Consider the following 57,671-nt stretch of genomic DNA (forward strand, 5'->3'; position numbering starts at 1 on the left):
AATTGCCGAAAAGGCATCTTCCATTTTTGACCAGATCTAAATATTGCTGCTGATTCCTGCCTGAAAAAGGTAATCCCGCCACCGCATTTGCTACTTCACTGTTAAGTAAAGTCTGAGACATGCGTTGAAAACTTCCTTTAATAAAGCGCACATCTGCATCTACAAAAAAGTGTACCGGAATGTTGGTGTTAGCCAAGTTATGTACATAATGATTCCAAGCATTACACTTATCCCCAAACTCCAATTCAACTAATTGCAATTTAGTATTGCCTTCTGATATCAAGTCGATAATGACTTGATTAGTTTTATCTGTACACCCATTAGCGATAACGTAAAGTGTACGCAAGCCATCATCAGCAGCCTTTAAAGCACTTACTACCGATTGCCTTATATTTGTTTCTTCATTATGGGCAAACATTACGATACTGTACAAATCTAACATGTTCAATTACCACTATTATTTAAAACGGCTAACTAAGAGCCAAATGTCCTCTGAACTCAACCAAGGCTTAATAGGTTGGCTAAGTCGAGGTTTTTGTACCACCTTCGATTGAGGTTACCTTTTCTTTTTTAGATTGGATGTGTTCTAGTAAAATACCTAAGAGAAGCAATAAGTAAAAGGGCTCATAAATAATCAAATCTAAGAACATAGATCCAGTGTAAAAGCCAACAAAAGCAGCCATGATAGAATTATTTAAATAAGTAATAGTGGATCTGGGATCTTTCTCTTTTTTCCGAATTTTTCTAAAACGTTTATACTGCAACCACAAAAATGCTAAATAAATAAGTCCATTAGTTATTCCTGTATTAGCCGCGAAATTCAAAAATGTATTGTGTGCTACATAGGGGTTTTGCTGCGGATAATATATTCGAGTCGCCTCTTGAAAACGTTGAACGCCAACTCCCAGTATAGGAAATTTTGCAATTAACCCTAGTCCGACTTTCCAAGACTGAACTCTTGGGTCAATAGCTTGTTCTGATTGCACTTCAGCTGCACCAATCGTATCTGTGGTTCTGGTTAATAATGTTCCTCCTTGGTAAATTACAGCTGCAACTAGGCCCCCTACTAACATAACCCCAAAGATTCTTGACTTGATTAAAAAGTAACTAAAAATAGTGGCTACCGCTACAGCTAACAAACCGCCGCGGGACCCGGTTAGAATGATACTGTGCCAGAGAAAAAGTAAACCTAATCCAAAAATCCCACGAATAATTAACGAACGAAAATAGAAAACACCAAATAATAGGAATGGCATACCTGTCACAAACAACATGGCAAATTTATTTTCATCACGATAAGGGCTATCCAACGGACCCATTAAGCGCCCCTTATTGAATTGACTCATATTCCAAGAGAAATATTGGTCATTACTCCAATATACGTAATAAAAGACTAATCCTGCGAATAATAACGCCATCACTTTCAATGATTGTTCGGTATTGATTAATGGTAACGATACAAAATACATCAACATTATTATATTAAAAATATGGAGAACTAATTCTGAACTTGTCGCTGATCTGAAGCTTCCTATTGGACTAAAAATATCCGAAAGGTTAAACATGATCCAAAAAATAATTAACAATAAATTTTGTTTATATTTATAGACTGAGAAATCCAACTTATGAGTCAATGCCTGTATAGTAAATATGGCTAACACAGTACCAGCAGCAATACTAAAAGCAGGAACCCCATCAAACACCCAAAACCATATGTATTGAGGAGCCATAACTGACATCAAGTAATATGCATATACAGCGGTTTGTTGATGCTTAAATGATCTTATTACAGTTACACATAACAATAGAAATAAAACTATTAGTCCCAAAGTATTCTACTCTTTAAAATATAAATTATTGACTAAAACGTATAGGTTACGAAGTCATCATAGTTTTAGTATGTTACGTTTTTGTACGATTAAGGATACCTTTTTCTTTATTTGATTATAAGTATTCAAAACTGTTACAGCTTCAACTTAACTAGTAAATAAAAAAACATGAGCCTTAAAAAAATCAACACACTCTTACTTTGATCATAATGATTGGAAGTAATCCATTTAAACGCTGGTAACCAAATCTTACTTAAAGTTCTGTTTTTTGTTATATACAAAATAAGGTTTAGATTTTTGATGAAACAAAGTGTTGTTAAAGGTGTATTACCTTGTGTCGCTATATATAACCAAAACTGTTTAAAATAAACTTCATTGATAGTCGGCAAGTAAAATTTAACATGATGGAATGCAATATCACTAGCAATATCTAATTGAATTTCTCGTTTACTTTGCGTTACCCCCCCTTCGGTAATTCGATACCGAACTAAAGGTTTATTTATTCCTCCAAACTTATAACCTTTGCGGATCAGTTCTGTATACAAAGCATAATCTTGGGCATACTTAGTTAAGGGGTAACCTCCAACACTATCTATGGCTGATTTATACATGAACATGGTGGGATGACATAGCCGACTATTCAAAAATAATTCGGCTTCCAAAACTTCACTTGTTTCGCTCACTGGAAACCCTGAAATAACATTGCCAGTCATATCTATATGTTTAACCGCAGTGAAACATCCAACTATAGACTTTTTACTCTTTAACATATCAAATTGTAGCTGAAGCCGCGTTGGTTCAGCAATATCGTCGGCATCATGACGAGCAATGATATCGCCTTTTGCAAGTGATATCCCATGATTCAAAGATTTGGCTATGCCAATATTCTTGTCATTATTTATTAAGCGAATCCTTGCATCTTTAACTCGGTAGTCATTAAGTAACTGTTTGATATCTTGATTACTACCATCATCAACGATAATAAACTCAAAATTTATCATCGATTGTTGCAACATACTCTCTATCGCTAACTTTAGATGATCTGGGTTTCCATTAAATACCGGCATTACGATAGAGATTATGGGGTTCACTAATTATGTTTCCTTATTTAAATCAGTAAGATGAGAAAGGCTACAAGTTAACTTGATAATATTATTTAAGTTTTATTAAACAACCCCCAGTGTTCTGGGTTTAGGTTAGCTTGAATAAAAATAGATAATTTTTCGACAAACTTTACATCTTTAATATCTATTTCCAATAAATTAGATTTTGAACCAAAGTATTCTTTCAACTCTTCTTCATAATTAAGTCTAGTGGTCTTCCAATGTTTTTTAATCACTTCAATGTCGCTGGTATCAAGAATCTTCTTATGTAATTCTAATATAGTTTGCTCTTCGAGTTGTTCTGCATGTTTACAACGACTCTCTAACCAAGCATCCATTTCTCTATAATTGTAAATGAATAAAGCATTGGGATACTGTTGCTCTATTTGCCTATAAAGTGCATTGCCTTCGCACCAATATGAATCGGTTCGAAAAACCAAATCTGAAAAGACATCAAACTTATCATCATACCCTTGTAGAATAGGTTTTGCTTGCATTGCATTTTCAAACATTTTTTTCGTTAATTTTCCTTCGTCCCAATGTACGCTTTTAAAACCAGACGATTGAAATAAACGATGGATAGAGGTTGTACCAGTTTTATTAAAACCAATCACTACAATCAACTTTTTTTGTCTTATATCAATTGTTTTTTTGTTAAAAAGCTGCTGAAACATAACTTTCCTATATTATATAATTTTAAATAATCCCAAATTACCTAAGTAAAATATTGAGCACAAATATTTGCGTATTGAGGGGAAGCCTAATTAATTATTATTCTTTTTATGGGATTGTCGTTCAGTTATCGCTAACTCATAAATAGTGAGCATTTGGACGGCACAAGTTTTCCAAGTGAATTTCTTAATTTGTTGATACCCATTTTCAATCAGCTTGTTTCTAAGTTTGTCGTTTGAACTTAGCTGATTTATGGCCTCGACTAACGAAGAAGTAGTTGTTCCATCACAATATAGCGCGGCATCTCCCGCGGCCTCCATTAAAGAACTATTTGAGGCAGTAATTACCGGAATGCCATATGACATAGCTTCCAGTAATACAAGACCAAACCCTTCATATTTACTGGGGTAAACAAACATATCGGCATGTTTGTAAAGTAAATGCCTTCGCTCATCAGAAATATAGCCCGTTAACGTCACTCTATCTTGTATTTTTAAGTCGCTGATTAACTTGTTCACAGCTGCTATAGAATCTCCTGGAGCTCCTGCCAAAATCAAATCATGGGGGATATTATCCTTAACCTTTGCAAAGGATTGAACAATATATTCAACATTTTTTCTTGGCTGTATTGTTCCGACGTACAAAATATAAGGCTTCACAGGTGTTTCCTGTTCAGTTTCGTTTTCGAGTATAATTGCTGGTTCAAATCCCTGATAAACAACTTTAACTTTATCAGTTGGAGCGCCTTCTTTGATACAGTCATCAGCCGTTGACTGAGACACTGTAATTATCTTGTCTGCTATGTCCATAGCTTTATTTGTCCAGTTTTTAAGTACACGATCTAAACCTTCACCATGCACTTCCATGTAGTAATATGCGAGATCATGAATAGTGACTACTTTTGCCGTATTACCACTCAAAGGAATAAAATGATTTGGACCATGGAATACATCTATTTTATCTTTCCAAATATTAAGAGGTAAGTAATATTTCCACCAAAGCGTAGGATGCTCTGCTATCCACTTATTCGGAAAACGCAAAGGCCGAAGTGTAACCTGTGGGACTTCGTTCAACCAATTTAATGTTTCTTTCTCAAATAAGTCTATTTGATAATAAAGGTAATACTCGTGAAGAGAATTTTCATTTACTAGCGCTTCAACCAATCCAATAATGTGTCGGCTGATCCCTGTCTTTGACGAAACTTTGACTGCTTCAATGTAGATCCCAATCTTTAAATTCACTATATTCTTCTGTTATAAATTGAATAAATCAATATTGGTGCATTTAGAGATATTTATTTTAGAGATTAAGTTTTAATTTAACAGCATTATTTTTGCCGTTTTATATAATTTGAATTTACATGGAATGCGTTATACTGACATTTTTATGTACGCAGCAGTTTTTGTAACGATTAAATAATTGAGATCATCAAAAGTTAATAGGATGTAGTAATTTGTTGATATTAAAACGTATATTTTGGGGACTAATTTTTCTTGTAGGTACAATACTCTGTGTTATCAACCTATATGGCTTAACTCAAGACATACGAGTGAATAGTTTTGACAATGAATACTTAAGATTTAAGAACGATCAACCCGCTCCTTTTGAAACAATCAAGTCAGAAATTAGTAGAAAAGAAAATGAGTCTGAAACTGTATATGCACAAAGAGTTACGATTGTTGTGTCTAAGGGGCTATCCCATATAGAGTGGTTTGATTATCCAGAGACTCGATTTAACCAATTGATACCCGTTTGGGAAAACTATTTTTTATACTTTATGGGAAAGTATTCAGGTATACCTGAATACGAACGTTATCATTATGCCAATTACGAGCGAAGTTTGAGACGAGGAATTGGCATATGTGGCGATGCATCAATGACGCTTTCACTTATTTTAGATGAGCATAATATACAAAATGAAATACTAACCTTTCCTGGACACGTTGTTGTTTTAGCCAAATTTGACACAGGAGAGGAATATATACTTGATGCCGATTTTGGAGTAATTGTGCCAGTTCCAGCGGATGGTTTGTCAATAAATAGTGAAAACATTGCCAATTTATACGTCGATGCAGGCTACAAACCATATGACTTTATTTTCTTTAATAATATGTATAAACAGGACTACCTAAAATGGGATGGTGTAAAACATTTTATTACCAATAAATACTACTTTGAAATGATCTCTTACTGGTTAAAGTGGCCATTACCAATCTTTATGATTCTTTTTTCATTGTGGGCATTACGACAAAATAAAAACAAATCACTCACTTAAACTTTAATTTATATATCCCATATGGAGAGGATTAAGATTATGTTCAACGGAAGAATTGCGAAATAATTATATGCGGATTTTACTCGTACTCATTACTTTAATTGCCTATGGGTCTTTATACCCTTTTGAATTTATTTCCCCTTTAGATTTTTCAGAACGTTTAGAAAAATTGCTAAACTTTAACTTATTTTCTAGTGGCATTATGGATGCTATTGCAAACACGCTACTGTTTATTCCATTAGGCATAGCTGCATCGCATTTATACAAACCACATTCAACAAAATCTATAATAATCATCCTATTAACCTCGGCATTTTACGCATACTTTATCCAAGTGTTACAGCTGTGGTCAGTATCAAGGATCCCATTTGGGGGAGATGCTGTATGGAACTTGATCGGTACAATAATCGGGCTAACATTTTACCAAAAGTTTAGCCGGTATATTCTCATCCATACTAACTTTGAGAAAAGTGGCGCACTTACAGTACTTGTTTTACTTTATGCTATAAGTGATCTACAACCATTTATTCCTACCATCGATATTGGATTAATAAAAACCAACGTAAAAGCGGTTGTCGAGTTATCAAGCTTTAATTCAATTTTAGTAATAAAAAACACATTATTTTATCTCGTTTTATTACACCTACTAAAATATATAGTCCCAAAAACATACCCTAGCTTTACATATCATTTATTAGTTCCATTACTGATAAGCATGCACATGTTCATTATGGATAGTGGAATAGATATTAATGTAGTTATTGGCGGAGTATGCGCTTGGTTAATTTACAACTTGAGTAAGTTCACACTTAGTACAGAAAAACTAGCAAACCTTATTCTGCTATTAATCGTTTTCAACGCGTTAAATATGATGGAGTATAGAAGTTATGTTTCTTTTAACTGGATCCCATTTAAACCGGCGCTTGGTAATAATACTTTAATCAACATCCTAGCTATTTTAGAGAAAAGTATTTTTTATTTTTTATTTTTTTATCTCTCTTTAAAATCAACAAGATCAAATTGGAAGAGTATTGGTAAGCTTTCGGTTATTGTTTTTGCTTTAGAAATATTGCAAACAAACATAAAAGGAACAACACCAGATATTACCGAAAACATAGTTTTATTATGTATAGCTTGGTTAGTATTAAAATTGAAAGTACTCATTAAAACTGATCCATACGTTTCACATGACAGACTCCTATCTAAAAGAATATGGGGGTTAATTACCCATCAAAAATTTAGACTCTTATTTTCATGCTGGTTTATCGCAGTTTGTAGCCAAGCCGCATTTATGAGTTTGCCTCAACTGCCATACAATATAGCCGAGCTGTATAACAATGATGGAACAGTTTTTGAGTATTCAGCTTTCTTTGCAGCCGCCCTAGTATTAACAACAAGTATTACTTGGATTGCAGACCAACATAGGAAGGCAGAGATATCTAACTTTGCAATACCTATCTATTCAGCTTATGCGAGTGCAGCGACATTCCTATTGTTAAAATTAGCAGTTACCAATGAAAGCCTCTCTGACGTAATTGGCTCTTCAAATATAACTTATCAATTGACTCAACTGCGTATTCTTGGTGACTTCGGCTATATGTTAGTTACTTGGATTGGGCAAGAGGAGTTTCAAAACACGGCAAGAATTATCGAGCCATACATTCGGTTTACAGCCTTAACTGGTCCTTTCATTTATATGCTTGTTTTATTGAAAGCACATATAAAAATTAAAACTAATAACGATGACTTTCAGCCAAGTGTGCTAGTGCTAGTCAAAAGTTTTATTGTGATTCTTCCATGGTTTTTGTTGTGTAAAATAATAAGCTTTGATTTTTCTTCGACTGATAATCTTAACGAACTTATTGCAAGAGAGGGGGAATTTGGTTTAGGTGGTGGCGGCTATTTATATGCATTACTGTTACTTATATCAACGGTAATATCTTTGAAGGTTTATGCGTTTAATAAAAAACAAAGGAAATTTTATACTTTAACTCTTTTCGTTTTTATTCTTTCCATACCTGTAAGTTGGATTTTTCTCAATCATGGGTTGGTAGATTCATTTGTAAAATACGGCAATACATTTTCTGGGGTTGATTTTTTAATTGGAGGCAGTCGTTCAAATCTTTTGTCCGAATTTAATTTGCTAATCAGATGGTCAATGGCTTATTTAATTTTAACCACTGGTCTAAGTGTATTATTTATCATCGCAGAGCGATTGTTACCAGAATCAAATAAATCACCTAATATTCAGGTACATCAAGATATAAATATTCCTCCTACCAAACAGTCACCAACTTCCAAAACACCTATTCCGCAACTTAAGTTTCCCATAATAATTAGTTTAGCCATTGGTTCAACTCTCTTGATAGGATTGATATACCTTTATTACTCATCTGTAGTCTTAGATAAAGAATTAGATTGGGCTGAAAACGATGTAAATATTATTTTTGACCACCATGCTCATACTACAGGTTCAGATGGAAAGTTATCAGTAAAAGAATTGGTAAAAATGGCAGTGGAGCATGGTTGCGATGCTATCTCTATTACTGATCATACAGATTCGAAGCGCTCGTTAGACGTCAAACCTCTTGATGAGATAAAGTCGGTAAGGCTTGCTTACCCAAATACGCTAATTTTAAGCGGAGCTGAACTAAATCCGCCTTCATATTCCGGGAGAGAGCACGTGAATGTGCTCTTTACACCTGATAATGAAGACAAGGCTTATATTGAATTAAGAAAGAAGCTGAGTAAGAAGCGTAAGAAGCTAACTGATGAACAGTTATTTGAAGCAATTTCTGATATTCGAACCGAATCAAAAGATATAGTTGCTATCTATAATCATCCTTCTAGAAAAGATTTCAACTTAAACGAAAACAAAGAAGACTATCGTAAATGGAATAGTAGCAACTTATTCATTGGATTCAGTGGTGCTCCAGGTCATCAAAATGCTAAGAATATTGGAAGTTATAATAATAACTTCAAAACAATTGATAGATGGGATCCAGTTGTAGCTGAAATTGGAGGCACCCTAGATCAATTATTAGAAGAAGGGGAAAATGTTTATGGTGCAATAGCATCCTCAGACTTTCATAATGAAAAGTTAGATTTCCCACCCTGTGCCTTTTCTAGGATACATGTATCTGCACCCGATAAATCATATTCTGGCCTAATGAGCGCCCTGAAAAATGGTACATTTTGGGCCAGTCAGGGTAACTTTTTAGCTGAATTTAAATTAATAGTTGAAGTTTCTGAAAATAACATCCAGCTATCTCCCGGGGAAAGTTCGGCTGTAGATAAAGGTAGTATTGCGCTGGTATCTGCATCAATTTCTAAAAATACTGACTTTCAACACAAAGAGGTAGACATCGAATTAATTACCAATTGTGTCACAGGAAAGGTTCAGCAATTAAAACCTTTGAAGATACCAGCTTATCAAAATGAAACCACAGCTTTAGTACCTATTTATCACTCAGGAAAGGATAACAAAAGCTGCTTTTTGAGAAGTAGAGCAAGATTGATATCAGATCAATCAGAAGACAGATTTATGGCTTATACCAATCATATTAGATTATTTCCTAAATAAGGATATGAAAAGTGCAAATTAAGATTCAATAAAAATCCAACACTATGTAACTTTAGAAATGAAAGAATATTTACTATTTAAAAACACGCTTAATTATCGGCTCAGATTTTTTTAAAATATAATCAAAACAATATATTTTAGAACGAAAAATATACATCAAACAAATTTGAGTTAATAGATATATACTTGAAAACATAAAGCAAGCTAACAAAAAATTAGATACTTCCCCAGTCAAATTAGGGAAATAGCGACTTATAGCCCCTGTAAAAGCTACAGAAAAAATAGACACAAAAATTGGTAATGTAATCTCACGCAGTGCAGAAAGACTGAGTAATCTCCAAATTATATAAATGTAAAAAATAACGGAAAGAATTACATCTGTTCCCATCTTATATTCAGCTAATTGGTATACATCTCTAAAATCAACTAACGTAAACATTAAGCCTTGTGTTAAAACACAAAGTATCGAATAAAATAGTAAAAGTCGTGTTGCATCTTTTAGCATGACGATTTGACTCAATATGCTATTCATAGTGGATAACAGTACCAACGCGGAAAACGTGCCAAGTAGAGCAGCATATTCAATCCACTTCTCCCCAAGTACAATTTTGACAATCGCAATGTCGTATTTACTGATCAAATACATAATTGGAGCAGCAATTGCCGACAAGCAATAAAATGCTACTTGTAATTGCTTAATAAAATAGCTGGGATTATTTTTGAATTGTGAAAACTGTGTGAGTGTTGTCGATATTATTGGCTGAATAAAAACAGTTGCTGGGATATTGGCATAATATCTCATCGAGTTGTATGCGCCCATTGTAGCCTTATCAAAAATATTACTCACATATAATGCATCTATTTGGCTACGAAAAAAGTTGATAAGAGATTGCGGCATTATCCATCGAGAAAAGATCCACTGTTCCTTTGCATTCTTAAGAGTGAAACGCGGCTTCAAAGGAGCAATTATATAACTAGCTATAGTACCACTAAGAGTAACCAAAAACTGACCTATAACTAAAGCCCAATATGTTTCATAAATAACCGCCACAAAAATTGTAATACCAGTCGTAACAAAGCGTGAAATTATCTGCCAACGAGTAATAGCCCCAAGATCTTGGTTTTTATGTTTATAAATAATACCTGGACTAGCTGACGTAGAGATAAATATCTGCAGTGAAAATACTAATAATATAGGAATAAGTCGTTGTTCTTCATAAAAATCGGCAATAAATATAGACGCAATAGCTAATCCAACACCAACCGTATTTTTTATAATAAACTGTAAAGTCCAATTTGAAAGGACAAGCACATCGTCGATTTCTTCTCGACTTAATAGGTAAGCTCGTCCTCCAATGTTGGTGACAACATCCACAAAATTTAGAAAAATAAGGGCGATAGCCACTAAACCAAAATCTTCAGGTGTTAACACTCTAGCCAGAATAATCAAACTGACTATTCCAATCATTCTCCTGATAAATTGGTTTAGAACATTGAGAGAACTAGCAATTATCCCATGTTTAATGGTCAGCAAATTAACATCCTGATTGAAGTGAAACACAACTATGGTAAGCTCTAAAAACCAATTCGTTAACAGCAACTGAACAAAACATTGGTGATTAGGCTTATAACTTTTGGAGCCAGTGGCTAACTATAAATTTTTAACCAATTGGATAGATCTAAACCTGTTTCCAATTCTAATTTTTTAATATCCTCGACAACAATTTTTCTAGTATCTTTAGATATTTCAGCATGATAGTTAGAGTTATTTCTAGTATCAGACCAATTCAACAGCTTTTTCTTCGCAAACATATAAAGGCTAGTAGTTTTAATATAACGCACTAAAGGCGCGGCCTTAGTTGTTAATAATTTCTTTTGTAATTTTGGAAGGTTAATTACCGACTGCATTGTACTCATAGAAGAAATGTTCTTTTTAGTATTAATGATGCTTGGTTTAAAGGTCCCATCAATAGATAGAAATCGACAAACATCTTGATAAAAACTGTTAGCATCTTTCTCAATATCATCGAATAAACACACCAAGACATTCTCTTTTGGAAACAAGCTATATACGTCTTTAATTTGTTTTGAATACAAACTTTTCTTCAAAAATGAAGGCTCTTTAGCCAGCAAATCATTAAAACCAATGTCCCTAAATTGACCATGTGATTTATATAGTTGCGTTGCGGAATACGCTCGTTCTATTGGCTCTCTTAGAATAACGATTAATTTTATTTGTTTAGATAAGTTTGCAATCCTTTCTAAAGCTTGGAAATTAGACATGTAGTCTGGAGTAAACTCTCCTGTTCTATGTTTTTCACTTCCATTTGAGAACTGATTGCAATACCACTCCACCCCCTTTGTATAATTATTGTCAAAAAAATGCATTTCTTTTCGAGGCATAAAAATTTCAGGGTGTTCCTTTAGGCAGGAATAAAGCCAACTGGTACCTGCTCGTTGAGCACCTATTCCGACAAAAAAAGGAGGGGAGATATTTTCATTCATTTGAGTTGCTCGTTGGAGGGGTTATTTTCATTTACATTAATATAGGGGTAACAATTGTAGTAGAAGGCTTTTAAGCATATCTATCAACTTTAAAACCACTTTTTAATCAAATACTTGCAAAATAGTTTAACATTTAATAATAAAAGCGAAAAAGTTATTTTATATTTACTACTACTGTCAATATAACTTAAAACCTTGTCATTGCTTATGTAAACTGGATGGAATAGTTTTCTACCATTTTCTTGATTTACATTCCAAGCAATAATTGCAGGCTCTACTCCTTGGCCAACAGCTATTAAATTTCTTTTTTGACATGGTATAAATTTAGCGTGCCGCTCAGCATACCAAAAAGGCGTGGCTTGCTCATTTTCAATAATTTCGATAGACATTGCAGCCAATATGCTAGGGATTTTGTATTCCAAAAAAGCGTCAAATGGATAGTTATTTTTTTCATAATAAGCGAAAAATTTTCGAGGCAATATCACCACAATAAATAAACATGCTAAAAGCGGCCCTGTATAATTAAAGGTATCTGACAAATAGGACTTTAGTTGTTGGTTTTTCTTCGTATCATACCAAGGCCAAAATGCCTTCAGGGGCTCCAAATTACGACAGCCAGATAATATAGCTTGATTTTGAGTTAAAGTCCTTGTTAACGTTTCAAGTGGGCTAAAAATCAACATATCCCATTGTAAAATAAACACTGAATCAAATGATATTTTATGGCCTTGTTGCCTATACCAGTCAATCAACATTTCATCACCATGCTCCCACTTCCACCTTTTATTTTCAGGCTTGTCAAAGTGATAAAAGTCATTTACCAAACCTTTAGTGCAATCTCGAGCCATTTCCAGATCTGTTAACTCTCCACCGTACAATCCATATATTTCGACGTCGGGGTTGAATTTCTTAAAAAATAAAAGCCTGTCTCGGCATATATTAAACTCTTTATAAAACCAAAAAAGAACAACTGTTTTATGAATACGGGAAGTCAAATTAAATCACCTTTCTTCTTGAATTAAATTATGGCTTATACTTTGTATGCTTTCTTATTTGTTCTAATCCAGCCTAAAAAAGATGTAATACGAGCAATTTGTTCCCCTAAGATATCTTTGATTGTAGCTTGTTTAGCAGAAGGAGAGTATTCATCTACAACACCAAAATCATTTAACAACTCATGAGTAACAGGCAATCCCATATCCCCGCCATTTTTTCCAGAATGATTTTCACCTGTATTTAATATCCAACATATAGACTTAAACGGCAGAGCCTTAAATCGAATATCATATTTCAAAAAATAACCAAACTGAAACCTGTGATTTCCCAATATGTTAAGCAATTCAAACTCAGCTATTGCATCTATAATATCTGGTTGATTTAGTTTATTAGAAAGTTGCTTATCCAATCCTAACATCTGCATTAATATTGAATAACTATAGATAAAACTTGTGCCACAATAACGGCACAACCCATACTTTCTGATATAAGTTTTATTGGAATAGTTTAAAAGGTAGCCTGAATCAGCAAACCAAAAGTGTTCCTGCTTATTAGACATCACATATTCAACGATGTGGCTATTCACCCAATCATCAGAATCAATAATAAAAACCTGTGTAGGTGAAAATTGTTTTGCAAATATAAGCCCTGAAGCTAACTTAGTACCTTTGTCCAATTGCATATTATACAAAGTCTGCTCATTTGCTTTCTCTTTACCAGGAGGAGGAAAATCGACAACATGAAAATGCACCTTATCCGAAAGTATATCTATTTGGGGAATTTCATTGCAGACAATTACCAACTTAAATTCGAACTGAGTTTGTTGCTGAAGAACAGATTCAATAGTGTGTTTTAAAAGCTTTAAGATAGTATCAAAATTATTCGCATTTCCAGGGTGCCTAATCGTGGTTAAAAATAAAAACATAGCCTAAAACTTACCTTGTCTGTAGAGTATTGAAATATGCAACATTGATTCTGAATTTGTAAATAGGAATAGTACCACATTCAAATAAAATTCATTTTTTGCTTTTTTCAAAAATATAGAACCTTTTAACGATACGATATATAAAAATATTTATATTTAGTATTTATCGCCATTCATAACTCTTTTAATTCGATTAACACCTTTTAAAACTTTATCTAAAGGTCGAGCAGCTACCTTTTCCAATGTGTTAGGTTTGCAGCCTTGAGAGACAATTTCATACTCGTTGTTAATTAAATAAGTTCTTATTAACTCATTGCCTTCCAGTAATTTAATCTCACGTTTAGAAAGTACACTCTTCCATGCATCGATTCGACTGAAATCACCTTTTCCACTGTTAACTAATTTATGTTGCTTACGAGTATAATTAGGTAAAATAAATTTTGCATTTGGATCGCCCGTAAAAGCGCCCAATTTGGGCTTTAACTTTTCTATTATTGGTGCTGAATCGACTACTAAATCATCAAATTTAATATCAAAAACGTTAATACCAGCGGGCTTTGCTTGCCAAGCAATTTCTGATTTCCCCCAAGACTCTATAAATGTCAGGACATTATTCGGCCCCCAATTTACAAACTTCAATGATGCAAACACGGCTCGAGGATCTCTTATTAAATGTAGCTGTATAGAATCCGGAAAAAACTTCTGAATATGTGTTTGATTAATCATATTTTCTGGCGTGTGATCAACAGTTACATTAGCCTTAACCTTCTCAATCGAAACCTGATTATAACAAGCCATAATATTTTCATAAAAAGACAAAAAATTGTCTACATGCAGACTATCAGGTAACTCCGGCTCTATCTCCCACACACGAAATTTAAAATGTTGCTTTAAAATAGACTCTAAGAGATGTTTTTCGATGATTTTTTTATTTTGTATTTCACGATACAAAGAAAATAAAAAGTGACTTTCCGGCGATGAGTATATCCCCAACTCCTTAACTAAGACTTTTGCTAAATATGTAGTTCCAGACCTTGGATAAGCTGCAACAAAAAGGTTCATGATTGATAACTCGTTTTTAGATTAATAAAGAGAATTTTTGTAAAAAAAGCATATCCTTAGGTTAAAGCTAACTAAATTTTTGGATTGCGGTTTGTGTTAAGGCTTTCCAATCAAGGCTACGTATAACATGAGCTCTACCTTTTCTCCCCATATCCAACATTTTTTCTTTATCAGACATCAACTCAATAACACTGTTAGCGATATTCTGTGGGCGTGTGGCATCTATTACCAGCCCAGACTCACCAACCAACATCGTTTCTTTAGTTCCACCCGAGTCACCTGCAATCACAGGCTTACCGCAGGATTGAGCCTCAACTAAGACCATACCAAAGCCTTCAATATCTTGTCCTATTGTTCGATTAGGCAGAATAAATAAGTCGCACTGTTGATAACAAGCAATCATATCTTGATCAGAAATTTCAGACAAAAACTGAACATGTGGTTGCAAGCCAAGCTCATCAACTAACTTCACTAATTCTTCTTTTTGCTCCCCTCCACCCACTATGGCATATAAAAAGTTAGGAATTTTTTTAATAATTTCAGGCACAGCTTTAATCATCATATCTTGGCCTTTACGAGCTTGTAGACGGCCCACCGTTAATGCCACTTGCTTGCCTGTCCACCCAAGTGATGCTAAAACCGATTCGTCTTTAGCTTTAGGGACAAACTGATTGCTGTCAACACCAGGGTGCAACACTTTTGTTTTAGCTTCTGCTTCAGGGCCAAACTTAGCCACAATCTTGGCGCTATTTTGACTATTACAAATAACCTTTTTGGCCCTTTTTATTACCTGTCCACAAATAAAATACTGCTCACGACTACTTTGAGCAGTTTCCAAATCTTCACCATGTACATAACATATGTAAGGTATGCCGGTGAATATATTTAACAACCAAGCCACCACACCTTCAGGTAAAACTCGACCACAGTGCAACTCGGTAATATTATTCTTTTTAATAATTTTTCGAACACATAATGCGGTTCTGAAATAGAACTTAAGGCCTATTCGGCTAACAAATCCCCATTCTGAGGAGGTTAAGTTTTCCCTCTGAATATTAATGGATGCGTTAGCATCAAATTGCACAGCTGAAGAGTCTTCTCCTGCTAATATCTGATACTTACCTTCGGGTAATCGAGAATACAACTCCCAAAACCAACGACCACTGCCCCCTGCCTTAGGTGGAAAGTTTTCAGTAATTAATAGTGTCTTCAATTTACTTCCAATAATATTAGTACGTCATCAATCAGTTTCTATCTGATGAATAAAAAGCTTGCACTCTATTTCATTAATGAAACAAGGATACATCAATGTTTTAACTGATTATATCAAAATAAAATATGCCTATTTAAATTCACTAGACTTAGTATCTGGCATTAATCGGTTAAACCATCATGAGTTGTTCTAGTGGAGATTTATAAACAACTACCTGGGTTAACAAACCATTCCACTCAGTCCAAGGCGCACAATACATTAATTAAGCTTTTCAAGGCTATTTAAAAGAACTAAGTTTCAAATCCGACATGGACCGAGCAGATAATTATTTAATTATTACTGAGACTAACAATCTCTCTAGAAGCTAAAAATGGAACACACCATAAAACCTAAAACTCACCAGAATAATATGAGGTGAAACCAATAAAGCTACCTATAAATAGATAGTTGAGCATTGCATCAACCACAAGAGCTTTTCAAGTCACACTTCCAGAAGTAGTCATTTGAGAAGTTATAGTTAAAGCTTAATTTACAGCAATCTTAATAGCGTAGATAAAAATGAAATAGGTGCGACATATCATGTTAGAACATTTAACAATGCTCAGCTATATTATTAAAAAGTATAGTTTAATCCTGCGGATAGACGGTTGTCCGATAAATCTCTATCCAAAGATTCTGATTTTCTATCCAAGGCTCTAACTGTTAAATCCAACTTCATTTTTTGAGTTAAATTTCGAGTATAGGATACTTGAAGTGTTTTAATTGTATCATCCTTGATGGATTCTGCTGTAGACCTTCTAGAAAGACCTGAGGATACGCTAATGTCTGATTTTCTACCTAGCTGATACGATATATTCAAACTAACCTTTCTGTTGGCAAGCTCTCTGTCAGACTCTAAATATTCCGTTTTGCCATAAGATGAAGCTATAGAAATTTTAACCTTTCGCTTTTGGTAACCTAAACTAAAACTGCCTGCTTTTCTTAGAAAAACCTCTTCTGAAATATTCGTCTCAAATAAATTTACCGGTAGAAAAACCTCACCTGCTTGCAATTCATAATCGGTAGAATCTGCCTGAAAACAATCAGCCAATTCTGTTGAACCAAGAGAACAAACAAATAAACTAGGAATGACATCAGTATTTAAGAGGCCATAGGAGGTTACACTCTCATTATAATCCATGCTGACGCTAAAATGCTTTAATCGTTGGTTTAAACTAAATTTATATGAGTTACCATAAAATTGTTTACCTATATCCAAGGAAATAGCCGTTCTAGTTGAAAAAGCCCATCCAGCATTTAAACCAATAAACTGAGTTTTCTGATCGAACTGCTCTAGCTGGTTGTAGGTCAATCTAATATTTCTACCAGCACTTGGCATCCATTCAAAACCAGCTCCATAACTATTTGTATCTAGACCAATTCTCGTGGAAGTGCTCGTTTCCCTATCAATGTCATACTCACTAATATTACCAGTAATTACAAAATCAGTTTTGTCTCCTATAGATAGCCCTATCAAACCATTTATGTTGTTGGAAGTAAAATCGTTGAAGAGACTTCTTTCTGACCTGCGACTTTGACCTGATATATTAAATCTATAACCTCTGGCATTGCGCCCTTGAAATAGGTTTACTGAAGAAGAAATGTTTTTAGTATCAAGACCAGAAAATGAGTCTAACGATTCATCAGTCTTTACTTCAGAGTATTGAGTTTGCATACTCAGTCCAATATATTTAGGGTTAGGGATATTAAACCTAAAGTTCGCTCCATTTCGTCTGTATTTAGTTAGCTCACCAGGAGCCAAAATTTTATCCCCTATTCCTTCTTGTATTTGACTAATCACTCTGTAACTTTGATTACCTTGAATACCAATATACATTGCATTTTCAATCAAAGTGAGTTGGCTATTGTATTCTAAGTCGGTAAAGCTTTTATCAGCCCCTTCTCTATCATCCTTTTGCTCAACAAAAGTGTGTTCGGCTAAAATTGAACCCTTAAGTCCCTTGCTGGTGTAAACTGTTGATAGTTGAGGTTTAATCACTAGAGCCTGGTTACTCGTGTAATCGGTTTCATCATTTATTTTGGTTTCATATAAAATAGCAGTTGAACTTACATTTGAATTGAGTTGCAAGTCACCTGCAAACAAAGAACAAGACCCCCCAAGAAGCAGGAGATTGATTAATATACTAATTAATTTTTTAGATTGTCTTGTTCTAGTTACCACTAGTTTCCTCCTGAATAATAGTAGCCGTACCCAGCGCCATCAGAATTAACTTTTTCTGATTTATTTACCACAAAGCCTATAGCCATATCTGGGTTTAATTGTTGAACAGCTTTATCAACATCGACTAACTTAGTTTTATACTCTTCTGTAACAACTAAAGCTTGGCCGGCTAGGTTAGCCAAAATAGCGGTTTCATTTATTCCTAGTAGTGGCGGGGTATCTACAATGACTACTCGGTCAGGGTATCTATTAGCAAATTCTTCCACCGCCTGAAACATTTTCTCACTAGCTAAAAGCTCTGTAGATAAATGATGTGACTTACCTGCAGGAATAATTCTAAGATTATCTAAATTAGTTGTATTGATCACTTCAGCTAAGCTTTCTTTTTCACCTAATAAAAACTCAATTAACCCTTCTTTGTTTTTTAATTCCAATGTTCTCATAACATTTGGGCGCAATACATCAGCATCTACCAAAAGCACAGTTTTATCTTTTTCTAGAGCTATACTTAATGCCAAATTAATTGCCGTAAAAGTTTTTCCTTCACCAGGCTTAGAGCTGGTAACCATAATAATGTTACTATTATTTAGTGATTTAGAAAGAGGACCAAAGGCGTTATCCAAAAGTTTGCGTTTAATTGCTCGATACTCTTCATTGATCAATTTACGCTGTGTATCTGTGGAAACAAAACCTTTTTCATTCAAAATTCCAAGGTCAATATGTATATCTGTTTTTGAATTTTGGCTTCCCTCACGTGCACTAGCTTTAGAGCCCAAATGCACATTTGCTTGGGCTTTTTCTATCGAGGACTCTGACTCAAGGGTGTTTTCCATTTCGGGCTTTACGACTTTATTTTCAGCCAAGGAACTTTCATTTTTCTTTTGCAGTGCTTTTTCTATAGAGTTCATGAGAAAATCCTCCCGTGTATATCTAATTGCATTATTTCTGCGGCAATAAGCATCCCGTACAATCCAACAATGAGGAAAGTTGAAGTCAAAAAGATTAATAAATGTTTTCTAGTTGTTTTCTTAATTTGCTCTTTGTTCAAATGACTAACAGTACCCAGAACAGGGTAGTTAGTAAGCAAAGTTAATTGACTTGCTCTAATTAAAACCGGATTTAGCTGACTAATTAAAAAGGCAATACCGATACCAGCAGCAAATCCCAAAGCAAGCACTATAGTATAACTTAACATACGATTGGGACCTGACGCATTCTGAGGTACTAGTGGCGGTTCTATCACTTTAAATTGTACATTTTCGTTAGATACATCAGCTTTTTGGGCCAAATCAGATTGCTCTTTACGTGTTAGTAACTCTTCATATTTTCTCTTGGTTATCGAGTAATCCCTATTAAGAGCAGTTCTTTCAGCTTCAACCTGAGGCACAAGGTCAATTTTTTGTTTTAAAAACTCAATTTTTCCAGAATAATCAGCAGCGCGAACTTTCATCGATGCAATTTGACTTTCTAGACGGCTTATTTCAAGTTTGAGCTCGCTTGCTATGGAACCAACTTGATCATTTCCTTGCTTACCACCATCACCTGATAAATATTCGTCAATTTCTTCTTGCCTAGCATTCTTCAAAGAATCTAAAAGATTTGTTGCCTCAATTACATCTGGATGTAATTCAGTATATTTCAACATCAACTCATCTAAATTTTCTTCTAGGTTTTTGATTCTAGTGTCATATCGTGTAGTTAGTGGAGATTGAGTATTTGAAGGCCTTACTGAAAATCCATCTACGGAGTTATTCTGCCCATTAATTTGACTTTTTAAACTAGAAATTTGTTGTTCTGTTTCTTTAATTGAGAGCAGAACCTGTTCGAGCTGAACTTCTAAAGAGTTATAATTTTCATAAAAGGAACCTTGATTGGGTAGTAAATCTGAATACTTCCTTTTAAAATTTGCAACTCTTTGTTCTGCCGCAGATAATCTATTTTCGTATTCATCAATTTGTTCATCGATAAATTGACTTGCTGAATCAGAATCTTTCCTACTGTTACCCTTGGTTCCTTCAACAAATAAGTCCAACGTTTCTTGAACAACTGTTCTGGCCATTTCAGGGCTTTGATGACTAAAAGAAATGGTATATAAGTTGTCTCTACCTGCTCGATTAAGTTTAATGCTTCGAGATAATGAGTTAATTAAATTTTCGTATGATGCAGGTGTACTCGCGGTTATATCAAGATCCGATTCTCTAGCGATAATTTCAATGTTCGGCCGACTTAACAATGTTTTTTCCATCATAGCAATTTCTTGCCTTGGATCAGTTTGTATGGCTAATCCTCGCAACAATGGCTGCAATACAGACCGAGTATCAACATATACTTTAGCTGACGACTGATAAACATCTGGTAGTGAAGCCACATATATAAATCCAATGGGACAGATTAACCATGTACTAACCATGATATAGCGTTTTTTTACCCAAACTCCTTTAATGTAACTTAAAATGAGTTCGAATGTCTTTTGAAGATCCTGCATTTAATTATCCGTTTAAATTTAACTACTAAAACCAAGCTTCAGGAATAATGACGATATCGCCAGGTAACATATCTACGTTTTCTTTAATGTCACCTTCTTTGATAAGGTCATCAATTTTTAGTCCATAAGTTTTCTGAACGCCGTTAACCATTCGAACTAATTTGGCATTATTTCCGGCTGCAAACTCTGTTAACCCACCGACTTGAATCATCAAATCAAGTAATGTCATTGTTTCAGTGTAGTTAATTCCACTAGGATTAGTTGCTTCACCTATAACCCGTACTTGTTCACTTAATGGCCCTCTAAAGCCACCAACACTTACTGTTACTCTTGGGTTGTTAATGTATTTAGACAGCTCTTCTTCAATTTGCCTAGCTAGGTTAGTAGGAGTTTTACCCGATACATCTAAATCTTCTACTAAAGATGTTGTTACTTTCCCGTCAGGACGAACAACAAATGAGCCGGAGATATCTGGATTACGCCAAACAAAGATTGATAAACTATCTCCAGGTCCAATCAAATATTCATAGTTATCTACAGAGGTTGTGTTAGATGTGTAGGTAGTCGCACTTGGTAATTTACTTGAATTACTCGAGCAACCTACAGTTGATAAAAATATAAAAAATATCAAATTTGACAATGCTATTTTGTTAGTCTTCATGTAAATTACCGTCCCATATGTTTGAATTCACAGGCGTTCAATGTAACAAGTTTTCGACTTGCTACACAACAAGAATATGATTATTAAACTGAAAAAAATGAATAGGTTATATGAATAAACTTTATATTAGTCTACTAGCTACAAGTTATTTGGTTTGTATTTGTTGGAGATTTAAATGAGCTTTGGTAGCAAAAAAGAGATCCGCCGTTCGAATATTTTGATGGCACTCGAAATAATGATCGTGGCTTATATAGGATATTTGTCTTCTGTTTTAGTTAAGCATTTCTTTAGCACTTCGTTTGTAGAGGTAGCTTTATCTGACTTTATTACACAAGTCTCTCTGTTCACGGCCTTGGTGATTGTCGCAGCTTTGTCGGTAGGCTTGTATGAGTCAAAATTACGTGAAACATATAGAGGTATAATAAGACGAATATTTGTCAGTGTGGCTATTGGATATTTCGTAGTAGAAGTATTAACTAGCAGTATTTTAACTGGAATTCAAATAAGTCAATATTACCTTCCTATCTACGCAGCTCTGACCATAGTTGCTTTGTCAATTTTTAGATATTTTATTAATCGCCTTGGTATCTTAGGTTTAGGACAATCAAAAATTATTGTTATTGGGGCCGGTGAAAGGGCATCAATTATTGAAAAACGCATGAGACGTGAAGTGGACCGTTTTGGCTTTGAACTTTTAGGGTTTGTGCCAATCCCTGGAGATAATAGAGAAGAGGGTATTCAAAACGAAAGATTAATTCATGTAAAAATTGATGAGAACTTTAGAAATTTTATTACTGATAATGATATCGATGAAGTCGTTATAGCCTGTGATCAGAGACGAGGAACTCTGCCCGTTGAAATCCTTTTTGATTGCAGGTTACGTGGTGTGGGAGTAACTGACTTATTAGATTTTATGGAAAGAGAAACTGGCCAAATCGTGGTAAATTTAATGTATCCAAGTTGGGTTATTTATTCTAATGGATTTAGTTCACAAAATCACCTTAGGGATGCTTTAGACTATTCGATTAATTGTGTTTTAGCTTCTTTAGTTCTACTCCTCACTTGGCCTGTAATGTTAATTACCGCCGCAATTATTTTCTTCGAAGATATAAAAGTAAAAGGTGCCTCTGTTTTTTACAAACAAGAACGAGTTGGTCTAAACGGAAAATTATTTAAGATTATTAAGTTTAGGAGTATGAAATTGGATGCCGAAAAAGACGGCGCTAAATGGGCAACAACCAATGACACACGTGTAACTAAAGTCGGAAACTTTATACGTAAATATCGAATAGACGAACTTCCGCAGTTATTAAATGTATTTAGAGGAGAAATGTCTTTTATTGGACCTCGACCAGAAAGGCCTCAGTTTGTAGAGCAATTAATAAGAGATATTCCATATTACAATCAAAGACATAATGTAAAGCCAGGATTAGCCGGTTGGGCTCAGCTCAACTATCCATATGGAGCAAGTGTTGAAGATTCAATGGAAAAGCTAAAATTTGATTTATATTATGTAAAACACCAAAGTTTAATGTTAGATATTTTGATTTTAATACGTACAGTCGAAGTAGTGTTATTTGGTAAAGGGCGTTAATTTTGAACACAAATACACTAAATGCAATGACTGTAGATGTAGAAGATTTCTTCCACGTTTCGGCATTTGAATCAGTTATCTCACCCGATAACTGGCAGCAATTTAAACCTAGAGTAGATATAAACACCAGGCGATTGCTAGACCTATTTGCATCTCACAATGTTAAATCAACCTTTTTTGTATTGGGATGGGTGGCCGAACGGTATCCAGATTTAATAAAAGAAATACACCAACAAGGTCACGAAATAGCAAGTCACGGATATGCCCACCAACGGGCAACTAAACAAACACCAGAAGTGTTTAAACAAGATGTTCTTCGCTCTCTAAATCACTTGGAAGATTTATTAGGTGAAAAGATCTTAGGGTACCGCGCACCTAGTTTTTCAATCGGATACACCAACGAATGGGCTTTTGAAATATTGGCTGAATTAGGTTTTAAATATAGTTCAAGTACCTATCCTGTTAAACATGACCTTTACGGCACACCAGATTGGCCTCGGTTCGCCTATCAAAGAAAAGAAGGGATAACAGAAATACCCATTCCAACTCATAGAGTATTGGGCCGACAAACCCCTATTGGTGGTGGCGGCTATTTTAGGTTGTACCCTTATGCCTTAACCAAATTTTTAGTAAAGAGTTACTTAAAAAAAGAACAGCAACCTTATTCATTTTATTTTCACCCTTGGGAAATAGATGAAAATCAACCCAAGGTAGCTGGAGCATCTGCTAAGTCAAACTTTAGACATTACATTAACCTAGATAAAACCTATGGGAAGTTAGACAAGTTACTAGATGACTTTTCATGGGACACAATGCGGAACGTATACAATATTACTGTAGATTAAGGATTAATAAGTGGAAATAGCAGGAAAGCCCCATATTTTTCAAATTCGGAAGTTTATACTCGCAAGCACCGCCCTACTAGGACTGTGGTTGTTAGTTTTTTGGCAAGGAATTAGTACTGCTATAGTTATTTGGATTGGCAATGACATTTTCAATCACTGCCTACTGGTCATTCCCGGCTCTCTTTACTTAATTTATTGTCAACGCTTCAATTTAAATCCATCGCTGCTAAAACCCAATTACTGGTTATTACCTTTTGTTATTGGAACACTAATAGTTTATGCAGTGGGTATTGCCGGTGACGTTCAATTGTTCATGCACGTAGCTGCGTTTGTAATGTTTCCATTACTAATTTGGATGTTTATTGGAAATAAACTTGCTTACCAAATTATATTTCCTCTAAGTTTTATATTATTTTCCATTCCATTTGGTGAAGAGTTCGTTCCATTATTACAAGAAATTACAGCCGATTGGTCGGTAGCTTTATTACACCTTACAGGTATTCCTATATTCAGAAGCGGCCTATACATAGAAATCCCCCAAGGCAGATTTTTAGTTGCTGAAGCCTGCTCTGGCATTAGTTTCTTTATCGCTTCGGTAGTTATAGGTTCTTTATATGCTTACTTAAATATTAAAAGTTGGCAGAGAAAGCTAGTTTTTGTCTGCATTTCAATTGCTTTTCCAATATTGGCTAATGCAATCCGTGTTTACGGAATTATTTTAACTGGATATCTAACAGATATGGAGCATGCGGTTGGTGCTGATCATTTAATTTACGGCTGGATATTCTTTTCTTTGGTCATCATTTGTTTATTAGCAATTGGAGAATTAATTAGAGAAAAAGGTAAATTACACACTGATGAAAATACAGTACTAGAAAGCTCGCAAATCATTAATTCAAGATCGATGTACAAAGCTGTGATAGTTACTTTTTTAACCTTTAGTGTTTTTTATATTTGGTTCTACACCATCCAAAGTCAACTCAAGTTATCACCTGATCCAAACCTTTTATCAATTGACCATTCACTGTTATCAACAAAAAATCCACCAGAATTAAAGACTGATTGGTCACCAAATTTTAAGCAACCGTTTTCTACCTACCAAGGAACATTAATAATAAATAACGAAAGACCCGATGTATTTATTGCTTGGTATCCCAGCGGTAGCGGAGAGTTAATTACGTCTTTAAATCGCCTTTATCATGAGAAAAGTTGGACATTAGAAAAGCAACATGGGGTTACATTAGCAGACAAAGGAAAACTCACGATAAGTACAATTATAAATCCACAGAGTAGAAGGTTGTTGGCCTATTGGTACGTAATTGATGGGAAAATAGTTTTTGATAAACGTATTGCTAAATTATTTGAAACTTGGAATGTTTTATTGGGTAAACATAAAGGTAGCGGGCTCATAGCTATTTCTATGCCCACTAAAAATGAAAATTTAACTGAAGATAATGCTTTATTTCAAAATACAGTTTTAGAAAACCTAAGTCCTCTATCTAAAAGTTTTATCTTCAATTAGACATGACAGACATTATTTTCAAAACTCGCAAATTTAATTGGTTAAACAATTGTATGTTGGGCCTAATGCAAAAGTTTGACTGGCCTGGAAAACATCGATTTTATCTATGGTTATGTAAAAATCACCCGAATAGATTAATTGCCCATAGAATAAACAAGCAAACATTTTGGGTACCCATTGATGAATGGTGTTTTTGGTTAGAAAAAGGCCCAGATAACTATTATTTAAATGAATTTTTACCCTTTTTTGATGCCATTAATAAAGTTAATAAACCTATTACTTTCTTCGACTTAGGAGCTGATATAGGAACGGTTAGCGCCCTAGCCAATAAGTATTGTAAAAATGTGTCTTTATTTTGTGCGTTTGAGCCTAACCCTAAGTCTTTTAAACTACTGAATGAAAATTTGAGCAACATATCGGCAAACACAATTTGTCAAAATATGGCTGTTTCTGACATTAATGGCCAAGTTTTTTTCAACGCATCAGAAAATCGCAGTATTGATCATGAAGGCTGTATAGATAAAAGTAAAAGTGGAAGTACTAAAGTTGTCACTCTCGATACATGGATAGCAGAGAATAATATTACTGCAACAGAATATTTAGCATTAAAAATAGATGTTGAAGGGCAAGAACAACAAACTATCTTGGGAGCTAAGAAATTAATAAAACAAGCCAAAACGCTGGCGATTTTATTAGAAATCCACCCTGAGGTGTTGGCAGCAACCACCACCACTCCTGAACAATTATTTGAAACTTTAGAGACGATCCGTAATGTTAAGTGGTTAGTACCCGCTTTAGGCAACTGTCAAATAAATAGAAGCGTGGATTTCTTCAAGCAATTTCCTAAAAAGCAGTACGATGTTATTGCTATCTTAGACTAGGAAACTACAAGTCAGCTTTTAAGAGTTTATTCAAAGCTTTCATCTCTAAAGAGGAGAGAACATCCCCCAAGTGCTTAACTTGTTGGTTTAAATAAACCTTTCCACTACCGCCATTTCTACTTTTGATTAAACGGTTAACTTTGTTGTTTGTTATGACAACGTTTTTGGTTTGTTTAAATCGATATTCAATGGCATTACGATAACTATGCATTAAAAATATCCGGTTATCTTTAACGATCGTTCCTTGGCTCTCTTCTAAAGCAATCCCTGTATCTGCATTGGGATGGTTATTATCCGCATGTAGAATCAGATTGTTTTGAATCAATCCACCAAAATTAGGCCTATTTGGCATACCAAAACCAATTCCTCTGTCACAATTTATAATAGTATTGTCGACTACTTTTATATTTTGAGTGTTGTTCCAAAAGTGCACTGCGTGTTCGGCGATCTTTTTACCTGGGCTAGCAATTCCAATAAATACATTGTTTTTAACTACCCAATCTTGTCCACCATGTACATCAATTCCACCGATATAATATTGAGGTCCAATACCTTTCGTATACTCAAATCGACAATTTTCAATTCGCCCAAAATCACTGGCGATACCTGTATTTCGGTTATAACTCACTTTTAATATTTGTTCATAGGCATCTTTCAAAATACAATTTTTGATAACCGGAAAATCAGCATTTTGTTCACCTGCTATTTGAATTAAATGGTTACCAGTGTCTTGTAGCGTTATTCCATCTAATTCAAAATGTGCTGCTGCCACTCTAAGTAAATTACTCACATTTAACGTTCGGCGCATACCTTGGCCAATTAGTTGTACGCTATTAGGATCTTTAGAATGGGACTGTAAAGTGACATAAGGAGCAGTTATATTGATAGTGTTAGTAATGTGGTACAGACCGTCACTTAATATTATTTTAACGTGTCCTTGTTTATTAGCTTTTTTAACCGCGTTAAACAATTCAAAGCTAGTGGATACGTTAATTTCGGACTGAACAGGCATATCGTGAGCATGAATTGGTAATGAGATGCACAAGACCAACAAACAGACTACAAGCTTACCCTGTAAAGTCATCATCACACTAGTTCCCTTTACGAGACTTGATCACCTTGGCTGGATTACCGGCAACGATTGAGTAATCAGGAATATCATTTATCACTACTGAACCAGCCCCTACGATACATTTTTTACCCACGTTTGCCATAATCAGTGAACCATTTCCAATCCAGGTATCTTCACCTATTTTAACTTTTGTAAAAGTACCACCTTGGTCGATTAGAGGCGTATTTAAATCATCAAAATTGTGCTGACCTTTGCCACTCATAATATGAACGCCACTACCTAAAAGGCAATTTTCTTCAATGCGGCATTTACCAATATTACTTTGATGCCCAATGTAACACCCTGACAATAACTCAGTATCTTGATGAGAAAACAACACACCAAATCCAATCACTAAATCAGTATCACAGTGCGTCATGGCAAGGTTAAAAAATGCGGTTCGAATATAACTTCCCAATTTACCTGGGATTAAGCTGAAAAATTGTGCAAAACTAGAAAACACTGAGTCTTTATCGGCGACAGTTGCCAGCACAAAATACAAAATATAAAGAGGTAAAATAAGCAGGATAAAAAAGACGCTCAAAAACTTTTTGACTAATTTCATCGTAAATTTCTCATTCTGTTATTTGGGAATTGAAGGAGCAATATGTTCTTTAAATGGCGCTAATAAGCTATCCCAACTGTAATTCTCTTTAATATTTTCTATCGCATTGATATTCAGTCGATTATATAAATCATGGTCGCTCAGTAATAGTGAAATTTGTTTGATAAATTCATCAGGAGTATCAGCCAATAGAATATCCTGTCCAGCATTGTATCGAACCCCTTCAGCTCCCATAGATGTAGCGATAACAGGCAGACCACAGGCAAATGCTTGCAGCACTTTATTTTGCACTCCTCGGGCAATTCTAAAAGGAGCAACAAAAATATTCGCTTGGTCAAAATAGGGCTTGATGTCATCCACAAACCCCGTTACTTGAATGCCTTGTAATTCTGCTAATTGTTGAATTTTGTCACTCGGGTTCATACCTGCAATGTAAAACTTCGCATTTGGCCAGTTGCTTAATACCTCCTGCCAAACATTTTTTACAAACCACATCACAGCGTCAATATTCGGCGGATAATTCATCACTCCAGCAAACAAAAAAACGGGTTGTTCAGTTTGTCTGGCTTTAGCAGGTGGGAAAAACATAGTACGATCTAGGCCGTTTTCAATAACATGAATATTTGAGGATTTTGACTTAGATGAATTTTGATTAAATAAGTCAATTTCAGCCTGTGAAATAAAAAAACAAGCATCAAAAATATCGACAATTCTTCGTTCAAAGCGCCCCATTAATTTATTTTCTCGCTGGTAAACAAAAGACATGGGAAATCCACTTTTGCTAGCGTACTGGGCCCACTTATCTGAATCTAAGTCCATAAAATCCATGATAAATCGAGGTTGTTCTTTGAGATTACTTACGACTTTACTTTTAAAAATATACTCAGCTAAACTAGAGGCTGAACACATAATGGCATCAAAACTCACATCTTCTATAAGTTTATCAAATTGGCTTTGTAATTTTGGATGATAAAAATTAGCTACACTCAAAGGTTTATTGGTTAATAACCCCATAGGTAATGAAAGATATTTAGGCTTTAACTTATGTGTGATTACGCGTTCACAATACTTTTCTTCTAATTCTGCAAAATACTTCAATTCATCTTCAGTTTCATGAGGTGCAAGTAAACTGATTTTAAATCCGTTTCTTTTTAAGTATTCGAGTTGATGGAAAGTTCTTAATTTTTCCCCTTTATTTGGAGGAAAAGGCACTCTTTGTGCCAAAATCAAAATATGCATAAAAATGAAGGTTACTCATAAGTTAGTGATACGATGCATTTATCGCTAAGCATATAGTAAACAAGTTTCGAAATAAAAATTATTAAAGCCCTAAGTAGCAATAAATGACTTAACAAACCTGTTCAATTTTGCTCACCTAGCCTACTTCCTGAAACCCGCCAAAAAAGCGCATACCTAGTTTTACGTCTTGGATAATATGCAATTGGTTAAATGGGCTTTTGGCTGCGCTTTCTTTTTCTAATAAAAAGCTGTGTTTGCTTTGTTGAGGAAGGCCTTCGTATTCCGCCACAATTTGGAATAACCAAATCTCAGGATCCCAAGTGAGTTCGTTTTCAGCTAAGTATTCCACTCCACTAATTGGCTGGTCACTATCAATTACTTGAATAAAGAAATCTTCAACATCTTTAGCCAATTGTTTTTGTTGAGTCGCCACCATACTCTGTTCGGCGATATCAAATCCTTGGGTTTGTTGTGCAGAGTTTGTGTCTGCTTCTTGCTCTCTAGGCACTGCTCTAGCTAGCTCAGCCAGTGCATAACTATCTTGTGCTCTATCTAAGGCAACAAATGCATGGGCTTTTATACCGTGTGCCTGATTAACCACTGCGGGCACTTGACTGCGATTTGGATAATCCCCTACTTGGAAATTTGGGTGCTGACGCAAAAAAGCACTCATACGGTTAATCAATAAGGCTCGGTCTTGTTGTTGGCGGAACCTTGCCATCAATAATACCAAACGTTTTTGTACTTCTAACAAAGAGCCAGAGTGCTCGGATATGCGGGCTTGTAGCTGGCTAACTAACAACTTGCGCAATCCACCATCACTGCCAGCAAGTTGAATTAAGTCATCAAAATTGATTATGCCAAAACCATCTAAAATTCGCCTGAGTTGACGTTGGGCTAATTCAATCTCTAATATTTTGTCGTCTAAGCTACTGACAAAACCAAACTCTGTATTTAAGCGATGCCAAAGGCTTTCAATGGCATCACCAAATTGACCGGTCATGTCGTGCACTCGTTCAGTCAATAGCTGCATATGGTGCTCGCTTGCTGCGTAGTCACCTTTTTGTCGTGCAGCTTGTAACGACTGTACACGGGTTTGAATTTGGTCTAAATGTTCACCTACATCAGAGTTGATTTGACGCTTGCGTTCGTCTTGAGTCAAACTGGCAATTAACTCATTAACGATTGGCCGCAAACTTAACGACTGTTGTTCGTCTGGATAAAACAAGACTCGCCCGTCGATCAACTTTTGTAGTGCCTGTTGCGAAAAAGCAGACTCACTGACTTGCCCCTCAACATAGCCAGCCATCAAGGCCTCAGCGTGTTTACCAATCAGTTCTAAACGCTCTTTTCCCAAGTCAAATAAGGGATTACTTTTAGCACTGCTTTTGATTTTTGGAGGTGATTGACTCAAAACATTGCCTCTTGTTCTGGCACATCATCAATGGGTAAGTTCTCTTCATCCTTGATAAATCTAACTAATTCGATTAGTTGCTCAATCTTACCGGTCACAATATAAAACAAGCGGTCTTTATGAGGTTGATACAAATAACCTAACTCTTTAATACACTTAAACACCTGCTTAATTTGCATATCCGGCTTTTCACTGGTCGACCTAAAATGCTTGTCGCTGGCTAAATGGGCTAAACGTTGTAACAAGGATTGGTTGTCTACCACTTTAGACTCAAAGTCCTGAAGTTTAATGGTATCACCTGCTGTTAGTGCACCATCTCGGCCTAACGCTTCTTGTACCAATTGCATCCATTCCAGCATAGGTAACAAAGACTGTACCGTATTGGTAAATTGTTGGCTTAACTGCTGACGTGCATCCTGATTGAGTTCACAATAAGCTAAAAAATACACCGAGCCATCATCATTTTTTGCCACACGTCGATTTAATGGACGTAAAAAGTGGTTCAAATCTTCCACCAGCGATTCACTTTGTAACTTATGAAAACTATGCTCATCTGTTACTGTGCAAATAAACTCACCTTCTAATAAACGTTCAAGTAACGGTCCATGTTCAATCATGCGACTTCCTCCTGATTTTTAGAGCTTGTGGTTTTATTTTGCTCAGCATTTTTATTTAAACGTTCGGCTATTCGGCTTAATTTGGGCTCAATTTTTTCTAGTCTTTGTTTTTGTTTATCAATCAAGTACCTGTGTTTGAATAACATCAATACATCCGACTCAGGATTAGGAAACGCCCCTAAAATATGAATATGATTGGCGTCACAAGCAACAAATAACTTTTCAACATTGTGATAAGCCAAAGTACCAATTTCATCAATAGGCCAATGAATATCAATTTGAGCTTGATTACGTAATAAACGAGTAAAGGCCAATAAAAACTTACATAAAATCAGATATGCCATACCGTGGCTAGACGACTCTAATAACTGCCTGTCATTTTTAATTACCAAGTCAGATCCGCCTTCATTTAAGTGCAATTCAAGGCGTAATAAAGACTCAATACTGTAACTCGCGTTATTAGGCAACACTTCAACTACATCAGCCAAGGTATCTAAGTAACTTTCACTCGGTAAAAATGCTTCAGATTTTTGCCATTTATCATATTGGTCGGCGAAACGTTTTAGTGGCGTCCAAAAATTCAATTCATCTACCGTTGAGAGTATTTTTACCTCTGAGCGAGCAATGCCATCTAGGCTTAAATCATCTGACACTTCATCAGTCAGGCGCTTACTTTGCTGAGCAATCTTTCGATTAATGTCACTAAATACAATAAAGAACTTATTTAAATCGCCGCCTATAGTTTCACCCTGCTCCACTATTTGTCTCTGGCGTGACTCTAAAATGCTTAAAAGACGTTGTAGAATGGGCAACCTGTCACGTACATTGGCATCTTCATCCAACACACTAAAAGCTTGGTTCATAGTATCCAAGAAGTCTTTACCGGCATCTTTACCTAAGTTACCTTCGAACTCTGTTAAAGCTTCTTTAAGTTTTTTCTCACCACGACTACGACTTTCTAAAGCTTGAGTACAACGATTAATGCGCTCCGCTTGATCACCTAAATTTATGTTGTTGTCTTGTGCTGGTTCAAAGGAAAAGACCAATAAAGCCAGTTGGCGAACCATAGGCTCTATTTCTGTGATCAAAGAGCCAAAACCAGATAAACTTTTTTCTAATTCAGACAAAGCATTAGCCAAGTCTGCACGTTTAGTTTGATACTGACTGCGCAAACTTGTGTGTTGTTGTTCTAGCTGTTGAGCTAAAGACTTTAACTCCGCTTCTTGCTCTAACAATTCAGGGCGTTGTTTTAACCAGTCGGTTTGCATAAAGGTTTTGTATTCATTTAATTCATCACGTCTGGCAGTGGTTGCCTGAATTTGGTTTTTTAAAGACTCTGTTTGTTGCTTAAGCTGTTTTAAGGTGTTGGGATCTATATCTTTATTCGCCAACTCTTGATTAAAAGCGTATTCTAATTGTTTGATCTGTTCACGATTTTGTTCTCGTTTATGCTCAACTTGATGTTCAAGTTCGTCAATTTGTTCATCCAAAACCGCTAATTCATCTTGCCAGCCATTCTTAAATTCTAACAACTGCTCTTCAAAATCTGATTTCAAGTTTTCTAAGGCTTGTTGTTTTTGGCTTATAACTTGTTGTTTTTCATCTACGTATTTTTGTAAAGCCTGTTTAGCCTGCGAGCGACGTTTGTCTAAGGTACTTTTTAATTCGTCGCTAATACGCTGTTTAGCACTTTGGGCGTAGGCCACTTCTTGCTCTGCTTGTTCAAATGCTCGGTTAAGCTCTGCCACAGACTCTCTTTGTAATTCAGCTTCTTGGTGACAATTGTCTAAATCGGACTCTGCTTGTTTTTGATGTTTTTCAGCATGTAACACATGACGATTAGCTTGCTCTAATGAAATAGCCAAAGCAGTTTCATCTTGAGCAAAGTCTGGCGCGTCTATAATGGCTAAATCAAGCTCAAGGCCAAATACACTCTGACTGTCAGCGCTTGCGCCTAAATGGGGAGACAAGTCCTTTCGATCTAATAATGGTTCGTTTAACAATTTGCCTATATTTTGTTCCCAGCCAGGTTTATGATCGCGCAAATATTGGCGCAAACTGTCTTGTTCTGGCGAAATTTGTTTTTGTAATTGTTTTAGTTGGTCTTTGGCTAAACGGCTTGCTTGACGAGCAGCATGTAATTGTTTATCGGCTTCATCTCGTTTGGCACGCAATGTTTGAAATAGAGACTCGCCTTGATTTTTGGCCGCAGAACTTTGTTGCCAAGCTCTTTGGGCAAGTTCTAAACGTTTGTCAGCAAGAGCGCTATTTTCTAACTCTTGTTCAGTAGGTGATGCCTGTTTAGCTTGATGCTCTTGACGCACTATACTGCGTTCTAATTCTAATAACTGTCCTTCAAACTCACTACCTTGTTGCTCTTTACGTAATTCAAATTGACCACGTAATTCAGACTCTTTGCTTTGATGAATAACCCGAATAGACTCTTTTTCAGCACTAATGGTTTTGACCTTGGCTTGGTTTTTACGCGACAAACGTTCTAATGACTCAGCCAATTTAAACTTTTGTTGTTCTAGTTGGCTTTGTAAATCTTTATGTTGTTCAATCAGTAAATTGTATTGCTCTAGTTTTTGTTCGTACTCTTCTCGCTTTAAGGGTAAGGCTTCCATATCTTTTTGCAGTTGATCAACATCTGAATCTTGGTAGTTTTCGTATTGATTCTGTATATGGTCTAGACGGGAAGATTTAGCTTTAAGATTTTCGGCAGTTTCACTAATTTTACTGTTAAGCGTGCCCTCTTGTATCTCAAAGTTATGTTTTTCAGTTTCTTGCTGGCATTTAACTTGATTACGTTTGGCTTGGGTATCTGCCTTTTTAGTAGCCAAAGACTGCAGGTCGTTTTCCAACACGGGTTTTAATTGCAGTAACTGGTTTTCAATGACATTAAGCTGATCAGTTTGTACTTGAATTTGTTGATATTCAGCTTGCATAGACTGCAATCGCATAGTTTGGCGCATTTGGGTGATCCACTCCCGCGCCTTGGTATTTTTAACCGTAGTAGTTGGCTGAACTAAACCATCTTCTTCAAAAATTGCCGCAAGCATAGTGCGCAAGGTATCCATTTTGCCTTCTTTAGCATGTACCGCGCTCACTAGTTTTTCCATGTGCCGAATTCTATGTTGGCTCGACACTAAACTAAAGCGGCTGGCCAATTGACGTAACTTAGTATTATCTCGATTACTACTGCGCCCTACACTGGCGTCATTTTGAATAATGCTCCTAAATTCACTGGTAGCTTGAATTTTAGGTGAATAATCAATACCCAAATGTTTAAGTTGTTTTATCCACTGCTCAGGTAACATGGCCTGTACATTACCCTGTTCAGTATCGACTAATAATTGTTCTTGGTGATAGCCCGCTTCTACTAAACGATATTGCACGCCATCACTGCCTTTGCGAGTTAACACCACTTGGCAAATTTGGCCTTCTTCACGCTCATATTCGTAAATCAAATAACTGTTGGCATGGGGTAAATAAAACTCATCAAACTTCTTACGAGTTTTAGGCACTACCTTACTGGGTAACTCACCGTAAAAGACCGGAATTAATCGTTGTAAAGTGGTTTTACCCGAAGCGTTAGTACCACAGATATTACTGTGTCCGGATACGTCCAGCTCAACAAAACCAGGAAGATGACAATTAATGAGAATAATGCGGTGTAACCCAGGCATACACATCCTTTATTTAGGCAAAACAAATAGAAATTTCAGCCGACAATTTTACCGAGAAAACTCAAGATTTAATACCTAGAAGCCATTAATTATTAACATTTAAGTGACTATCCAACTGTAAACTGGGAGCTAAATTAGGCTAACTAAGTAATTCTGCGTAAATTTGCAAGAAAACACTTAACATTGAGAAAAAATTGCTTAGTATCATAAACATAACCTGATGTTTGCTGTTGCCTTAATACACATGACTTTATTAAGAGCAAAGGTTGTAATTTCACTTTTTTAACTACCCAAGAGCAAACATTAGCGTGTCAAAACTACTAGCAGAAATTAGACGTAGGCGTGTTCTACAAACATTTATCCCTTACCTGGGATTTGTGTGGCTAATTTTGCAAATAGTGGCGGTAGTGGCGCCTATGTTTAATTTTTCTCCTTTAGTTAGTACCTTTATTGCTGTGGTTTTATTTGCTGGTATGCCAGTCATGTTGTACCTGTCTTGGTATTTTGATTTTACCTTTCAGGGCTTAGAAGCCATACCCGATAAAACAAGTGGAGAAATGACACCTTTTGGTAAGACCCATTGGGCTGTATTGTTGATTATCACTCTTAGCTCTGGTGGTCTGGCTTATCAGTTTTTTTCCACACTCAAAACAGAATTTGTAAAACAAGAAGAAGGCTTACAACAAACTATTCAAGCCACTTCAATTGCCGTTCTGCCTTTTAAAGACAGCAGCCCAGATCAAGACCAAGCTTTTTTGGCTCAAGGCTTAGCCGAAGAAATCACTAGTTTATTAGGCCAAACCCAAGGGCTTACAGTCGCATCTTCTAGTTCCAGCGCTATTTTAAATGACAGAGGATTAGATCCCGTCACTATAGCTAGGCGTTTAAAAGTAGATACGATTTTAACCGGTAGCGTGAGAAAGATTGGCGATAAGCTCACGGTTCGCACTGAGCTCATCAATGCTAAAGACGGCAAAGTATTATGGACAGAAAGTTTTGCTCGAAAATTTAAAGATATATTTTTGGTTGAAAGCGAAATAGCCCGCTCAGCAGTAAACCTATTACAAGATACGTATCTAGAATCAGGCACCTTAAACAATCCAGCTTCAACCAATAGCACAGATGCCTACGTGATTTATTTAAAAGGTCGCGAGCAATACCGCAAACAAACCACCGAATCTATGAAAGCCGCTCGAAAATTATTTGAACAAGCCATTGGTCTGGATCCCGAATACGCCCAAGCTTACGTGGCGTTGGCGGATACCGTGACAATGTTAGCCAAAGGTACCGAGGGATTCGACCACGACGCTTTCTTTGGCGTATTAGATGGAAAAGTAGCCGCTCAACTAGCAGAGCAAAACTTAGCAAAAGCCTTCATTAGAAACCCAAACTTAGCTGAAGCTTACGCAGTTCGAGGGTTAATTTTAGCCATGTTACTCAAGCAAACAGATGATGCTTTATCTTCACTAAACAAGGCAATAAATCTAAACCCCAGTTTAGCTAAAGCATACATGTGGAAGTTTGCTTTACTTGACCGAATGGGAAGGTTATCTGAGGCATGGGACACACTCGAAATAGCGTTTTTACTGGATCCTATTTCAATAGCCAACCAATACAACAGGGGATTTTATTTATCTGAAAAAGGAATGATTGAAGAATCATCTCAACAATTTCACTCCCTGATTAACGAATTCCCCAAATCACCACTTGGCTATTCTGGACTTGCGTCCAACTCTTATCTAATAGGAGATTTATCAGCTAGTCTACCCTATTGGAAAAAAGCCATTGAACTGTCTCCTAATAATATCAACTTCCAATTAAGTTATATTGAAGTACTCTCTTCTCTAGAGTTTATTGAGGAAGCAAAGAACGTAAACCGAGACCCACTAAATGTACCTACATTTTTACTAATCGAAAAAAAATACTCCCAACTGTTCGCCCACATTAATAATCAGTTAGCAGCTTATCCAGACGATCCTTGGTTACTCTTTGAGTCTGCTTGGTATCACATGCTAGTGGGCGATCAAAAAAAGGGGAAACAACAATTAGTAGATTCGTTAAAATTATTTAAAACTAACGAGTTATACAACTTACCTCATTGTAGTCCAGCTATCGAAATTGCTTGGGCTCTTAAAGAGGATAAACGTTTTGAAGAATCGGAAGAGTTAGTAGAAAAGTGCCATGACCTATCTGAATTAGTTCAATCAGAAAGTCGAAATAATGCGTTTAATCACTATCTAAGAGCTAGAATACTGGCCTTAAAAGGTAATATTGAATTATCGGCTAACATACTCAATAGTTCTATAAAGTATGGATGGCGACTTCAATGGGCAAAGAGTGACCCATTGCTGGTTGAGGTAGTTGAATCTGATAAAGGAAAACTGGCTATCCAAACACTAGAAAAAGAGCTAGAAAAAGAAAAGCAGGAAGCGCAAGAATTCATACTTCAACTTCAAAATTAGCTCAATAAGAAAACCAGCCCATAAACAAAACTCAATACGTATAACCCCTACAGATTACTTTTGTTTTGTCCTTCTAATCATTATCAAGCATGAGGTGAGGAAAATTAGTAAAATGCTTGGCTCAGTAACCACTACAAAGCGTTCTATGCCGCTTCGAATAAAAGTATCACCGCTAACACCGCCTAAACGTGAACAAATAATATTACCTGGATCACCGAAACAAGCTTCGTCAGTATAACTAGTATCAGCTCCATAGAATGTATAACCAAGCGGTGCGGCTTGAACAACAGAAATTTGAATTTGATACTCACCAAGCGCTAAATCCGCTGGCATAGGAGCATTCATGTATAACTCTCGGTTTTGTGCTCTATCTCCAGTATCTTCAATAGCAGAAAAACTATTGTTAAACTCGAAAAGTGGTGTATCTACATATGGATTATCATCTGCCTCGAATATCTGCCAGCTAATATCTTGTATCGCTAATGAAAAATGCACTACTGTAGAACCAATAAATTCAAGCTGGTCACCTTCCGAAAACTGCCAATAACAAGGTTCATCGTCAAATGGTTGTCCAGGTACCAATTCAACAAAACAAAAATTTGGCACCGCCATTACCATTGGGTATCCAGGTGGCACATATACGCTATCGTACGGAACAGCTCCTGGATTATCGTAATAATCCCAATTAAGCATACCAAACTCATTAATTTCAGATATTGGCACCAAAAGGTCTTGAGTACCAAAACTCACAGTAATCCCACCTCGGCCTAAGCCACGTATTAACCTCGCTTCGGTAACAAATGACACAATCAAACAACTAGCAATAAGAATTTTAATAAATTTAGGCATAGTGATTCCTTGTAAATATTATTTGATTTACTCACTAGGACTGCAGACCGTTTGGTCTCTCTATTGAAGGGGGCCTAGTAATAAAACTTTGGCCATTTGACTTAGTTTACACTTTAGCACTTTTGTACAAAATTCAAACAAATAATTTGGAGCTTTGAATGGATACTCATTTCACTTAGGGAAAACGGTAAAGATATATACCATAAAGCATAGAAAGCGATTTGATATTAATTAAGATAAAGTTCAGACTAAGAAACTCCGTCACGTTATACCTAAAAACCATTAGAGTAAATTTATGACTCATGACCAACCTATTTCAAAACGCCTTGTTTTAATGACTCTTTTGGTAGCTACTTTATTTACGTGCTGTGCCCATGCAAAAGAATCATTTAAAGGCGCTAAACAAGCCATTATTCAAACTAATTTAGGCTATATACAAATTGAGTTATATGCCGACAAAGCACCCATCACTGTGAACAACTTTATTCGGTACATTCAAGCCGGTGCTTTTAATTCGGGCAGGTTTTACCGAGTGGTGAGATTAGACAATGACAATGGCGCGCCTAAAATTGAAGTGATACAAGGTGGGGCTGATCCGGAGTTTAAAGACTATTCGCCAATCCCACTAGAAACCACCAAACAATCTGGCATTAAACATTTAGATGGCACTTTATCTATGGCACGGGGGGAACCTAATTCCGCTACTTCTATGTTTTTTATCTGTGTTGGTGCGCAACCTTCTTTAGATTTTGGCGGCACTCGGAATCCAGATGGACAGGGGTTTGCGACTTTTGGAAAAGTAATAAAAGGCATGGATATAGTTAAAAAAATTCATCAAATAAAAGATGCGCTAGAAGTAGAAGATGACTACGTAAAAGGCCAAATGTTAGCTAAGCCTGTAAAAATTTTAAAAATAGATCTGGTACAGTGAATCAAAGAACTAAAATAGTGATCTTAAAAGCCATTGAACGAGTATGAATATACTCATTAATTAAATAGGCTCACACATGTTTGGATTTTTAAAATCAGATCCCAGTAAGAAATTGCGAAAAAAATATGACACCCTCTCTACCCAAGCTATGTTGGCCCAGCGTAAAGGTGATATTAAAACCTATTCAATGTTGACTGCCGAAGCCGAAACATTGTGGAAAGAAATACACCAACTCGAGCTAGATAAAAAATAAAAGATTTGAACCACAGAGCAAAATGACAACACAGACGTCAAGTATTTAGTGCTCATTTTAGTAGCTTAGGCTTGATCTGAACTAGTCCGTTGTCTGTGTAAAGATAAGACCTGTGCTTCTGTAGTTAAGCAGTTTCTAACTTGTGCTCATAACTCAAAACGATTTCTAGTATTGCCCTTCTATCCAGCTTTCGAAAATCAAACAGGCTGAGACACTATCCACTTTTTGCTTGTCTAATTTTTTATATCCACCTAATTCAAATAAGCGGGCTTTAGCATCGACTGTGGTTAAACGCTCATCACAGGTTTCTACTTGAACTTTGTATTTAGCATTAAGCCGATTAGCGAATTTTTTGGCCGCAAACGTCACTTGTTGATTGGTACCATCCATATTTAACGGTAAACCCACTACGGCAAGTTGTGGTGCCCATTCTGCAAATACTTTAGCCACAATATCCCAGTTAGGAATACCATCTACCGCTTTTAGCGCATCTAATGGTGAAGCTGTTCCTGTGATTTCCTGACCCACTGCCACACCAATACTTTTGGTACCAAAATCAAATGCGAGTACGGTACGTTGGCCTTGGCTTTTCATTAAAGAACACTCATAAAATTATTCTCTTAAATGCTTGGCTCTTAAAAAGAATCACCATTAAGCATGACCTACATCTGGACCAAGTTGCCATACATCAATGCCTAACATATGCACTGCCGATTCCCACTTTTTATGGATTGGCACGTCAAATAATAACTCATTGGTTGCTTCAACCATAAGCCATGCATTGTCTTGAATTTCTTCTTCTAGCTGCCCAGCAGACCAACCAGAATAACCCAATATGACTAATGATTTGTCTGGCCCGGCATCATTACCCAAGGTAGACAGAATGTCTTTCGAAGTGGTGATCATTAACTCTGAATTCATGACTAAACTGGAAGTCCAACCTTCTTGAGTTGAATGTAATATAAATCCTCTATCTTGATTGACTGGACCACCCGCTAACACAATTCCTTCAGCTTTATCATCGAGTACTTCAGCTTCTTCATCTGCTTGAGCAACTAGCTCTTTAAGGTTCATACCTACAGGTTGGTTAATTACCAAGCCCATAGTCCCTTCTTGGTTGTGTTCACACACATACACAACACTACGAGAAAAAAATGGATCTTCCATAGTAGGAGAAGCAATCAATAAGTAGTTTTGTAGACTTTGCATTTAAGCTTTACTCTCCTTTTGCTTTAGCTAAGGTTTTATTAGCCAAACGCTTTTCGATGGCATCAAACAACATGCCTGTGATACTCACATCATAAGCGGCTTCAATTTCACGCACACAGGTTGGACTGGTGACATTTATCTCTGTTACTCGATCGCCAATCACGTCTAAACCGACAAAAATCAGGCCCTTTTCTACAAGTAAAGGCGCGATAGTTTCAGCTATCTTCAAATCTGATGCTGATAAAGGTTGTGGTCTTCCTGTGCCACCAGCAGCCAAGTTACCACGGTTTTCCCCCTTGGTTGGCAACCTAGCTAGGGCATAAGGCACGACTTGACCATCGACGATTAAAATACGTTTATCACCATCTTTAATCTCAGGTAAAAAGCGTTGGAACATGGCATAACGCGAACCTAACTCAGTCAAGGTTTCAATGATGACACCTAAGTTATTGCCATCTTCTTTCACTCTAAAAATGGACGTACCGCCCATACCATCCAGTGGCTTACAAATGATATCTTTGTGGGTTTGGTGAAATTCTCGAATTAACTTAGCATCTCTTGTTACCAAAGTGTCAGCCACTAAATCAGGAAACCAAGAAGTAAATAACTTCTCGTTAAAGTCACGCAGGCTTTGTGCTTTATTTACCACTAAGGTTCCGGCTTGCTCGGCAAGTTCGAACATATGGGTAGCGTAGATAAATTCATTATCTACAGGCGGATCTTTACGCATTAAGATCACATCTAAGTTAGCTAAACTTTGACGACTTTCATTTTCAAGAGTAAACCAATCATCCGAGTTTGATTGCACAGTTAAACTTTGCATCCGGGCCATAGGTTTGCCGTTATGCAAGTACAAATCAGCCATTTCCATATAATACAATTCATAGCCACGTGCCTGAGCATCTAGCAACATAGCAAAACTGGTATCTTTTTTAATATTTATGGATTGGATTGGATCCATGACTATGCCAAGTTTAATGGTCAATTTAATTCCTTAAGGGGGTAAAAATTAGCTAAGTTGTACTAAAAGATACTACACATTAAAGTGCAAACAAAATTAGTACAGAGATAGACCTAGATGTGGAGATATTGCTTACAAAATTCAAGGTTAAAAATTTTTAGAGGTGGCTAGTCTTACCTTGGGGCTATCTATTTAGATAACTCATCTAGCTTGAATTTATATTTTCGACTGACTTTGACTTGTTCACCAGACTCAAGATCTGCCACATATTCACCATTTGAATTGGGCGTTAGGCTTTTGAGTTTACTCAAATTAATAATGGCAGAGCGATTTACCCGAGGGAACAGCGCTGCATTTAATTCTTGTTCTAATTGTTTGAGGGTTTTACGAATAATGTGTGTGCCATCTAGGGTATGAACACACATGTAGTCACCAGCGGCTTCAATCCACACTATGTTATCAAGCTTAATTCTGATCCATTGAGAGCCACTTTTCATGGAGATAGTTTGCTGTAATTCCGCAAGGGAAGCACCTTGTGATACTTCTAGGTTTTGTATAAAACCATCAATAGAATTTCCAGTTTTACGGTTTAATAATTCATTCAATTTTTGATGTTGCTTAGCTAAATCTTGGATACAAAAAGACTCAACAAGTTTATCTAAACAAGTTCCTAAGCGTTCATCTGAAAAAGGTTTCAACAAATAATCAAAGGCTTGGAACTCAAACGCGTTTAATGCAAACTCTTTAAAAGCGGTAACAAAAACTATTTTGGGAAGCGAAATGTCTGATGAGTTAAGAGTCTGTGCAAGCTCTAATCCAGTGGAGCCTGGCATTTCAATATCTAAAAATACAATATCCGGCTGTTGTTCAGTTATCACCACCAGCGCTTCATACCCTGACGCACACTCCGCAATCACTACAAACCGCGTGTCATTGGCCAAACGTAACAATAATCCCTCTCTGGCCAGAGGTTCATCATCGACTACTACGGCGTTAAACGGACCGTGTTTATAGCTCATTACGCTCGCTCTCTGGGCAAAACAATAGTTACAAAATAACCCTGCTCGCTTTTTGTTACGTCGAATTTGTGGTTGTTAGGATACAAAACTGATAGCCGGTTAATAATATTTTTCACCCCAACACCAGTATGACTAGAGGCGGTTTGTCGGGTTTCTTTGAAATCTTCTTTATATTCAATTTTATTATTCGGGCCATTGTCGTTAACTTCAATATGCAAATACCCTTCAATACATTTGGCTTTGATTTGAATTAAGCCGCCTTCAGACATCTGTGCAATGGCGTATTTAATTGAATTTTCGACTAATGGTTGTAACAACAAACTGGGCACTAATAAATTTTCTGCTTCAGGCTCCACTTCAAACTGAACAGTTAACCTGTCGTCAAAGCGCATTTTTTCTATTTCTAGGTATAACATTAAGGCTTTTAATTCTTCATACAGCCTAATTTTTTTATCGGGTTCGTTGTCCAAAGAAAAGCGCAAAAAAGTAGACAAACGAATCAACATACCATTGGCTTTTTCTTTACTTCCGCGCAGTACTAAGGTGGACACAGCATTAAGTGTATTGAACAAAAAATGTGGGTTAATTTGATAACGCAACATTTTAATTTGTGAAATGTGGGATAACTTAACAGCTTCAATATGCTGTTGTTTTTCGCTGACTAAACGATAGTGATAGTTAATCCCAAAATACAAACTACTCCAAACTAAAATCATAAAACAAGCATAACTAATAGACATAAAGAGTGTGTACCACTTAAATGTTTCTGGGACTTGGCCCATAAAAAACGCCAGAACATCAAACTTTTCGTAGAAATACCACATAGACAAAGCTTTTAAAGGTGTCCAAATCATAGACACCAGTAAACTCCCAAAGGTAATAACCACAATTAATTTTAAAGGCTCTAAATTCCAACATTTTTGATAAACATACCGAAGTGGCAAAGTAAGTGATGCGGCAAAAAAGCCAGATAACAACAAGGGGTATAAAACATCCAAGCCTAACTTGTTATAATCACGGTAAAAAAACACATTATCTATGGTAAAAATCAGTACATACACAGTCCAGCCCAAAGTATGAAACCACCAAAATGATGGTTTACTTTTGTTGGCAATAAATTCAGTGGCTGTATTTTTCATATCAGTTTTTTCATGTCCGGCTTTTCGTATCCGTCTTTTTAAATGAAAGACAAGCACGCATTAAGGTTATGTTTGGGAAAATGATCATTATGCCTCTAACCCTAAAAATTCAAATAGCTGTGCTTTATGTCCTTGACCTATTTTTACCTCGTCACCATTAGTTAAATGCAACAATGAAAAACGTCCTAATTCACTAGACAAAGAACTGATTTTAGCCACATTAACCATAGCCGAACGGTGTACCCGAATGAACTTAGTTGGATCAAGCAAAGCTTCAAGATTCGATAAGGTCTCTCTGTGCAAACACATTTTGTTTTCACAATGTAATTCTACATAGTTTGACGACCCTTTTATCCAAACTATGTCATCGACACTGACAAAATCTACTGCCCCTACAGACTTAACCGCCAGCAGTGTTTTCCTTTGGTTTTGGCTATTCTTAACTTTTTCTACTTTGTGTAACACACTTAATAAACGGCTGTTTTCATAGGGTTTTAACAAATAGTCTAAAGCTTCAACGTTAAAGGCTGTCAGTGCATGTTCGGAATAAGCCGTAGTAAACACCCAGCAACATGAGACTTGTTTATTTAACTCTGCAACTAAGTCTAAACCACAACCTCCAATAATATTGATATCCATAAAACAAACATCGGGACGATGCTTTAAAATTAATTCGCGAGCCACTGCATATTCACCGGTGCAAGCCAATACTCTCCAATTAGCTTGCTCTTGCACAAAATCTACGATTCGTTCTCGTGCAAGTTTTTCGTCTTCAATTACGATACAACGAAACATTGACTATTTTCCCTAAACTTCGATAACTTCAAATATACAACGCCCCAAACCAACAACGAACCTTTCTGAGACAAAGTGCCTGACTATAAGACGAGTCAACGTATTTCAGGACGGGACAAAACAACAGAAAAGGGCTGAGCTTTGCAGCTTCAGCCCTTTTTATCCAGGAAACAATACATGTATATAAAATATATGTATTCATCGGGTCACTACTCCGACGTTTTAAGTTTAATAGCTTGTTTACCACATTAAAGTCTATTGTGACGAACTGCTCACTTGACGGGACAAACGTCTCAATACAATTTTTTAGGCCAAACTTTGATTAAACTTTTTTATAACTTAGCCAACAAGTCTTCGTAATTAAGACTCGTTCTGTTAGCTAAAAACTTAGCATTGGTTTTAGCACCACTAGCAATCGCAAATGTCACCGGGTCGTAACCATTGCAGACTAGCCCTTTCCCAAGGGCTTTAGCACTAATACCACTGTCTTTAATTGCGCTATCTAATTTAATTCGACTGTTACTTTTTATTGCTTCACAAACCTTGACTAATTTTTGTTCTGTATATTTATCAATATATTTTGCTTGGACACCGGCCGTTAATAAAATACTTGTGCTCATTACCACACCGATCATTAATTTTTGGGTTAATTTCTTCATGACATATCACCTTGTTTTTGTGTTCGATTAGTTATCGCTTTCAAAACTAGAGTAGAGCCAAGCAGCAAAATAGTAGGTACAAAATAGATTAGTTACGGGCAAACAAGATCAAGCGACCAAATCACTTATTTAAGCGATAAGTCATCGCCCTTTAGCAGGCTTTCATCGTTAAACGAAAGGTTTTGTTACATCTGCTAAGTAATGACATTCAAAATACAAAGAAAGTGGCACAAAAAAGCCCTGTTAACAGGGCTTATCACTTTATAAAACTGAAAGTGGATTTTTAGAAAGCGTTTTCTTGATGGATTTTAATAAACAGTGGCGTGCCATACTTACTGTAATCCACTTTATATTCTTTACCGTTAATAGTTTGAACAAACAGCAAAGTCTTTTCTTCACCGAAAATATCAATACTAGTCACATCCAGCATTTCTAAATCCATGACTTTAGCTTCGCGCTTATTCTCTGGAATTCTCCCTGTAAATTCTTTAATCCCTTTATGAGTAACAAGTACAGGAGGATGATCTTCACCATTAACAACAAGCAGGTCTACCTTTCTAATTTTATGAATTATTGTATTTCGACCACTTACCAAAAAGGGTTTTTCAGTCATCTTGTTGTTCTCCAATACGTTTGTACGATATGAGGTTTATTTGGTTTACTATATAAAAGATAACAAAGTTTTTTTAGCCTTGCACTTGTTTGTTAACTTAGTGCCATTCAAAAGCATAAACAAGTGAATTAATGAGCAATATTTAAGCAATCAAACCGATTTTTAGTAATTCTTGCATTATCTTGTGTGCCAAAGTGATGACAAGCCGATAAAAACTGCTTATACTGCGCGTCGTTTTGAAGTTGAGTCATTTCTGAGTCAGCGACAAACATTTCTAAAAGTGGCCCTTTAGCTCAGTTGGTTAGAGCATACGACTCATAATCGTCAGGTCCCCTGTTCGAGTCAGGGAAGGGCCACCATTCTTTACAATACTAATAGTCATTACAACTATAGACAGTGGGTTTTCACCTAATTTTCAGTTAATGGCAGTAAACAGTTACTTTTCAATAGTTAACGCTTAAATTTAGTTTCTAGAATGACTGCAGAATTAGTTCTTTCAACACCTTCTAGGTTACCAATGTCATCTAGGATTTGACTTAATTGGTTAAGGCTTTGTGCCTGTAAAATCGCAATTAAGTCGTATTCTCCACTAATCGCGTAAAGCTCTGCTACTTCAGGTATCTTCCGCAATTCGACATTAGTACGTGCTGTAAGCTTTTGTTTAACCTTTATAGAAACGTGAGAAGAAACGAGTTTGTTTCGGTATTCACTACCGTACTGCACCACATACCCATTGATAACACCAGATTGCTCCAGCTTAGCCATACGATTTTGTATGGTGGAACGAGAAAGATTAAGCGCTCGGGCTAAATCAGACACACTGGCACGGGCATTAGAGCGCAATATCGAAAGTAGCTGTTGATCTTGTTGAGTTAGCATTTTAAATATTTATTTACCATTTTGAGTAAAGTAACGGTCAAAATGAAACATTATGTATTCAAAATAACCAAAATGACACTGCATATTGACACTAAAAATAACCATAATGCCCATTCTAATCAATCTATATGCCTAAAGACATGTTTAGGCATCACTTACGCTGTGAGGTTTCGGTTAATGCAAATGCAGGTAACAAGAGAGTTGTTTGATGATGTTATGGTGCCAAATTACGCACCATCAAAAGTTATTCCCGTTAAAGGTGAAGGTTCACGGGTATGGGATCAAGAAGGCAAAGAGTTTATTGATTTCGCTGGCGGTATCGCCGTAAATTGTTTAGGGCATTGTCATCCTGCATTAGTCCAAGCACTAACTGAACAAGGCTCAAAGCTTTGGCATCTTTCTAATGTTATGACGAACGAACCCGCTTTACGTTTAGCTAAAAAACTAACAGATGCCACCTTTGCGGAAAAAGTCTACTTTGCTAACTCTGGCGGGGAGGCGAACGAAGCTGCACTTAAACTTGCTCGACGCTGGGCAATTGATAATTATGGTGACCACAAGACACAAATTATTTCCTTCAAAAAGAGCTTTCATGGTCGGACTTTTTTTACAGTCACTGTCGGTGGTCAAGCGGCTTACTCTGACGGTTTTGGTCCAAAGCCTGGGGACGTGGTACATGCTGAATTTAATGATCTGGCTAGTTTAGAAAAGTTAATTTCAGATAATACTTGTGCAGTGATGATCGAACCCTTGCAAGGTGAAGGCGGTATCGTTCCAGCAGACCATGACTTTATGCAAGGGGTGCGCACCCTGTGTGACAAACATAAGGCCCTACTTATTTTTGATGAAGTACAAACAGGTATCGGCCGAACGGGCAATCTTTATGCGTATCAGGGCTTAGATGTTATACCGGATATTTTAACCTCTGCTAAAGCCCTAGGTGGTGGATTCCCCATTGGCGCGATGTTAACGACAACGGATATTGCCAAACATTTAAAAGTCGGGACTCATGGTTCAACCTATGGTGGAAACCCGCTAGCCTGTGCGGTTGCAGAAGCAGCTGTAGATATCATCAATACGCCAGAAACTCTTAAAGGTGTACTTGAGAAAGAGCAACTTTTTATAGCTGGCTTAGATGCAATCAATGATAAATACCAAGTGTTTTGTGAAATCAGAGGCAAAGGTTTGCTATTGGGCGCAGTCTTGAATCAAACATATCAAGGACGCTCACGAGAGTTTTTAAATGCATCTGCTGAACATGGTTTGATGAGCCTTGTAGCTGGAATTGACGTTGTGCGCTTCGCGCCTTCATTGATTATTTCTGAACAAGAAATTAAACAAGGATTACAGCGCTTTGAGAAGGCTGTGGCTCAGGTTGTTAGTGCTTAGCAGTTAGGAATAGTCCGCTATGTTGTTGATTCGTCCCATTGTTGCATCTGACTTAAATGCGCTAAAACAAATTGCTATTGAGTCTGGACATGGATTTACCTCCTTGCCTAACAATGAAACATTATTAAGTGGCAAGATTGAAAAAGCAGAGAATAGTTTCTCGTCTGATGCAAGCACACCAGGTGATCAGAGTTATCTGTTTGTACTTGAAGATACCGGCACTCATGAAGTGGTGGGTATTACTGGTATTGAAGCCTGCGTAGGCACAGCCGTGCCTTTGTATCATTATCGATTAGAAACAATTAACAACCAGTGCGCCAGTTTAGGGGTGAATAAATCCATTAACACCCTAACATTCTGCGATGATTATGCTGGCGCGTCTGAGGTGTGTACTTTATTTGTACGAGAAGAATACCGCAAACAAAAAGTTGGTCAGTTAATGTCTCGGGTTAGGTTTCTGTTTATGGCCAATCATCCTCAGCGTTTTTCTAATAAGGTCATAGCTGAAATGCGCGGAGTATCAGACTCAGAGGGAAATTCTCCCTTTTGGGCTTGGCTGGAAAAGAATTTTTTTGGCATAGATTTTCCAACTGCCGACTACCTTGTTGGTATAGGTAACAAAGGCTTTATTTCAGAGTTAATGCCTAAGCATCCAATTTACGTCAGTTTACTCAGCAAAGAAGCTCAGGCAGTCATTGGACAAGTTCACGCCAATACTAAACCGGCGTTAAGACTATTGGAAAAAGAAGGTTTTCAATTTAACAATTATGTAGATTTATTTGATGCTGGCCCCACGGTAGAAATACCTTTGCAAGACATACGCAGCATACGTGAAAGCCAAAGTTGCCAAGTACAAGTGACTAAAACAGCGGAAATTTCAAAAGTAACTGAAACAGCTCAAGCTCAACAGTCTTATTTTATATGTAATGACCAAGTCAAAAATTTCCGAGCAATCGCCTCAACCGAAGCAAGTTACGAGATTGATAATAATCTGCTGATTATTAGTCAAACGCTTGCTACCGCATTATTGCTAAAAACCGGCGACTATGTCCGCTTTTTATGCTTGTAATGCCCGCTACATATGCCTGTAAGGATGTAAAATGAACATGCAAACAAACAACACTTATCAATCGGCAAACCATAATCCAAGGTTTGTATCAATTAACCCTGCCAATGGCGAAACCATTTGGCAAGGGGAATGTGCTAGCGAAGAACAAGTCAACCAAGCTGTCAACAACGCCCGCTTGGCGTTTGAAGAGTGGCAGCACACCAGTGTTGAACAGCGAATCGAAATCATTAAACGGTTTGCTGACTTATTATCTGAAAACTGTGAAGAAATGGCCACAACCATTGCCCAAGAAACCGGAAAAGCCTTATGGGAATCTAGCACCGAAGTCTCAGCTATGATTGGAAAGGCTGCAATTTCTATAGACGCATACTATGCTCGCACCGGAAAAACTGAAAATGCCCTGCCTGGCGCTAAGGCGTATATTCGTCACAAACCCCATGGAGTGGTAGCTGTTTTTGGTCCATATAACTTCCCTGGCCATTTACCCAACGGGCATATTATTCCAGCTTTAATCGCCGGCAATAGCATAGTCTTTAAACCTTCTGATCTCACGCCCAAAGTAGCGGAATTTACTAGCCAGCTTTGGCAAAAAGCGGGCTTACCGGATGGAGTGTTAAACCTAGTTCAAGGAAAAGTCGAAACTGGCAAGTTGTTAGCCGCTCATCCCAATATCAATGGATTGTTTTTTACTGGAAGTTCAACCACAGGCCTGTCATTACATAAGCAATTTGCTGCCAAACCAGAGAAAATACTGGCACTTGAAATGGGTGGAAATAACCCATTAATTGTTAAAGGGGTGGCAGATATTAACGCTGCGGTGCACGATATTGTGCAGTCTGCATTTATTACATCTGGACAACGTTGTACCTGTACGCGCCGTTTATTTATCGAAAATTCAGCTAATGGTGATGCCATACTTAACAAACTGATTGAGGTCACTAACAAGATCAAAGTAGACGATCCCTTTAGTCAAGATCAACCATTTTTTGGCTCTATGATATCAGCCTCTGCTGCTCACCATATGCTTGATGCACAACAACAAATTAAAGCATTAGGGGGACAGGTTTTAGTTGAACTTAAACACCTACAAGAAGGTACTGGATTTGTATCACCAGGTATTATTGATGTGACACAGGCGTCACCCTTACCAGATACAGAACATTTTGGACCTTTATTAAAAGTGTATCGATACACTGATTTTAATACTGCAATAACTGAAGCTAACAATACTTCTTTTGGCTTGTCTGCAGGACTTTTGGCTGACAAACAAGATGACTACTCAGTGTTTTTTGCCAATATTCAGGCAGGCATTGTTAACTGGAACAAACCCACAACAGGGGCTTCAAGTGCAGCACCGTTTGGTGGCATTGGCGCCAGTGGTAACCACAGAGCAAGCGCTTACTATGCTGCAGATTATTGTGCATACCCAGTGGCGTCAGTTGAGGCAGAAAATGTCAGTTTGCCAGAAAAGTTATCTCCTGGACTTGTTATCTAACCCCTATTAAGAGGATTACCACTATGCACAACAATGTTAACGAATTATTTAGTAACCTTTGGCAGAACTATTTAGCCGTCACACCTTCTGCCGAAAAAATTCATAAAATATTAGGCTCAACCCAGAGTAATGACATTATCAACGATCATATTGCTCTACGTACCTTTAATACTAGTCATGTTGGATTGGATGTACTGGCTGCACATTTTAAAAATCTAAATTATAAAGAGTGTGGTGAATACCATTTCGCCTCAAAAAACTTGTACTCAAAACACTTTGAGCACGAAGATCCTACTTTGCCAAAAGTTTTCATTTCAGAGCTACTCACAGAAAAATTCTCCCCTGAACTACAAAAAATTGTGCGTGATATCACTGCAGACATTAACGATTCAGTGACCTCAGCGGACAACTTTCTATACTCAGGAACCCACTGGGACATCAGTTACCTAACCTATCAAAAGCTTCTTAAAGAATCAGAGTTTGCTGCTTGGGTCGCCGCTTGGGGATATCGCGCCAATCATTTTACTGTGAGTAACAACCATCTGCACAATTTCGATAGTATTGAAGAAATTAATCAAACCCTAAAAAACAATGGTTTTGAATTGAATGGTGCTGGCGGTGAGATTAAAGGTTCACCACAAGAAATGTTAGAGCAATCCTCAACATTAGCCGATCTGCATCCGATAATATTTAGTGATGGCGTAAAAAACATACCTAGTTGCTTCTATGAGTTTGCCAAACGTTACCCCAAACCTGACGGTAATATGTTTACTGGGTTTGTTACTCAGTCAGCGGACAAAATATTTGAAAGTACAAATGTGCGATAGGAAGTAGCTAGAACCTGTTAATTACGCTTAATCGTTAGTAGCATAAGGCTATACAACCAAAATATCTAAGTTAATTTTAAGACATGAATAAAGATACTCCTCAATCTATCAGGCAACAAATTCGAAATGGAGATTTAACCACTCCAACCTCTGGTTATGCGCCGGGATTTGTACAATGTAATTTAGTTATTTTGCCTAAAACCTATGCGCAGGATTTTGCAAAATTTTGCCAGTTAAACCCTAGGTCATGCCCACTTATCGCTATGAGTGAGAGACCGGGAGATTTTTCTCTAAAAACTTTGGGAGAGAACATAGATATTCGCAGCGACATCCCTCTCTATCGGATTTACAAGCAAGGACAGTTAGTTGGCGAGTCGAATGACATTACGCATATTTGGCAAGACGATTTTGTGGCCTTTTTACTTGGCTGTTCTTTTTCCTTTGAAGAAGCCCTAATAGCCGAAGGTATAGAAATTAGAAATATTACCGAAGGCAAAAACGTGCCCATGTACAAAACCAATATCCAGAGTAAATCAGTGAATGGTTTCGCCGGTAATATGGTGGTCAGTATGCGCCCTATGCTTGCTGAAGATGCACAAAAATCTGTCACAATTTGCCAACAATTTCCTCAAGTACATGGCGCACCTATTCATATTGGCGCTCCCCAAGAGTTAGGAGTCCTAGATATTAATCAGCCTGACTTTGGTGATGCTGTGACCATAAAAGACAATGAAGTGCCTGTATTTTGGGCTTGTGGTGTGACGCCTCAAGTCGCTATTGAAAATGCACAACCAGACATTTGTATTACCCACAGTCCGGGGCATATGTTGATCACAGATATTCCCAATAGCCAGTTAAGAAATAGTGAAGAAGTATAATGAAACTCAATTGTGATTTAGGTGAAAGTTATGGCATGTGGCAATTAGGCCAAGATGAATTGGTTATGCCACATATAGATATGGCTAATATTGCTTGTGGATTTCACGCTGGTGACCCGCATATAATCAATAAAACCTTAGCATTAGCCAAACAACATAATACTATGGTCGGTGCTCATCCTAGCTACCCCGATACCTTAGGGTTTGGTCGACGCTCAATGAAATGCTCGCAAGCTGAAATCATCGATTTAATGCTTTATCAAATTGCCGCTTTGGATGGCATGGCTCAAAGCCAAGGACTGACACTAAGCTACGTAAAACCCCATGGTGCGTTATACAACGACATGATGGCTGACAGCCAGGTATTTACAGCTATTTTACACGCAATGCAACAGTATTACCGGCCATTAAAGTTAATGATCCTTGCCGGTAGTAACGCCCAAAAATACCAAAACACAGCACAAGAGTTTGGGGTGGAATTATTGCTAGAAGCCTTTGCTGATCGCAGATACACCGAATCTGGATCGTTAACACCGCGCTCTCAATCCGGGGCAGTACTCGATAAAGTTGCCACTCTGGCACAGGTAAAAACCCTAATATCTAGCGGGCAAGTCGTAACTGATACGGGTAAAGCAATTAACTTAGATGCAGACACAATTTGTGTGCATGGTGACAATGTTGAAGCGGTTAATCTCGTAAAAGAAATTAAAGATCTGTGTCAAGAAGCAATATGTCAAGAAACAATATGTCGATAACCACGTCAATCACCACAGCCCAGCCTACTATCGAAATAGCCGGTGAAAACGCACTAATTATCTACCTTGACGATACCTGTTTAGTCAAAACCAGTAGTAAAATTGCGCAATTAAAAACTCTATTATCTGAAAAGTTAGCGGATAAGCTGATTGAGCAAATTCCATCCTACAACTCACTTTTAGTCGTGTTTGACCTGTATAAAATCGATTACTTTGCCATAAGAAAAACCATCAAAGAGCAGCTTTTATTACTTGCTTCGGCTCATCAAACCAAGTGTAAGACAATCGAACTTCCGGTTTTTTATTCAGAGAAAAGTGGGCCCGATTTAGCCCTTTGTGCCAAAAAAGCCAACTTATCTATTGATGAGGTGATACATATCCATCAAGCACAAAGTTATCAAATATTTGCTTTAGGGTTTGCGCCAGGATTCGCCTTTTTGGGTGAGGTGGATGAGCGTATAGCCATGCCTAGGTTGGCAACTCCAAGAAAAAAAGTACCTAAGGGCGCAGTTGGCATTGCAGATCAACAAACCGCGGTATACCCAGCTAGCTCTCCTGGAGGCTGGAATCTAATAGGTTTATGCCCTACTCCATTGTTTGATCCTGATAACGCACCTCATATGCCGTTTTCTGTTGGTGATAGAGTCAAATTTAAACCTATCACAGAGCAAGAGTTTACAGCCTTAGGGGGCAAACTATGAAGGTAAAATCTAAGCCAAGTTTTACTGTCATCAGCCCAGGTATGTTAACTACAATTCAAGATTGCGGCAGATTTAGGCAAGCTCACCTAGGTATTACTACAGGGGGTGCAGCAGATAACAATGCTTTTATGTGTGCCAACCAACTGCTGAAAAACTCAGAAGATGCCCCTGCATTAGAAATAAACTTCGGTGGTTTGCAACTCATTGCAAATAGCGCAACTACCATTGCCATCACAGGTGCACAGGCCCCCATTAGCATCAATGGTGAAGTGAAAGCTAACTGGCAGTGCCACCATCTTAATAAAAACGACAAACTAGACATTGGCTTTGCGACCAGTGGTTGCAGGATCTACCTAGCCGTAAGTGGTGGTTTTATTGTGCCCAGCCAATTTGGTAGTACATCAACTGTTATCAGAGAAAAGTTAGGAGGCTTTGATGGAGGAGCAATTAAAACTGGGCAAATATTACCTATCGGCCAAACTGAAAAAATCCCGTTGAATAAAATTAATAGCCACTACATTCCTAAATATTCAAACCAATTAAATTTACGGGTGATCACGGGCTATCAAATATCGTCATTCAGTCGCCAGCAAGTTAATAAATTTTTTGCCAGTGAGTATCAAGTTAGCTCACAAAGTGATCGTATGGGTTATAGGCTCACCGGCCCCAAAATCACTTCAGAAATATCAAGTATGTATTCGGAAGGAATTTGCCAAGGTGCCATTCAGATACCACCTGATGGTCAACCCATAGTTTTAGCCAATGATCGACAAACCATAGGCGGTTATCCTAAGTTGGGCTCAGTATTATCCATAGATTTAAACAACCTGATGCAAAGTCCCCAAGGCACAAAAATACACTTTGAACCTATTTCTATTCATTGTGCCCATACGCTACTGCACTTAGCCAAAGCTAAATTGACTAACGTACCGCTTATTCAAGGAATGAGTTAAATGATTACCGGTAACCACTACCTAACAATCAGTCAAAAAATTGAAGATTTATTAGTACAACGTAACCTTCGCGGCATGCAAGATGTGCAATATGCGCTTAGACCTGGCTATTATTTACGGGCTGCTAAACAACTTATGGCTTGTAAAGAGACCATAATTATTGGCACTGGATTTCCGGTTGCTGACACTTTCGAAACTGATGGCCCAGTGGGTGCCATTGCACTTTATCATGTACTTGTGTCGTTAGGTAAAAAGCCAATATTAGTCTGTGGTGATCCTTTGTATAACGCCATTAAAAATGACTATGACTGTGTTTTATTGCCCATAAATGATCTTAACAATGCGCCAGAGTTCGCCAAACAAGCTTTAAAACAACTTTCGCCAGATCTGATTATTTCAATCGAAAGGCCTGGGCTAAGTGAGCAAAATGGCTACTTTAATATGCGCGGTGAAAATATTTCCAGCAAGTGTGCGAGTTTTGATTACTTTTTAGAATTAGCTATTTGTCCAACAATCGCCATTGGTGATGGCGGCAATGAGATTGGCATGGGCAATATTGCCCAAGCTATAAAAACACTTGATATCGTGCCATCTAAAACACAGTGTGATGAGTTACTGATTGCCGATGTCTCAAATTGGGCAGCTTATGGCCTGATCGCGTTTTTATCCATTTGGCATGAACGCAATTTATTTTCCACATTCAAGCCTACTAAGATCCTAACTTACTTATCTAAGTTAGGCAGTGTGGATGGCGTAACTCGACTAAATGAGCTTACTGAAGACAGTTTATGTGTCAGCCAAGGTGAGCAATTAATTGCTGAATTTGAACAACTTTGTGAATTAATCTAGAGAAATATATGAGTACAGTTTATTTAAACAACCAATTTATACCCAGCGATGAAGCACGAATATCGCCTATGGATAGGGGCTTTTTGTTTGGCGAGGGTATTTATGAAGTGATCCCTAGTTATGACGGTCAGTTTATTGGCTTGCAGCAACACCTAGATCGTTTACTTGATGGTTTAAACGCGTTGGCAATATCAGCACCTTTAAATAATCAGCAGTGGATTGATTTATGCAAAAAGTTACTGGCTTCCAACCAAGGCCAGGATTTAGCCGTGTATATCCAGGTAACCCGTGGCAGTGGCCCCACTCGTCAGCATGCCTACCCAGAAAATAGTACACCCACAGTATTTGCCTTCGCCTTTGAAATTCCAGCACAACCTATTGCAGATAAAAATAGCGCTGTGACCTATAAAGTATCTAGTCAACAAGACTTGAGATGGAAACGATGCCAAATTAAATCCACCTCCTTGTTAGGTAATGTATTGCACTATCAACAAGGCATTGATGAAGGTAACAAAGAAACCATTTTGTTTAACACTAAAGATGAATTGACCGAAGCAAGCTCCAGCAATGTTTTTATTGTGAAAGGCAATACCATTATGACTCCGCCGCTAGATAATCAAATATTACCTGGTATCACCCGGCATATTTTATTGGCTGTTCTCAGAGAACATAGCCAATTCAACATCGAAGAAAGAGTGATTTCATACCAAGAAGTCATAAACGCTGACGAAGTCTGGTTAACCAGCTCGACCAAAGAAATCGCTCCTGTGATACAACTAGGCGAGCACACCATAGCTTCGGGAGAAGTTGGCGATGTATGGTTACATGCACAAACCCTGTTTTCTAAATACAAATACCAATATTAACGTGATTAAATCCCTTGCTTAGGCAAGGGATTATTTTAACGCCTTTTAACTTGGCTTAGGGTTATTGCTGAGCCCGCTTAAAGTCGGCAATGGATGTTTTTAAAATTTTTGTCTTGGCGGTTTTATCCGGCAGCGATGCTGCTAACGCTTCAAACTTAGCAATGTTTTGCTTTGTCAAAATATGCCTCACTTCTTTAGCCACGGTGCGTGACACATAAAAACTCCCCGTTTTTAATGTTTGCACAAGCATATCTTCGTAGTCTTTTTGCTGCTGTGGGTAATTGGCTAACACAGGCATGGCTTTTGCCATGACTTTACTGTCGTAACTGTCACTTAGTGCAGAAATTAAAATTTCAGCATTCTTCTCATTTTTAGGTTGTTTTGCCAACATATCGATGGCCTGCATTTGCACACGCCCCAAGGGGCTAGTTAAATACTTGCCTGTGATATCAGATAGAGTCGAATCAAATACTTGGTGTGCTTGATGCATTTCTTGCAGTTGTTTTAACGCCTGTACAAACATGGCTTCTTGTTGAAACATATTCTGTTTAGGATCTTGTTCATCACCGGGACACAAACCATTGTTCTCACAGTCTTGAATTTCTGTCAGCTTAGTTAATAGTATTTGCCGTGCTTGTATAAACTCTACACTGGCTTCAACTTTTGCTGCAACAGGTGTTTGACTGACCTGTTGTGCTGTTTGATTAGGTTTATTTTGCTCAGTAGCGTTACTTTGAGAAGGCTTTTTTTGAGAAGCTTTTGTTTGAGCATGCTCTGTTGGAGAATTGCCCGGGCCTGAAACAGAAGTAGCCGCAGTTTTAACCAACTCTTTATGCTGAAACCACTGAAGGTAAACACCCAGAGCAAAGAGAGCCAATATACAGAGTAAAACTATTTTTCTAAGCATAATGAATTACCCCTTTCTTTTGCTTTCTCCAATAACAAAACGTAACCAATAATATTAATGAAAATAGATGCACACTGCCCCCACTCTTTGATGAGGGTTTATCGACAACTGGTACTTGGGGTGCTTCAGGTGCAGGTTCGCTAGGCAGTGTAAAGGAAATATTGTCTGATAGGTTACTTTCTGGCAGCAGATTTCCAGCATGAATA

At 37.0% G+C, this 57,671-nt stretch carries 52 protein-coding genes and 1 tRNA gene (2 of these 53 cut by a window edge); 20 read left to right on the forward strand and 33 right to left on the reverse strand.

The features are described from left to right. The 5 genes from L0668_RS06500 to L0668_RS20875 all read right to left on the reverse strand — a co-directional run. Positions 1-442, reverse strand: partial view of a glycosyltransferase family A protein gene (locus L0668_RS06500; protein ID WP_235311283.1) — the 5' portion only. It extends 440 nt beyond the left edge of the window; the window shows 442 of its 882 coding nt (coding positions 1-442); its start codon is at positions 440-442; its stop codon lies off the left edge, out of view. A 79-nt stretch (positions 443-521) separates the two neighbouring features. Beyond that, a complete protein-coding gene (locus L0668_RS06505) occupies positions 522-1,739 on the reverse strand; it encodes an O-antigen ligase family protein (protein WP_235311284.1) in 1,218 nt (405 codons plus the stop codon). A 224-nt stretch (positions 1,740-1,963) separates the two neighbouring features. Continuing rightward, positions 1,964-2,920, reverse strand: a complete 957-nt coding sequence (locus tag L0668_RS06510) for a glycosyltransferase (protein WP_235311285.1) — start codon at positions 2,918-2,920, stop codon at positions 1,964-1,966. A gap of 65 nt (positions 2,921-2,985) precedes the next feature. Beyond that, a complete protein-coding gene (locus L0668_RS06515) occupies positions 2,986-3,606 on the reverse strand; it encodes a sulfotransferase (RefSeq protein WP_235311286.1) in 621 nt (206 codons plus the stop codon). A 90-nt stretch (positions 3,607-3,696) separates the two neighbouring features. Then, on the reverse strand, positions 3,697-4,845 hold the full coding sequence (locus L0668_RS20875; RefSeq protein ID WP_235311287.1) for a glycosyltransferase family 4 protein: 1,149 nt from the start codon (positions 4,843-4,845) through the stop codon (positions 3,697-3,699). Positions 4,846-5,153: 308 nt separating this feature from the next. Between L0668_RS20875 and L0668_RS06525 the strand changes: the two genes are divergently transcribed. Together L0668_RS06525 and L0668_RS06530 are read left to right on the forward strand one after the other, a co-directional pair. Further along, positions 5,154-5,879 carry a hypothetical protein gene (locus L0668_RS06525; protein ID WP_235311288.1) on the forward strand — a complete coding sequence of 242 codons (726 nt, stop codon included), beginning with the start codon at positions 5,154-5,156 and terminating at the stop codon, positions 5,877-5,879. 70 nt (positions 5,880-5,949) lie between these two features. After that, a complete protein-coding gene (locus tag L0668_RS06530) occupies positions 5,950-9,462 on the forward strand; it encodes a VanZ family protein (protein ID WP_235311289.1) in 3,513 nt (1,170 codons plus the stop codon). Positions 9,463-9,535: 73 nt separating this feature from the next. Here the strand turns inward: L0668_RS06530 and L0668_RS06535 are convergent, their stop codons facing one another. The 10 genes from L0668_RS06535 to L0668_RS06580 all read right to left on the reverse strand — a co-directional run bounded on the left by L0668_RS06535 (position 9,536) and on the right by L0668_RS06580 (position 21,530). After that, a complete protein-coding gene (locus L0668_RS06535; protein ID WP_235311290.1) occupies positions 9,536-10,996 on the reverse strand; it encodes an oligosaccharide flippase family protein in 1,461 nt (486 codons plus the stop codon). Positions 10,997-11,109: 113 nt separating this feature from the next. Continuing rightward, complete coding sequence (locus L0668_RS06540; protein ID WP_235311291.1) at positions 11,110-11,967, reverse strand: sulfotransferase domain-containing protein; 858 nt, start codon at positions 11,965-11,967, stop codon at positions 11,110-11,112. Between the two features lie 89 nt (positions 11,968-12,056). Beyond that, positions 12,057-12,650, reverse strand: coding sequence for a hypothetical protein (locus L0668_RS06545; RefSeq protein ID WP_235311292.1), 594 nt, complete (start codon positions 12,648-12,650; stop codon positions 12,057-12,059). Between the two features lie 347 nt (positions 12,651-12,997). Continuing rightward, entirely contained in the window at positions 12,998-13,888 is an 891-nt protein-coding gene (locus L0668_RS06550) for a hypothetical protein (protein ID WP_235311293.1), read from the reverse strand. A gap of 156 nt (positions 13,889-14,044) precedes the next feature. Further along, positions 14,045-14,950, reverse strand: coding sequence for a sulfotransferase (locus tag L0668_RS06555; RefSeq protein ID WP_235311294.1), 906 nt, complete (start codon positions 14,948-14,950; stop codon positions 14,045-14,047). 67 nt (positions 14,951-15,017) lie between these two features. Continuing rightward, positions 15,018-16,163, reverse strand: a complete 1,146-nt coding sequence (locus tag L0668_RS06560; RefSeq protein WP_235311295.1) for a glycosyltransferase family 4 protein — start codon at positions 16,161-16,163, stop codon at positions 15,018-15,020. A 613-nt stretch (positions 16,164-16,776) separates the two neighbouring features. Beyond that, entirely contained in the window at positions 16,777-18,384 is a 1,608-nt protein-coding gene (locus L0668_RS06565; RefSeq protein ID WP_235311296.1) for a TIGR03016 family PEP-CTERM system-associated outer membrane protein, read from the reverse strand. After that, a complete protein-coding gene (locus L0668_RS06570; RefSeq protein ID WP_235311297.1) occupies positions 18,384-19,292 on the reverse strand; it encodes an XrtA-associated tyrosine autokinase in 909 nt (302 codons plus the stop codon). Before L0668_RS06570 ends, L0668_RS06565 begins: the two co-directional genes overlap by 1 nt. Next, positions 19,289-20,869: an XrtA system polysaccharide chain length determinant gene (locus tag L0668_RS06575; RefSeq protein ID WP_235311298.1), complete on the reverse strand. Its 1,581-nt coding sequence runs from the start codon at positions 20,867-20,869 to the stop codon at positions 19,289-19,291. Before L0668_RS06575 ends, L0668_RS06570 begins: the two co-directional genes overlap by 4 nt. Positions 20,870-20,894: 25 nt before the next feature. Next, positions 20,895-21,530, reverse strand: a complete 636-nt coding sequence (locus tag L0668_RS06580) for an XrtA/PEP-CTERM system exopolysaccharide export protein (RefSeq protein WP_235311299.1) — start codon at positions 21,528-21,530, stop codon at positions 20,895-20,897. A gap of 175 nt (positions 21,531-21,705) precedes the next feature. Here L0668_RS06580 and L0668_RS06585 point away from each other — a divergent pair, with 175 nt between their 5' ends. The 4 genes from L0668_RS06585 to L0668_RS06600 all read left to right on the forward strand — a co-directional run bounded on the left by L0668_RS06585 (position 21,706) and on the right by L0668_RS06600 (position 26,372). After that, the gene (locus L0668_RS06585; RefSeq protein WP_235311300.1) at positions 21,706-23,124 is read left to right on the forward strand and encodes a TIGR03013 family XrtA/PEP-CTERM system glycosyltransferase; all 1,419 of its coding nucleotides are present in this window, start codon (positions 21,706-21,708) and stop codon (positions 23,122-23,124) included. A 26-nt stretch (positions 23,125-23,150) separates the two neighbouring features. Next, positions 23,151-23,969 carry an XrtA system polysaccharide deacetylase gene (locus L0668_RS06590; protein ID WP_370659889.1) on the forward strand — a complete coding sequence of 273 codons (819 nt, stop codon included), beginning with the start codon at positions 23,151-23,153 and terminating at the stop codon, positions 23,967-23,969. Between the two features lie 10 nt (positions 23,970-23,979). Next, positions 23,980-25,491, forward strand: coding sequence for an exosortase A (xrtA, locus tag L0668_RS06595; protein ID WP_235311302.1), 1,512 nt, complete (start codon positions 23,980-23,982; stop codon positions 25,489-25,491). A 65-nt stretch (positions 25,492-25,556) separates the two neighbouring features. Beyond that, complete coding sequence (locus L0668_RS06600) at positions 25,557-26,372, forward strand: FkbM family methyltransferase (RefSeq protein ID WP_235311303.1); 816 nt, start codon at positions 25,557-25,559, stop codon at positions 26,370-26,372. Positions 26,373-26,376: 4 nt separating this feature from the next. On the opposite strand, the gene L0668_RS06605 is transcribed toward L0668_RS06600, so the two are convergent. From L0668_RS06605 to L0668_RS06630, 6 genes are all read right to left on the reverse strand, one after another. Beyond that, positions 26,377-27,459 (reverse strand): right-handed parallel beta-helix repeat-containing protein, encoded by a 1,083-nt coding sequence (locus tag L0668_RS06605; RefSeq protein ID WP_235311304.1) that lies wholly within the window; start codon positions 27,457-27,459, stop codon positions 26,377-26,379. Between the two features lie 4 nt (positions 27,460-27,463). Then, complete coding sequence (locus L0668_RS06610; protein ID WP_235311305.1) at positions 27,464-28,048, reverse strand: acyltransferase; 585 nt, start codon at positions 28,046-28,048, stop codon at positions 27,464-27,466. An 18-nt stretch (positions 28,049-28,066) separates the two neighbouring features. Continuing rightward, a complete protein-coding gene (locus L0668_RS06615) occupies positions 28,067-29,287 on the reverse strand; it encodes a TIGR03087 family PEP-CTERM/XrtA system glycosyltransferase (RefSeq protein ID WP_235311306.1) in 1,221 nt (406 codons plus the stop codon). Positions 29,288-29,423: 136 nt separating this feature from the next. Beyond that, positions 29,424-30,701 (reverse strand): hypothetical protein, encoded by a 1,278-nt coding sequence (locus L0668_RS06620; protein WP_235311307.1) that lies wholly within the window; start codon positions 30,699-30,701, stop codon positions 29,424-29,426. Beyond that, the gene (locus L0668_RS06625) at positions 30,698-31,318 is read right to left on the reverse strand and encodes a hypothetical protein (RefSeq protein WP_235311308.1); all 621 of its coding nucleotides are present in this window, start codon (positions 31,316-31,318) and stop codon (positions 30,698-30,700) included. The genes L0668_RS06620 and L0668_RS06625 overlap by 4 nt, the downstream gene beginning before the upstream one ends. After that, positions 31,315-35,007, reverse strand: a complete 3,693-nt coding sequence (locus L0668_RS06630; protein WP_235311309.1) for an ATP-binding protein — start codon at positions 35,005-35,007, stop codon at positions 31,315-31,317. The genes L0668_RS06625 and L0668_RS06630 overlap by 4 nt, the downstream gene beginning before the upstream one ends. Positions 35,008-35,315: 308 nt before the next feature. Between L0668_RS06630 and L0668_RS06635 the strand changes: the two genes are divergently transcribed. Further along, complete coding sequence (locus L0668_RS06635; RefSeq protein WP_235311310.1) at positions 35,316-37,469, forward strand: hypothetical protein; 2,154 nt, start codon at positions 35,316-35,318, stop codon at positions 37,467-37,469. A gap of 54 nt (positions 37,470-37,523) precedes the next feature. On the opposite strand, the gene L0668_RS06640 is transcribed toward L0668_RS06635, so the two are convergent. Beyond that, positions 37,524-38,318, reverse strand: a complete 795-nt coding sequence (locus L0668_RS06640; RefSeq protein ID WP_235311311.1) for a hypothetical protein — start codon at positions 38,316-38,318, stop codon at positions 37,524-37,526. A 295-nt stretch (positions 38,319-38,613) separates the two neighbouring features. Between L0668_RS06640 and L0668_RS06645 the strand changes: the two genes are divergently transcribed. After that, positions 38,614-39,249 carry a peptidylprolyl isomerase gene (locus L0668_RS06645; protein ID WP_235311312.1) on the forward strand — a complete coding sequence of 212 codons (636 nt, stop codon included), beginning with the start codon at positions 38,614-38,616 and terminating at the stop codon, positions 39,247-39,249. A gap of 76 nt (positions 39,250-39,325) precedes the next feature. Beyond that, the gene (locus L0668_RS06650; RefSeq protein ID WP_235311313.1) at positions 39,326-39,502 is read left to right on the forward strand and encodes a DUF6435 family protein; all 177 of its coding nucleotides are present in this window, start codon (positions 39,326-39,328) and stop codon (positions 39,500-39,502) included. A gap of 165 nt (positions 39,503-39,667) precedes the next feature. On the opposite strand, the gene ruvX is transcribed toward L0668_RS06650, so the two are convergent. From ruvX to L0668_RS06690, 8 genes are all read right to left on the reverse strand, one after another. Beyond that, positions 39,668-40,096, reverse strand: coding sequence for a Holliday junction resolvase RuvX (ruvX, locus tag L0668_RS06655; RefSeq protein ID WP_235311314.1), 429 nt, complete (start codon positions 40,094-40,096; stop codon positions 39,668-39,670). 57 nt (positions 40,097-40,153) lie between these two features. Beyond that, on the reverse strand, positions 40,154-40,711 hold the full coding sequence (locus L0668_RS06660; protein ID WP_235311315.1) for a YqgE/AlgH family protein: 558 nt from the start codon (positions 40,709-40,711) through the stop codon (positions 40,154-40,156). Between the two features lie 7 nt (positions 40,712-40,718). Next, positions 40,719-41,696, reverse strand: coding sequence for a glutathione synthase (gene gshB, locus L0668_RS06665; RefSeq protein ID WP_235311316.1), 978 nt, complete (start codon positions 41,694-41,696; stop codon positions 40,719-40,721). Between the two features lie 164 nt (positions 41,697-41,860). Continuing rightward, entirely contained in the window at positions 41,861-42,691 is an 831-nt protein-coding gene (locus L0668_RS06670; protein ID WP_235311317.1) for a LytR/AlgR family response regulator transcription factor, read from the reverse strand. Further along, complete coding sequence (locus L0668_RS06675) at positions 42,691-43,830, reverse strand: sensor histidine kinase (protein WP_235311318.1); 1,140 nt, start codon at positions 43,828-43,830, stop codon at positions 42,691-42,693. Before L0668_RS06675 ends, L0668_RS06670 begins: the two co-directional genes overlap by 1 nt. 87 nt (positions 43,831-43,917) lie before the next feature. Beyond that, a complete protein-coding gene (locus L0668_RS06680) occupies positions 43,918-44,625 on the reverse strand; it encodes a LytR/AlgR family response regulator transcription factor (protein ID WP_235311319.1) in 708 nt (235 codons plus the stop codon). A 332-nt stretch (positions 44,626-44,957) separates the two neighbouring features. Continuing rightward, entirely contained in the window at positions 44,958-45,284 is a 327-nt protein-coding gene (locus L0668_RS06685; RefSeq protein ID WP_235311320.1) for a DUF3718 domain-containing protein, read from the reverse strand. A 283-nt stretch (positions 45,285-45,567) separates the two neighbouring features. Beyond that, the gene (locus tag L0668_RS06690) at positions 45,568-45,897 is read right to left on the reverse strand and encodes a hypothetical protein (protein ID WP_235311321.1); all 330 of its coding nucleotides are present in this window, start codon (positions 45,895-45,897) and stop codon (positions 45,568-45,570) included. A 282-nt stretch (positions 45,898-46,179) separates the two neighbouring features. Between L0668_RS06690 and L0668_RS06695 the strand changes: the two genes are divergently transcribed. Beyond that, positions 46,180-46,256: transfer RNA gene (locus L0668_RS06695), tRNA-Ile, on the forward strand. Between the two features lie 91 nt (positions 46,257-46,347). Here L0668_RS06695 and L0668_RS06700 read toward each other — a convergent pair. Next, positions 46,348-46,776 (reverse strand): Lrp/AsnC family transcriptional regulator, encoded by a 429-nt coding sequence (locus L0668_RS06700; protein WP_235311322.1) that lies wholly within the window; start codon positions 46,774-46,776, stop codon positions 46,348-46,350. A gap of 183 nt (positions 46,777-46,959) precedes the next feature. Here L0668_RS06700 and L0668_RS06705 point away from each other — a divergent pair, with 183 nt between their 5' ends. The 10 genes from L0668_RS06705 to L0668_RS06750 all read left to right on the forward strand — a co-directional run bounded on the left by L0668_RS06705 (position 46,960) and on the right by L0668_RS06750 (position 56,558). Continuing rightward, on the forward strand, positions 46,960-48,165 hold the full coding sequence (locus L0668_RS06705; RefSeq protein WP_235311695.1) for an aspartate aminotransferase family protein: 1,206 nt from the start codon (positions 46,960-46,962) through the stop codon (positions 48,163-48,165). Between the two features lie 19 nt (positions 48,166-48,184). Continuing rightward, a complete protein-coding gene (gene astA / locus L0668_RS06710; protein ID WP_235311323.1) occupies positions 48,185-49,234 on the forward strand; it encodes an arginine N-succinyltransferase in 1,050 nt (349 codons plus the stop codon). A 31-nt stretch (positions 49,235-49,265) separates the two neighbouring features. Further along, positions 49,266-50,729 carry a succinylglutamate-semialdehyde dehydrogenase gene (gene astD, locus L0668_RS06715; protein WP_235311324.1) on the forward strand — a complete coding sequence of 488 codons (1,464 nt, stop codon included), beginning with the start codon at positions 49,266-49,268 and terminating at the stop codon, positions 50,727-50,729. Positions 50,730-50,752: 23 nt separating this feature from the next. Then, positions 50,753-51,556 (forward strand): DUF1338 domain-containing protein, encoded by an 804-nt coding sequence (locus L0668_RS06720; RefSeq protein ID WP_235311325.1) that lies wholly within the window; start codon positions 50,753-50,755, stop codon positions 51,554-51,556. Positions 51,557-51,639: 83 nt separating this feature from the next. Continuing rightward, the gene (locus L0668_RS06725; RefSeq protein WP_235311326.1) at positions 51,640-52,434 is read left to right on the forward strand and encodes a putative hydro-lyase; all 795 of its coding nucleotides are present in this window, start codon (positions 51,640-51,642) and stop codon (positions 52,432-52,434) included. Beyond that, the gene (locus L0668_RS06730) at positions 52,434-53,189 is read left to right on the forward strand and encodes a 5-oxoprolinase subunit PxpA (RefSeq protein WP_235311327.1); all 756 of its coding nucleotides are present in this window, start codon (positions 52,434-52,436) and stop codon (positions 53,187-53,189) included. The genes L0668_RS06725 and L0668_RS06730 overlap by 1 nt, the downstream gene beginning before the upstream one ends. Then, positions 53,180-53,890: a 5-oxoprolinase subunit PxpB gene (pxpB, locus tag L0668_RS06735; protein ID WP_235311328.1), complete on the forward strand. Its 711-nt coding sequence runs from the start codon at positions 53,180-53,182 to the stop codon at positions 53,888-53,890. The genes L0668_RS06730 and pxpB overlap by 10 nt, the downstream gene beginning before the upstream one ends. Beyond that, on the forward strand, positions 53,887-54,843 hold the full coding sequence (locus L0668_RS06740; protein WP_235311329.1) for a 5-oxoprolinase subunit C family protein: 957 nt from the start codon (positions 53,887-53,889) through the stop codon (positions 54,841-54,843). Before pxpB ends, L0668_RS06740 begins: the two co-directional genes overlap by 4 nt. After that, complete coding sequence (locus tag L0668_RS06745; protein WP_235311330.1) at positions 54,844-55,692, forward strand: DUF4392 domain-containing protein; 849 nt, start codon at positions 54,844-54,846, stop codon at positions 55,690-55,692. Positions 55,693-55,700: 8 nt separating this feature from the next. Next, positions 55,701-56,558 (forward strand): aminotransferase class IV, encoded by an 858-nt coding sequence (locus L0668_RS06750; RefSeq protein WP_235311331.1) that lies wholly within the window; start codon positions 55,701-55,703, stop codon positions 56,556-56,558. A 61-nt stretch (positions 56,559-56,619) separates the two neighbouring features. Here the strand turns inward: L0668_RS06750 and L0668_RS06755 are convergent, their stop codons facing one another. Together L0668_RS06755 and L0668_RS06760 are read right to left on the reverse strand one after the other, a co-directional pair. Next, a complete protein-coding gene (locus tag L0668_RS06755; RefSeq protein WP_235311332.1) occupies positions 56,620-57,465 on the reverse strand; it encodes a hypothetical protein in 846 nt (281 codons plus the stop codon). Next, a protein-coding gene (locus tag L0668_RS06760) for a lysozyme family protein (RefSeq protein WP_235311333.1) crosses the window boundary here: on the reverse strand, positions 57,458-57,671 show its 3' end. Its footprint extends 1,529 nt past the window's final position; only the last 214 of its 1,743 coding nucleotides appear in the window; its start codon lies off the right edge, out of view; the stop codon is at positions 57,458-57,460. Before L0668_RS06760 ends, L0668_RS06755 begins: the two co-directional genes overlap by 8 nt.

The sequence above is a fragment of the Paraglaciecola algarum genome, from assembly GCF_021532655.1.
GTDB lineage: Bacteria > Pseudomonadota > Gammaproteobacteria > Enterobacterales > Alteromonadaceae > Paraglaciecola > Paraglaciecola algarum.

What these genes read in the sequence shown, in the direction of transcription:
- L0668_RS06505 (WP_235311284.1), bottom strand. Translation starts at nt 1,739, where the DNA reads ATGTCAGTTATGGCTCCTCAATACATATGGTTTTGGGTGTTTGATGGG.
- L0668_RS06515 (WP_235311286.1), bottom strand. Translation starts at nt 3,606, where the DNA reads ATGTTTCAGCAGCTTTTTAACAAAAAAACAATTGATATAAGACAAAAA.
- L0668_RS06530 (WP_235311289.1), top strand. Translation starts at nt 5,950, where the DNA reads ATGCGGATTTTACTCGTACTCATTACTTTAATTGCCTATGGGTCTTTA.
- L0668_RS06540 (WP_235311291.1), bottom strand. Translation starts at nt 11,967, where the DNA reads ATGAATGAAAATATCTCCCCTCCTTTTTTTGTCGGAATAGGTGCTCAA.
- L0668_RS06545 (WP_235311292.1), bottom strand. Translation starts at nt 12,650, where the DNA reads ATGTTGATTTTTAGCCCACTTGAAACGTTAACAAGGACTTTAACTCAA.
- L0668_RS06550 (WP_235311293.1), bottom strand. Translation starts at nt 13,888, where the DNA reads ATGTTTTTATTTTTAACCACGATTAGGCACCCTGGAAATGCGAATAAT.
- L0668_RS06555 (WP_235311294.1), bottom strand. Translation starts at nt 14,950, where the DNA reads ATGAACCTTTTTGTTGCAGCTTATCCAAGGTCTGGAACTACATATTTA.
- L0668_RS06570 (WP_235311297.1), bottom strand. Translation starts at nt 19,292, where the DNA reads ATGAACTCTATAGAAAAAGCACTGCAAAAGAAAAATGAAAGTTCCTTG.
- L0668_RS06575 (WP_235311298.1), bottom strand. Translation starts at nt 20,869, where the DNA reads ATGCAGGATCTTCAAAAGACATTCGAACTCATTTTAAGTTACATTAAA.
- L0668_RS06580 (WP_235311299.1), bottom strand. Translation starts at nt 21,530, where the DNA reads ATGAAGACTAACAAAATAGCATTGTCAAATTTGATATTTTTTATATTT.
- L0668_RS06585 (WP_235311300.1), top strand. Translation starts at nt 21,706, where the DNA reads ATGAGCTTTGGTAGCAAAAAAGAGATCCGCCGTTCGAATATTTTGATG.
- L0668_RS06590 (WP_370659889.1), top strand. Translation starts at nt 23,151, where the DNA reads ATGACTGTAGATGTAGAAGATTTCTTCCACGTTTCGGCATTTGAATCA.
- L0668_RS06600 (WP_235311303.1), top strand. Translation starts at nt 25,557, where the DNA reads ATGCAAAAGTTTGACTGGCCTGGAAAACATCGATTTTATCTATGGTTA.
- L0668_RS06605 (WP_235311304.1), bottom strand. Translation starts at nt 27,459, where the DNA reads ATGATGACTTTACAGGGTAAGCTTGTAGTCTGTTTGTTGGTCTTGTGC.
- L0668_RS06610 (WP_235311305.1), bottom strand. Translation starts at nt 28,048, where the DNA reads ATGAAATTAGTCAAAAAGTTTTTGAGCGTCTTTTTTATCCTGCTTATT.
- L0668_RS06615 (WP_235311306.1), bottom strand. Translation starts at nt 29,287, where the DNA reads ATGCATATTTTGATTTTGGCACAAAGAGTGCCTTTTCCTCCAAATAAA.
- L0668_RS06625 (WP_235311308.1), bottom strand. Translation starts at nt 31,318, where the DNA reads ATGATTGAACATGGACCGTTACTTGAACGTTTATTAGAAGGTGAGTTT.
- L0668_RS06630 (WP_235311309.1), bottom strand. Translation starts at nt 35,007, where the DNA reads ATGCCTGGGTTACACCGCATTATTCTCATTAATTGTCATCTTCCTGGT.
- L0668_RS06640 (WP_235311311.1), bottom strand. Translation starts at nt 38,318, where the DNA reads ATGCCTAAATTTATTAAAATTCTTATTGCTAGTTGTTTGATTGTGTCA.
- L0668_RS06645 (WP_235311312.1), top strand. Translation starts at nt 38,614, where the DNA reads ATGACTCATGACCAACCTATTTCAAAACGCCTTGTTTTAATGACTCTT.
- L0668_RS06650 (WP_235311313.1), top strand. Translation starts at nt 39,326, where the DNA reads ATGTTTGGATTTTTAAAATCAGATCCCAGTAAGAAATTGCGAAAAAAA.
- ruvX (WP_235311314.1), bottom strand. Translation starts at nt 40,096, where the DNA reads ATGAAAAGCCAAGGCCAACGTACCGTACTCGCATTTGATTTTGGTACC.
- L0668_RS06660 (WP_235311315.1), bottom strand. Translation starts at nt 40,711, where the DNA reads ATGCAAAGTCTACAAAACTACTTATTGATTGCTTCTCCTACTATGGAA.
- L0668_RS06670 (WP_235311317.1), bottom strand. Translation starts at nt 42,691, where the DNA reads ATGAGCTATAAACACGGTCCGTTTAACGCCGTAGTAGTCGATGATGAA.
- L0668_RS06675 (WP_235311318.1), bottom strand. Translation starts at nt 43,830, where the DNA reads ATGAAAAATACAGCCACTGAATTTATTGCCAACAAAAGTAAACCATCA.
- L0668_RS06680 (WP_235311319.1), bottom strand. Translation starts at nt 44,625, where the DNA reads ATGTTTCGTTGTATCGTAATTGAAGACGAAAAACTTGCACGAGAACGA.
- L0668_RS06685 (WP_235311320.1), bottom strand. Translation starts at nt 45,284, where the DNA reads ATGAAGAAATTAACCCAAAAATTAATGATCGGTGTGGTAATGAGCACA.
- L0668_RS06690 (WP_235311321.1), bottom strand. Translation starts at nt 45,897, where the DNA reads ATGACTGAAAAACCCTTTTTGGTAAGTGGTCGAAATACAATAATTCAT.
- L0668_RS06700 (WP_235311322.1), bottom strand. Translation starts at nt 46,776, where the DNA reads ATGCTAACTCAACAAGATCAACAGCTACTTTCGATATTGCGCTCTAAT.
- L0668_RS06705 (WP_235311695.1), top strand. Translation starts at nt 46,960, where the DNA reads ATGCAGGTAACAAGAGAGTTGTTTGATGATGTTATGGTGCCAAATTAC.
- astA (WP_235311323.1), top strand. Translation starts at nt 48,185, where the DNA reads ATGTTGTTGATTCGTCCCATTGTTGCATCTGACTTAAATGCGCTAAAA.
- astD (WP_235311324.1), top strand. Translation starts at nt 49,266, where the DNA reads ATGAACATGCAAACAAACAACACTTATCAATCGGCAAACCATAATCCA.
- L0668_RS06720 (WP_235311325.1), top strand. Translation starts at nt 50,753, where the DNA reads ATGCACAACAATGTTAACGAATTATTTAGTAACCTTTGGCAGAACTAT.
- L0668_RS06725 (WP_235311326.1), top strand. Translation starts at nt 51,640, where the DNA reads ATGAATAAAGATACTCCTCAATCTATCAGGCAACAAATTCGAAATGGA.
- L0668_RS06730 (WP_235311327.1), top strand. Translation starts at nt 52,434, where the DNA reads ATGAAACTCAATTGTGATTTAGGTGAAAGTTATGGCATGTGGCAATTA.
- pxpB (WP_235311328.1), top strand. Translation starts at nt 53,180, where the DNA reads ATGTCGATAACCACGTCAATCACCACAGCCCAGCCTACTATCGAAATA.
- L0668_RS06740 (WP_235311329.1), top strand. Translation starts at nt 53,887, where the DNA reads ATGAAGGTAAAATCTAAGCCAAGTTTTACTGTCATCAGCCCAGGTATG.
- L0668_RS06745 (WP_235311330.1), top strand. Translation starts at nt 54,844, where the DNA reads ATGATTACCGGTAACCACTACCTAACAATCAGTCAAAAAATTGAAGAT.
- L0668_RS06750 (WP_235311331.1), top strand. Translation starts at nt 55,701, where the DNA reads ATGAGTACAGTTTATTTAAACAACCAATTTATACCCAGCGATGAAGCA.
- L0668_RS06755 (WP_235311332.1), bottom strand. Translation starts at nt 57,465, where the DNA reads ATGCTTAGAAAAATAGTTTTACTCTGTATATTGGCTCTCTTTGCTCTG.